Annotated in this window: 56 protein-coding genes and 1 pseudogene (2 of these 57 cut by a window edge); 30 read left to right on the top strand and 27 right to left on the bottom strand. The window is 68.9% G+C overall.

What is annotated here, in order from left to right; translation table 11 throughout:
• A protein-coding gene (locus ACWDSJ_RS08005; protein ID WP_450030113.1) for a hypothetical protein crosses the window boundary here: on the top strand, nt 1-635 show its 3' portion. It extends 70 nt beyond the left edge of the window; the window shows 635 of its 705 coding nt (coding positions 71-705); its start codon lies off the left edge, out of view; it ends in the stop codon at nt 633-635.
• Nucleotides 636-752: 117 nt separating this feature from the next.
• Here the strand turns inward: ACWDSJ_RS08005 and ACWDSJ_RS08000 are convergent, their stop codons facing one another.
• The 5 genes from ACWDSJ_RS08000 to ACWDSJ_RS07980 form a co-directional block, all read right to left on the bottom strand.
• Nucleotides 753-1505 (bottom strand): MHYT domain-containing protein, encoded by a 753-nt coding sequence (locus ACWDSJ_RS08000; protein WP_450030111.1) that lies wholly within the window; start codon nt 1503-1505, stop codon nt 753-755.
• Between the two features lie 10 nt (nt 1506-1515).
• Entirely contained in the window at nt 1516-2148 is a 633-nt protein-coding gene (locus ACWDSJ_RS07995; RefSeq protein ID WP_387359893.1) for a GTP-binding protein, read from the bottom strand.
• A gap of 85 nt (nt 2149-2233) precedes the next feature.
• On the bottom strand, nt 2234-2608 hold the full coding sequence (locus tag ACWDSJ_RS07990; RefSeq protein WP_387359895.1) for a DUF742 domain-containing protein: 375 nt from the start codon (nt 2606-2608) through the stop codon (nt 2234-2236).
• Nucleotides 2609-2616: 8 nt separating this feature from the next.
• Nucleotides 2617-3033 carry a roadblock/LC7 domain-containing protein gene (locus tag ACWDSJ_RS07985; protein ID WP_387359897.1) on the bottom strand — a complete coding sequence of 139 codons (417 nt, stop codon included), beginning with the start codon at nt 3031-3033 and terminating at the stop codon, nt 2617-2619.
• A complete protein-coding gene (locus ACWDSJ_RS07980; protein ID WP_450030107.1) occupies nt 3030-6221 on the bottom strand; it encodes an ATP-binding protein in 3192 nt (1063 codons plus the stop codon). Before ACWDSJ_RS07980 ends, ACWDSJ_RS07985 begins: the two co-directional genes overlap by 4 nt.
• Nucleotides 6222-6650: 429 nt before the next feature.
• Here ACWDSJ_RS07980 and ACWDSJ_RS07975 point away from each other — a divergent pair, with 429 nt between their 5' ends.
• The 7 genes from ACWDSJ_RS07975 (at nt 6651) to ACWDSJ_RS07945 (ending at nt 13748) form a co-directional block, all read left to right on the top strand.
• Entirely contained in the window at nt 6651-7340 is a 690-nt protein-coding gene (locus ACWDSJ_RS07975) for a response regulator transcription factor (RefSeq protein WP_387359901.1), read from the top strand.
• A gap of 78 nt (nt 7341-7418) precedes the next feature.
• Nucleotides 7419-8837 carry a HAMP domain-containing sensor histidine kinase gene (locus tag ACWDSJ_RS07970; protein WP_450030420.1) on the top strand — a complete coding sequence of 473 codons (1419 nt, stop codon included), beginning with the start codon at nt 7419-7421 and terminating at the stop codon, nt 8835-8837.
• 121 nt (nt 8838-8958) lie between these two features.
• A complete protein-coding gene (locus ACWDSJ_RS07965) occupies nt 8959-10419 on the top strand; it encodes a S1C family serine protease (RefSeq protein ID WP_450030105.1) in 1461 nt (486 codons plus the stop codon).
• A gap of 89 nt (nt 10420-10508) precedes the next feature.
• Nucleotides 10509-11003, top strand: a complete 495-nt coding sequence (locus tag ACWDSJ_RS07960) for a MogA/MoaB family molybdenum cofactor biosynthesis protein (protein WP_387359905.1) — start codon at nt 10509-10511, stop codon at nt 11001-11003.
• 314 nt (nt 11004-11317) lie between these two features.
• Nucleotides 11318-11953 carry a hypothetical protein gene (locus tag ACWDSJ_RS07955; protein WP_450030103.1) on the top strand — a complete coding sequence of 212 codons (636 nt, stop codon included), beginning with the start codon at nt 11318-11320 and terminating at the stop codon, nt 11951-11953.
• Nucleotides 11954-12329: 376 nt separating this feature from the next.
• Nucleotides 12330-13007, top strand: a complete 678-nt coding sequence (locus ACWDSJ_RS07950; RefSeq protein ID WP_387359909.1) for an MspA family porin — start codon at nt 12330-12332, stop codon at nt 13005-13007.
• A gap of 60 nt (nt 13008-13067) precedes the next feature.
• A complete protein-coding gene (locus ACWDSJ_RS07945) occupies nt 13068-13748 on the top strand; it encodes an MspA family porin (RefSeq protein WP_387359911.1) in 681 nt (226 codons plus the stop codon).
• Between the two features lie 75 nt (nt 13749-13823).
• Here ACWDSJ_RS07945 and mscL read toward each other — a convergent pair whose 3' ends face one another.
• From mscL to ACWDSJ_RS07925, 4 genes are all read right to left on the bottom strand, one after another.
• The gene (mscL, locus tag ACWDSJ_RS07940; RefSeq protein WP_450030100.1) at nt 13824-14225 is read right to left on the bottom strand and encodes a large conductance mechanosensitive channel protein MscL; all 402 of its coding nucleotides are present in this window, start codon (nt 14223-14225) and stop codon (nt 13824-13826) included.
• A 130-nt stretch (nt 14226-14355) separates the two neighbouring features.
• The gene (locus tag ACWDSJ_RS07935) at nt 14356-15054 is read right to left on the bottom strand and encodes an SAF domain-containing protein (protein ID WP_450030098.1); all 699 of its coding nucleotides are present in this window, start codon (nt 15052-15054) and stop codon (nt 14356-14358) included.
• A gap of 109 nt (nt 15055-15163) precedes the next feature.
• Nucleotides 15164-15466 (bottom strand): FmdB family zinc ribbon protein, encoded by a 303-nt coding sequence (locus tag ACWDSJ_RS07930; protein WP_450030096.1) that lies wholly within the window; start codon nt 15464-15466, stop codon nt 15164-15166.
• 67 nt (nt 15467-15533) lie between these two features.
• Nucleotides 15534-16124, bottom strand: a complete 591-nt coding sequence (locus tag ACWDSJ_RS07925) for a 5-formyltetrahydrofolate cyclo-ligase (protein WP_450030094.1) — start codon at nt 16122-16124, stop codon at nt 15534-15536.
• Nucleotides 16125-16335: 211 nt separating this feature from the next.
• Here ACWDSJ_RS07925 and ACWDSJ_RS07920 point away from each other — a divergent pair, with 211 nt between their 5' ends.
• From ACWDSJ_RS07920 to ACWDSJ_RS07880, 9 genes are all read left to right on the top strand, one after another.
• A complete protein-coding gene (locus tag ACWDSJ_RS07920; RefSeq protein ID WP_450030092.1) occupies nt 16336-17274 on the top strand; it encodes a UTP--glucose-1-phosphate uridylyltransferase in 939 nt (312 codons plus the stop codon).
• Between the two features lie 57 nt (nt 17275-17331).
• Nucleotides 17332-18585: a molybdotransferase-like divisome protein Glp gene (gene glp / locus ACWDSJ_RS07915; protein ID WP_450030090.1), complete on the top strand. Its 1254-nt coding sequence runs from the start codon at nt 17332-17334 to the stop codon at nt 18583-18585.
• Between the two features lie 26 nt (nt 18586-18611).
• A complete protein-coding gene (locus ACWDSJ_RS07910; protein WP_387359925.1) occupies nt 18612-19265 on the top strand; it encodes a GNAT family N-acetyltransferase in 654 nt (217 codons plus the stop codon).
• Between the two features lie 361 nt (nt 19266-19626).
• The gene (sepX, locus tag ACWDSJ_RS07905; protein WP_450030088.1) at nt 19627-20634 is read left to right on the top strand and encodes a divisome protein SepX/GlpR; all 1008 of its coding nucleotides are present in this window, start codon (nt 19627-19629) and stop codon (nt 20632-20634) included.
• Between the two features lie 160 nt (nt 20635-20794).
• A complete protein-coding gene (locus ACWDSJ_RS07900; protein WP_450030086.1) occupies nt 20795-21103 on the top strand; it encodes a hypothetical protein in 309 nt (102 codons plus the stop codon).
• A complete protein-coding gene (locus ACWDSJ_RS07895; protein ID WP_450030084.1) occupies nt 21103-21531 on the top strand; it encodes a hypothetical protein in 429 nt (142 codons plus the stop codon). The genes ACWDSJ_RS07900 and ACWDSJ_RS07895 overlap by 1 nt, the downstream gene beginning before the upstream one ends.
• On the top strand, nt 21521-22126 hold the full coding sequence (locus ACWDSJ_RS07890; RefSeq protein WP_387359934.1) for a TetR/AcrR family transcriptional regulator: 606 nt from the start codon (nt 21521-21523) through the stop codon (nt 22124-22126). The genes ACWDSJ_RS07895 and ACWDSJ_RS07890 overlap by 11 nt, the downstream gene beginning before the upstream one ends.
• A 77-nt stretch (nt 22127-22203) precedes the next feature.
• On the top strand, nt 22204-23001 hold the full coding sequence (locus ACWDSJ_RS07885; RefSeq protein WP_450030081.1) for an NAD-dependent epimerase/dehydratase family protein: 798 nt from the start codon (nt 22204-22206) through the stop codon (nt 22999-23001).
• A 349-nt stretch (nt 23002-23350) separates the two neighbouring features.
• Nucleotides 23351-24145, top strand: a complete 795-nt coding sequence (locus ACWDSJ_RS07880; RefSeq protein ID WP_450030079.1) for an aldose epimerase family protein — start codon at nt 23351-23353, stop codon at nt 24143-24145.
• Here the strand turns inward: ACWDSJ_RS07880 and ACWDSJ_RS07875 are convergent, their stop codons facing one another.
• Nucleotides 24146-24322, bottom strand: coding sequence for a hypothetical protein (locus ACWDSJ_RS07875; protein ID WP_450030077.1), 177 nt, complete (start codon nt 24320-24322; stop codon nt 24146-24148).
• 157 nt (nt 24323-24479) lie between these two features.
• On the opposite strand from ACWDSJ_RS07875, the gene ACWDSJ_RS07870 reads away from it, so the two are divergent.
• The gene (locus ACWDSJ_RS07870; RefSeq protein ID WP_450030075.1) at nt 24480-25469 is read left to right on the top strand and encodes an AraC family transcriptional regulator ligand-binding domain-containing protein; all 990 of its coding nucleotides are present in this window, start codon (nt 24480-24482) and stop codon (nt 25467-25469) included.
• Nucleotides 25470-25688: 219 nt separating this feature from the next.
• On the opposite strand, the gene ACWDSJ_RS07865 is transcribed toward ACWDSJ_RS07870, so the two are convergent.
• The gene (locus ACWDSJ_RS07865) at nt 25689-25853 is read right to left on the bottom strand and encodes a hypothetical protein (protein WP_387359944.1); all 165 of its coding nucleotides are present in this window, start codon (nt 25851-25853) and stop codon (nt 25689-25691) included.
• 157 nt (nt 25854-26010) lie between these two features.
• On the opposite strand from ACWDSJ_RS07865, the pseudogene ACWDSJ_RS07860 reads away from it, so the two are divergent.
• Nucleotides 26011-26850 (top strand): annotated as a pseudogene (locus ACWDSJ_RS07860) (SDR family oxidoreductase).
• A gap of 99 nt (nt 26851-26949) precedes the next feature.
• Here ACWDSJ_RS07860 and ACWDSJ_RS07855 read toward each other — a convergent pair.
• The 6 genes from ACWDSJ_RS07855 to ACWDSJ_RS07830 form a co-directional block, all read right to left on the bottom strand.
• Nucleotides 26950-29097, bottom strand: a complete 2148-nt coding sequence (locus tag ACWDSJ_RS07855; RefSeq protein ID WP_450030073.1) for a catalase — start codon at nt 29095-29097, stop codon at nt 26950-26952.
• 116 nt (nt 29098-29213) lie between these two features.
• Entirely contained in the window at nt 29214-30410 is a 1197-nt protein-coding gene (locus ACWDSJ_RS07850) for a glycosyltransferase family 4 protein (RefSeq protein ID WP_387359951.1), read from the bottom strand.
• Between the two features lie 148 nt (nt 30411-30558).
• Nucleotides 30559-31176 carry an SAM-dependent methyltransferase gene (locus ACWDSJ_RS07845; RefSeq protein WP_450030070.1) on the bottom strand — a complete coding sequence of 206 codons (618 nt, stop codon included), beginning with the start codon at nt 31174-31176 and terminating at the stop codon, nt 30559-30561.
• Nucleotides 31177-31237: 61 nt separating this feature from the next.
• Nucleotides 31238-32203: a non-homologous end-joining DNA ligase gene (gene ligD, locus ACWDSJ_RS07840; RefSeq protein ID WP_450030068.1), complete on the bottom strand. Its 966-nt coding sequence runs from the start codon at nt 32201-32203 to the stop codon at nt 31238-31240.
• Nucleotides 32200-33654 carry a sodium:solute symporter family protein gene (locus tag ACWDSJ_RS07835; protein WP_450030066.1) on the bottom strand — a complete coding sequence of 485 codons (1455 nt, stop codon included), beginning with the start codon at nt 33652-33654 and terminating at the stop codon, nt 32200-32202. The genes ligD and ACWDSJ_RS07835 overlap by 4 nt, the downstream gene beginning before the upstream one ends.
• Entirely contained in the window at nt 33651-33944 is a 294-nt protein-coding gene (locus tag ACWDSJ_RS07830; protein WP_450030065.1) for a DUF3311 domain-containing protein, read from the bottom strand. Before ACWDSJ_RS07830 ends, ACWDSJ_RS07835 begins: the two co-directional genes overlap by 4 nt.
• Before the next feature lie 534 nt (nt 33945-34478).
• Here ACWDSJ_RS07830 and ACWDSJ_RS07825 point away from each other — a divergent pair.
• From ACWDSJ_RS07825 to ACWDSJ_RS07800, 6 genes are read left to right on the top strand one after another with little or no spacing between them, the layout of a single operon-like run.
• The gene (locus ACWDSJ_RS07825; protein ID WP_387359961.1) at nt 34479-34790 is read left to right on the top strand and encodes a hypothetical protein; all 312 of its coding nucleotides are present in this window, start codon (nt 34479-34481) and stop codon (nt 34788-34790) included.
• The gene (gene atpB, locus ACWDSJ_RS07820) at nt 34787-35542 is read left to right on the top strand and encodes a F0F1 ATP synthase subunit A (protein WP_387359963.1); all 756 of its coding nucleotides are present in this window, start codon (nt 34787-34789) and stop codon (nt 35540-35542) included. The genes ACWDSJ_RS07825 and atpB overlap by 4 nt, the downstream gene beginning before the upstream one ends.
• A gap of 46 nt (nt 35543-35588) precedes the next feature.
• Entirely contained in the window at nt 35589-35837 is a 249-nt protein-coding gene (locus ACWDSJ_RS07815) for a F0F1 ATP synthase subunit C (RefSeq protein WP_387359965.1), read from the top strand.
• Between the two features lie 5 nt (nt 35838-35842).
• Nucleotides 35843-36352 carry a F0F1 ATP synthase subunit B gene (locus ACWDSJ_RS07810; protein WP_387359969.1) on the top strand — a complete coding sequence of 170 codons (510 nt, stop codon included), beginning with the start codon at nt 35843-35845 and terminating at the stop codon, nt 36350-36352.
• On the top strand, nt 36349-36924 hold the full coding sequence (locus ACWDSJ_RS07805; RefSeq protein ID WP_450030061.1) for a F0F1 ATP synthase subunit B family protein: 576 nt from the start codon (nt 36349-36351) through the stop codon (nt 36922-36924). The genes ACWDSJ_RS07810 and ACWDSJ_RS07805 overlap by 4 nt, the downstream gene beginning before the upstream one ends.
• A gap of 53 nt (nt 36925-36977) precedes the next feature.
• Nucleotides 36978-38225 (top strand): amidohydrolase, encoded by a 1248-nt coding sequence (locus ACWDSJ_RS07800; protein WP_450030059.1) that lies wholly within the window; start codon nt 36978-36980, stop codon nt 38223-38225.
• Nucleotides 38226-38249: 24 nt separating this feature from the next.
• On the opposite strand, the gene ACWDSJ_RS07795 is transcribed toward ACWDSJ_RS07800, so the two are convergent.
• From ACWDSJ_RS07795 to ACWDSJ_RS07775, 5 genes are all read right to left on the bottom strand, one after another.
• Nucleotides 38250-38456, bottom strand: coding sequence for a hypothetical protein (locus tag ACWDSJ_RS07795; protein ID WP_450030057.1), 207 nt, complete (start codon nt 38454-38456; stop codon nt 38250-38252).
• Between the two features lie 159 nt (nt 38457-38615).
• A complete protein-coding gene (locus tag ACWDSJ_RS07790) occupies nt 38616-39536 on the bottom strand; it encodes an NADP-dependent oxidoreductase (RefSeq protein ID WP_450030055.1) in 921 nt (306 codons plus the stop codon).
• 62 nt (nt 39537-39598) lie between these two features.
• Entirely contained in the window at nt 39599-40807 is a 1209-nt protein-coding gene (locus tag ACWDSJ_RS07785) for a serine hydrolase domain-containing protein (protein ID WP_450030053.1), read from the bottom strand.
• Between the two features lie 10 nt (nt 40808-40817).
• On the bottom strand, nt 40818-42290 hold the full coding sequence (locus ACWDSJ_RS07780) for an AMP-binding protein (RefSeq protein WP_450030051.1): 1473 nt from the start codon (nt 42288-42290) through the stop codon (nt 40818-40820).
• A 19-nt stretch (nt 42291-42309) separates the two neighbouring features.
• On the bottom strand, nt 42310-43806 hold the full coding sequence (locus ACWDSJ_RS07775) for an MFS transporter (RefSeq protein ID WP_450030050.1): 1497 nt from the start codon (nt 43804-43806) through the stop codon (nt 42310-42312).
• Between the two features lie 162 nt (nt 43807-43968).
• Between ACWDSJ_RS07775 and ACWDSJ_RS07770 the strand changes: the two genes are divergently transcribed.
• Nucleotides 43969-44286, top strand: a complete 318-nt coding sequence (locus tag ACWDSJ_RS07770) for an ArsR/SmtB family transcription factor (protein ID WP_387359989.1) — start codon at nt 43969-43971, stop codon at nt 44284-44286.
• A 128-nt stretch (nt 44287-44414) separates the two neighbouring features.
• On the opposite strand, the gene ACWDSJ_RS07765 is transcribed toward ACWDSJ_RS07770, so the two are convergent.
• Nucleotides 44415-45608: a 3-deoxy-7-phosphoheptulonate synthase gene (locus ACWDSJ_RS07765; protein ID WP_450030047.1), complete on the bottom strand. Its 1194-nt coding sequence runs from the start codon at nt 45606-45608 to the stop codon at nt 44415-44417.
• Nucleotides 45605-46627 carry an FkbO/Hyg5 family chorismatase gene (locus ACWDSJ_RS07760; protein WP_387359994.1) on the bottom strand — a complete coding sequence of 341 codons (1023 nt, stop codon included), beginning with the start codon at nt 46625-46627 and terminating at the stop codon, nt 45605-45607. Before ACWDSJ_RS07760 ends, ACWDSJ_RS07765 begins: the two co-directional genes overlap by 4 nt.
• A gap of 457 nt (nt 46628-47084) precedes the next feature.
• Here ACWDSJ_RS07760 and ACWDSJ_RS07755 point away from each other — a divergent pair, with 457 nt between their 5' ends.
• Nucleotides 47085-48248: an NAD(P)-dependent malic enzyme gene (locus tag ACWDSJ_RS07755; RefSeq protein ID WP_387359996.1), complete on the top strand. Its 1164-nt coding sequence runs from the start codon at nt 47085-47087 to the stop codon at nt 48246-48248.
• On the opposite strand, the gene ACWDSJ_RS07750 is transcribed toward ACWDSJ_RS07755, so the two are convergent.
• A complete protein-coding gene (locus ACWDSJ_RS07750) occupies nt 48245-50629 on the bottom strand; it encodes a LuxR C-terminal-related transcriptional regulator (protein WP_450030045.1) in 2385 nt (794 codons plus the stop codon). The genes ACWDSJ_RS07755 and ACWDSJ_RS07750 overlap by 4 nt on opposite strands.
• A gap of 257 nt (nt 50630-50886) precedes the next feature.
• Between ACWDSJ_RS07750 and ACWDSJ_RS07745 the strand changes: the two genes are divergently transcribed.
• Nucleotides 50887-52281 (top strand): carboxylesterase/lipase family protein, encoded by a 1395-nt coding sequence (locus ACWDSJ_RS07745; protein ID WP_450030043.1) that lies wholly within the window; start codon nt 50887-50889, stop codon nt 52279-52281.
• A gap of 1 nt (nt 52282) precedes the next feature.
• On the opposite strand, the gene ACWDSJ_RS07740 is transcribed toward ACWDSJ_RS07745, so the two are convergent.
• The gene (locus ACWDSJ_RS07740) at nt 52283-53335 is read right to left on the bottom strand and encodes a thiamine-phosphate kinase (RefSeq protein WP_450030041.1); all 1053 of its coding nucleotides are present in this window, start codon (nt 53333-53335) and stop codon (nt 52283-52285) included.
• The gene (locus ACWDSJ_RS07735) at nt 53332-54006 is read right to left on the bottom strand and encodes a hypothetical protein (RefSeq protein WP_450030039.1); all 675 of its coding nucleotides are present in this window, start codon (nt 54004-54006) and stop codon (nt 53332-53334) included. Before ACWDSJ_RS07735 ends, ACWDSJ_RS07740 begins: the two co-directional genes overlap by 4 nt.
• A gap of 201 nt (nt 54007-54207) precedes the next feature.
• On the opposite strand from ACWDSJ_RS07735, the gene ACWDSJ_RS07730 reads away from it, so the two are divergent.
• Both ACWDSJ_RS07730 and ACWDSJ_RS07725 read left to right on the top strand, forming a co-directional pair.
• Nucleotides 54208-54966 carry a hypothetical protein gene (locus tag ACWDSJ_RS07730; RefSeq protein ID WP_450030037.1) on the top strand — a complete coding sequence of 253 codons (759 nt, stop codon included), beginning with the start codon at nt 54208-54210 and terminating at the stop codon, nt 54964-54966.
• 1 nt (nt 54967) lies between these two features.
• Nucleotides 54968-55245 carry the 5' end (the start) of a class I SAM-dependent methyltransferase gene (locus tag ACWDSJ_RS07725; RefSeq protein ID WP_450030035.1) on the top strand. It continues 418 nt past the right edge of the window, so the window shows 278 of its 696 coding nt (coding positions 1-278); its start codon is at nt 54968-54970; the stop codon falls past the right edge of the window.

Raw genomic sequence — 55245 nt, 5'->3', positions numbered from 1 at the left:
CCTACGCGGAACCGGCCGCGCCGCCCGCCTCGAACGAGACGCTGCGCACGGATATCGCGCCCGGGATCCACTACCAGGCGAGCCTGGTCGACCACTCGGTGGTGATCGGCACCGACAGTGGTTCGCTGGCCGCGCGCGGTGATCAGTTCCAGGTGCTCGACAACGATGGCCGAGTGGTTGCCGCCCTGCCGTTGAGCTATCAGCGCGACGGTCTGCGCTTCCCGATCGCGGCGTCGGTCGACGGCAATACCGCCACGCTCACCCCGAGCACCGACCCGCTGCGGGCCACCCCGGTCGACGCCACCGCCAACCCGAATTTCAATCAGGCCGTGAGCAACCTGTCCAGTGAGGTGGCCATCGGCGTCGCCGTCGGCACCCTGATCGGCACCGCGATCGGCGCGGGCGTCGGCTGTATCGCGGGCGGTGTCGTGTCCGGTCTCGCGGGCGCGGCGATCACCATCGGCACCATCGCCGTCCCCGCCGCCATCGGCGGCTGCCTCGTCACGGGCGCGGCCCTGGCCGCCATGGGCGCCGTAGCGGGCACCATCCTCATCGGCGGTCCCGTAGCCGCCGTAGCCCTCTTCCAGTTCTTCTCCGACATCAACACCCCACCGGCCCCCGCCCCCGCCCCCTGACCCCAGCCCCACGAACCCAGCCGCACCCCTTATCTGGATCCGCACCCGTTTCAGAGCCCTGCAACGGGTGCGGATTCGAATAAAGGGTGCGGCTGGGTTCGTGCGCGGCTGGGTTGGTCAGCGGGTGGGGACGGGGTGTCGGGTGGGGGTGCGGCGGGTGCGGTCGGGGGCGACCAGGACCGCCGTGATGGGGATCGCGAGGGAGAGGGTGCCGAGGACGAAGACCGGGACGAACAGGGTGAACAGGTCGTCGCCGGGGGGTGGGGGTGCGGCGGGGTCCAGGCGGACCCGGACGCCGGCGAGGCCGAGGTAGTGCAGGCCGCAGACGGCGATCGCGAAACTCGTTGCCACGCCGACGAGTACGAGCATGGAGTGCGGGCGCGTCGTGGTGAACAGCACCAGCGCGGCCGCCGCGACGGCCAGCACGGTCGCGCCGAAGGCCCCGAACGGATTGAGCGACACCGAACCCTGCACCCGGATCGCGTTCATGCCCAGCAGATGCATGAGGCCGAGCCCGAGGCCCGCCACCGCGCTCCCGGCCGCCAGCCGCGGCAGGGCGGGTTCGCGCCCGACGATCAACAGCCCGCCCAGGACCGAGACCACCGCGAGCACCGCGGCGATGATCATGTGGCCCACGCTGTATCGGATCACGCCGCGCGACACGTCGACCCCCAGCATGGTCACGTACACGGCCAGCCACGTCCCCACCGCGCCGATCGATACCGCCGCCGCGGTCAACCACACCAGCCGGAACTTGGCCGTCACCGACATCATCGACTGCCGGACGCAGGCGAGGCCGACCAGCGCGCCCGCGGCCGAAACCCCGAGCGAGAGCACCTGCACCCACAACCCCATCGCGAAATAACTCAACACCCGGCCCCTAGTTCTGTTTGACTGCCTCGCGCTGCGCCGCCTTGAGCCGCTGGATCGCGTACTCGGTCACCGCGGCCAGCGCCCCGCGCACCTCACCCGCGTCGCGGGCGTCGATATCGACGATCGGCACCCCGTCGCGCACCGACAGCGCCTCGCGCATCTCGGTGACCGGGAAGCGCGGCGCCTCCGGAAAACGATTGACCGCCACCAGGAACGGCAGATTGCGCGCCTCGAAGAAGTCCACCGACGCGAAACTGTCCTCGATGCGCCGCGTATCCACCAGCACCACCGCACCGATCGCGCCGCGGATCAGGTCGTCCCACATGAACCAGAACCGCCGCTGCCCGGGCGTGCCGAACAGGTAGAGGGTGAGGTTGCCCGGCAGGATGATCCGGCCGAAATCCATGGCGACCGTGGTGGTCTCCTTGCCGGGCGTGGCGGACAGGTCGTCGATGCCGTCGGACACGCCGGTGACCATCGCCTCGGTGCGTAGCGGCACGATCTCGGAGACCGCGCCGACGAAGGTCGTCTTGCCCACGCCGAAACCACCGGCCACCACGATCTTGGTGGAGGCGGTCCGGCCGTCGGGGTCCGCGGCGAACGGATTGGGTTGCTGGGTGGGAGGAGTCAGCTGCGGCATGAGGGAATTTTGGATCGGTTCCGGGGGGTCGGGTGGCGAGAATGGCGAATTCGGGCTGGTAGCTGTCCGTTTCGATAAGTTCGGCTCAGAGTGCACGCAGTCCACGCAGGGTCCTCTCCATCAGGTCGCGCCGCTCGTCGAAGGTGGCATTCTCGCTGAGTGTGGTGTGGACCCGCATCGTTCCGGCCACGACCAGATCGCCGATCACGACGCGGACCATGCCCAAGGGCCGCTGCATGTGGGCGGCGATCTCCGCCACCGACAGCCGGGCCGTGCCCAGTCGCAGGATGTCGGTGCGGATATCGCCCAGGGGCCAATCGAATTGGTTGGCGTAGGGCAGCGTCTCGACCACCGCCTCGAGCGGCAGATCGACCGCGGGTTCGGTCCGGCCTGCGGTCAGCGCGTAGGGGCGGACGCGGGTGGTGGGCCGTCCGGAACCGGCCCCGAGGGAACTCGACATCGCACTCTCTAGACCGCCGAGCGGGCCGTGGCTTGCACGACCGAACCGACCCGATCGGACAGCAACGCCATCTCGTAGCCGATGCGGCCGATGTCGTGCTGCTTGTTCGCCAGGACGGCCAGATGCGAACCGTTGCCCACGCTCATCACGAGCAGATAGCCGCGCTGCATATCCACGATCGACTGCATGACCTTGCCGCCGTCGAACAGCTGGGCCGCGCCCGAGGCCAGACTCGCCAGCCCGGCGGTGACCGCCGCGAGCTGCTCGGCCCGGTCCGACGGCAGGTGCGGGCTGGTGGCCTGCAACAGCCCGTCGGTCGAGACCAGCACCGCGTGCGACACGCCCGGGACATCACGGGTGAAGCGGGTGACCAGCCAATTCAGATTCTCGTCCGTCTCGTTCGCGGACTGCTGGGGGTCGATCATGCTGGGCCTCCGTCGTTGTGCTGGGCTTCCGCGCGTCCGCTCCGGACGCCACTCAGATGCCTGGTCAGATTGGTGCGGATTTCCTCCGGATCGGGAGCGCCGGACTTGGGCGTCGTGTCGAGCCCGCCGGGCACCAACTGCGCCCCCGGCCGACGGATCGGCAGCCCGCCCTCGGTGCGCTGCGCGGGAGTCGGGGCCGACGCCTCGGCGGCCGCCGCCCACCCGGCGTCGGCGGGAGTGGACCAGACGCTCGCGGGTCCGCTCGAGGACGGCTCCACCAGCCACTCCGAGACCATGCGCTGATAGATAGGCGAGTCCCCGCCCACCGAATCGTCCCCCCCGGCCCATTTCCCGAGCGCGTCCTCGCCGGGCCCGAAGAGATTGTCCGCCTTGCTCGTTCCGGTCTGAGCGCGCCCGAACCCGCCCGTGTCGGCCTCGGTCTCGCCTCGTCCGAGGTCGCCCGCCTCGGGTGTTGCGGCCTCGGCTCGCGCGGCGTCGCCCGCCTCGGCTGGTGGCGTATCGCGTCTGCCGAAGGGGTTGTCCGCTCGTGTATCCCGTTGTCCGAAGGCATCGTCCGCTCGGCTCGCTCGGGTGTCCCGTTGTCCGAAAGCATCCTCCGGTCGCGGCGGGTGCGGGTCCTGTTGGCCGAACATGTCGTCGTCGCCGCGGGCGAAGCGGTTCTCGGCAGGGGTTTGCTCGGGGCGGCCGAATGTGTCCGGGGTGCGGGGGGATTCGGATTCGGGCTGCTCGGGGCGGCCGAAAGGGTCCGGCGTTCGGTCGGATTCGGGGCGGGGCTGTTCCGCGCGGCCGAAGGCGGCCGAGAAGGCTCCCGCCGCCCCGGTGTCGCGGCGGCCGAAGGTGCCCAGGAACGCGGAGTTCTCGCGGTCGCCGGAGGCGGTGGAGTCCTGGCCGCGGCGGGTGAAGAAGTCCGGGCGCTCGGGCGCGTCGCCGCGGGCGACGACGGACTCCGGGCGCGTGGTGGGGTCGTCGCCGGATTCGCCGCTCGGCCACGGGAACGCACCGGCCGCCTGGGTCTGCTCGGGGTCCTGACGCGGGAAGTACTCGGTGCGCGGCAGATCCGCGGGATCCGGTTCGGCGAAGAAGTCGGTCGCCGGGGGAGTGGCCTGCTCCGATTCGGCGGGGGCGGAAAAGCCGCCGGTGAGCGCGGATTCGCGATGGGTGAACAACTCGCCCGTGTCACGATGGGTGAACAGGCCGTCGGGGAACCGGGATTCGGGCCGCTCGGCCGCGGCGGCGGCCCCGAAATCGGCCGCCTCGCCCGGACGACGTTGCGGCAGGCCGGTTTCCGTGCGCGCGAACAGACCGGTCTCCTCGGGCCCGGACGGACTCGGGAACGGCGCGATGACCTGCGGCCCGGTACCGTGCTCCGGCGACGCGGCCACCAGCGAACTCGGCAGATGCACACTGGCCGTGACGCCCGCCTGCTGACCCGCGCTCGCGGTGCGCCGCAGACTCACCGTGACCGAATGCCGCTTGGCCAACCGGCCGACCACGAAAAGACCCATGCGCCGGGCGGTTTCGATGGTCACCTCGCCACCGGAGGCCAGCCGGTCGTTGATCGCGCGCAGATCCTCCGGCGACATGCCCAGCCCGCGGTCGGTGATCTCGATGAGATACCCGCCGTCGGTCGCCCGCGTGACCGACACCGCGACCGGCGTATTCGGCGGGGAGTAGCGCAGCGAGTTGTCGATCAACTCGGCCAGCAGATGTTCGATGTCGACCGCGGGCTCACCGGCCACCATGCCGTCGGGCACCGTGCCGATCTCCACCCGCTGATAGTCCTCGACCTGAGAGACCGCGCTCCACAACATGTCCGACAACGGCGTCGGCGGCAACATGCCGCGCCGCAACGCGGTACCGGCCAGCACGAGCAGATTGTCGCCGTTGCGGCGCATGCGGGTGGCGAGATGGTCGAGCCGGAACAGGCTCTGCAACCGTTCCGAATCGTCCTCGTCGCGTTCGAGGTCCTCGATCAGCGCGAGCTGCTGCTCGACCAGCGACTGACTGCGCCGCGACAGCGTCTCGAACATGTTCCCGATCTGCAACCGCAACCGAGCCTGATCGGCCGCCAGATACAGCGCCTGCCGGTGCATGTCGTCGACCGCGCGGGCCAGCTGCCCGATCTCCTCGGTGGTGTGCACGTCGACCGGGACGATCTCGGGCGTCGCCCCGCCCTCGCGCACGACCGCGAGTTCGTCGGGCAGATCGATGTGGGCCACCTGCAACGCGTCCCGCCGCAGCCGCCGCACCGGCACGACCAGCGACCGTGCGACCGCCAGGGCCAGCGCCAGGCCCACCAGCAGCGTGACCACCACCAGCGCCACATCGCGCAACACCGTGGTGCGCGCGTCGATCGACTGCCGCGACAGGCTCGAATCGATCCGTGCCGCAAGCTGTTCGGTGGCCTCGTTGTAGGTGTCGGTGCTGATCCGCATCGAATCCGCCACGCCCGGAACCGCGATCGGCTCGACCGCGTTCTGACTCAGCGCGGCCAACCGGGTCTGGAGGGCGTTGAGCAGCACATCCGGTTTGACCGCCGAATCGGGCTGGATCGTCGCGTACTGGTTGATCATCGTCTGCTCGGCGCCCCCGGCATTGAGCACCCGCGCCAGCGCGGCCGGATTCCCGCCGATCTCCCCGCCCCCGATCAGCAACTGCTGCTGGATGAACTGCCGCCGCGCGGCCGCCACCGCGCCGAGCTGATCGAAGTAGTGCTGGATCCGCGCGTCCTGCGGCGTCGGCAGCGCGGTGAGCGCGGTGTCCACGTGCCGGGCCACCTCGTCGGCCTGCTGCACGATCGTGGCGGGCGTATTGGCCCGGGGGTTGTTGCGCAGATTCCGCCCGGCCTCGAGCGCCTGGGTGAGTTCGGTGGTGACACGCTCGTCGCTCGCGGTGCTCTTGACCGTCGACTGCAACTCCGCCGAGGTCTGGTCGTAGCGCGTCGACGCCTGGTCGAGTGCCGCGTCGGTGACCCGCTCCCCGCCCGCGGCGACCGCGAGCGCGTCCGCGGCGGTGGCGAACGCCAGCGTGGGCCGGATGATGCGGGCCTGTTCGCTGGCGGTGTCCAACTGGGCGATGCGGCCGAGTTCGTCGCGGATGCGCAGGACCGCGAAGGTCGAGGCCAGAAGTACGGGCAGCAGCAACACGATGCCGACCTTGCTGGTCACGGACAGGTTGGACAGACTCCTCTGCCATGGCCGCGGTGCAGTGCCCATCCCGCTTCCGTCGCCTCCACTCGCGTAGTCGCCTCGGCGTCCGCCCCCGCTGCCCGAGGCCCCGTTCACGAGGAGCGCCGTTCCCGGTGGGTGTTGTAATTCGCACTCAGTGAACTGTCGGCCGTACGGGTCCCACGGGTTGAGAACCAACTAGAGGTCTACTTTTACCGCAGGCAACATACCGTGTGAACACCCTCGCGGCAATTCGGTGCTTTGTCCTGCGGTTCGCCGAAATTCGCTGTGCGCGAGCGTTTTCGCGCGTTCGGCGAAATCAATACCGCCCGCTGCGAGTCGAACGCGCAGGTCATCCCGTCGGATAGTCTGGCGTGTCGCGGGTTTGCTTCTCAGTCGGCTCTCAGTCGATACGGTCAGACTGTGCCCATGCGCATTCTGGTAGTCGACGACGACCGCGCGGTTCGCGAATCGCTGCGCCGGTCGCTCACGTTCAACGGCTACTCCGTCGATCTGGCGGTGGACGGGGTGGATGCCCTCGACAAGGTCGCCGCCGCGCGACCCGACGCCCTCGTGCTCGATGTGATGATGCCCCGGCTGGACGGCCTCGAGGTGTGCCGCCGCCTCCGCAGCACCGGCGACGATCTGCCGATTCTGGTTCTGACCGCGCGCGATTCGGTTTCCGAGCGGGTCGCCGGGCTCGACGCGGGCGCCGACGACTACCTGCCCAAACCGTTCGCCCTCGAGGAACTGCTCGCCCGGCTGCGCGCGCTGCTGCGCCGCACCGCGGCCGACACGGCCGTCGAAGCCTCGGAGACCATGCGTTTCGCCGATCTCTCGCTCGATCCGGTGACCCGCGAGGTGGCCCGCGGCGAGCGCGCGATCAGCCTGACCCGCACCGAGTTCTCGCTGCTGGAGATGCTGATGGCCAATCCGCGCCGGGTGCTGACCCGCAGCCGCATCCTGGAGGAGGTGTGGGGGTACGACTTCCCCACCTCCGGCAACGCGCTCGAGGTCTACATCGGCTACCTGCGGCGCAAGACCGAGGCCGACGGCGAACCGCGGCTGATCCACACCGTGCGCGGCGTCGGCTACGTGCTGCGCGAGACGCCCCCTTAAGGCGCGGACGTCGTGGCGAGAACCAATCCACGTCAACCCGTGATCGCCGGATTCGGGTTGCCCGCGGACTCGTCGGAGATGCGGCCGCCCATGCCGCTGACGAGTTCGGTGACGTTGCGCTGGCGGGTGACGCTGCTGGCGGCCTCGGTCGTATTCGTCGCGGTCGCGCTCACCTCCATCGCGGCCTACGCGATGGTCGCGCGGTCGCTATACGCCGATGTGGACAATCAACTGCGGGCCCGCGCCCAGGTCATGGTGAACAACAACATCGACGAGGCGAGTTTCTCCACGCTGTTCACCTTCAGCGCGGTCTACTCCAACGACACCGGCATCGCGATCGTGTATCCCGAACTGCCCGATACGCCGCTGACCCTGCTGAATCCGCCCATCGGCGCGCCGGAGCGCGCGGTGGTCAAGGGCACGGTCGACACCTCGCTGCGCACCGCCGACAATCAGCGCGTCTATGCCCGGCACACGAAAAACGGTGCGACACTTGTGCTTTCGCGGTCGTTGCAGCCGACCAAAGAGACCTTGGACCGGCTGGCCTGGCTGATGTTCGTGGTGGGCGGCTGCGGGGTGATCCTCGCCGGGGCCGCGGGAGCGGGCGTGGGCCGCACCGGTTTACGGCCGATCGCGCGCCTGACCGCGGCCACCGAGCGGGTGGCGCGCACCGACGACCTCACCCCCATCCCGGTCGTGGGCGACGACGAATTGGCCCGGCTCACCGAGAGTTTCAACTCCATGCTGCGGGCGCTGGCCGAATCCCGGGAAAGGCAGCGCCGCCTGGTCGCCGACGCGGGCCACGAATTGCGCACGCCGCTGACCTCGTTGCGCACGAATATGGAACTGCTGATGGCGTCCTCGCGCCCGGGGGCACCGGAAATTCCGGAACAGGAGATGGCCGAGTTGCGGGCCGACGTCGTCGCGCAGATCGAGGAATTGTCGACGCTGATCGGCGATTTGGTGGATCTGGCCCGCGAGGACGCGCCGGAAACGGTCTACGAGCAGGTGGATCTCGGCGAGGTGGCGGAGCGCGCGCTGGAACGGGCCGGGCGTCGCCGCACCGGAATCGAGTTCAACGCGGAGCTGCGGCCGTGGTTCGTCTACGGTCACGAGGCCGGTCTGGAACGCGCGATTCTCAATGTTCTCGACAACGCCGCGAAATGGAACGCCGAGGGTGAGCCGGTCCTGGTGACCATGCGCGAAACCGGCCCGGGGCTGCTGGAATTCGCGGTCGACGACGCCGGGCCCGGCATTCCGGTGGCCGAGCGGGAACTGGTCTTCGAGCGCTTCTACCGGACCACGTCGTCACGGTCGATGCCCGGTTCGGGGCTGGGCCTGGCCATCGTCAAACAGGTCGTCACCAAACACGGCGGCACGATCACGATCGACACCTCCGCCCGCGGCGGCGCGCGCATCCGCATCGTGCTGCCGGGCGCGCCGTCCTCGCAGCTCGAGGACGAGGGACGTGCCGAAGCCGGGGATTTTCCCAGGTGAGTTGGATCCTAGGATGGCACGGGTATGACCACAGATGTCTAGCGGAACTGACAGTGCGGTCTCAGGGCGCTCTCAGTCGAGGTCACCACACTGGCGACAGGCTCGAGGAGAAACGAGGGACATGACCGAGGATTCGAAGGACAGGCGCGAGGAACCGGACGTGGCCGAGCAGCGGCCGACCGAGCATGAGCATTTCGCACCGCCTGCGGGACAACAGGTTCCGTATCAGCACGGTCCATCCGGCCAGAGTTCTCCGTACGACCAGCATCCCCCGCAACCGACCGCACCCCTTCCGCCTTATCAGCAGTCGCCCTATGGTCCGCCCGTGGGGCAGGGGTTCGAGGCGCATTCCGGGCCGGGGCAAGGATTCGGCGACCACTCCGGGCAGGCCGCTCCTGGTTTCGGTGGCCACACCGCGCAAATGCCCGGAGGCCAGGGATTCGGCGCGCAACCCTCGCAGCCGCCGCGGCGGCGCGGGCTCGGCGGTCTGATCGCGGCGGCCATCGCGCTGGCACTGATCAGCGGTGGCATCGGCGGCGCGGTCGGCGCACTGGTCAGCGGGCGCGACGACTCCGGTCCGGTCAGCAACGCGCTCAACTCCCCACCGCCCAAGACCGCGCCCATCGCCAACGCGCCCGCCGGGACCGTTCCGGCCGTGGCGCAGAAGGTGCTGCCCAGCGTCGTGATGATCCGGGTGGCCGGGGCGCGCGCGGAGGGCGAGGGTTCGGGCGTGGTGCTGTCCAGCGACGGCCTGATCCTCACCAACAACCACGTCGCCAGCGGTGCCGGACCCAACGCCAAGATGGACGTCCAGTTCAGCGACGGCGGCACGGCCTCGGCCTCGGTGGTCGGCACCGACCCCGTCTCGGATCTGGCCGTCATCAGGGTCACCGGCAAGCAGGGTCTCACGCCGATCGAACTCGGCTCCTCGGCGAATCTTCAAGTGGGACAGACGGTTGTCGCGATCGGCTCGCCGCTGGGCCTGGCCGGAACCGTCACCACCGGCATCGTCTCGGCGCTGAACCGCCCGGTCTCCACCAGCGGCGAGGGCGCGAACGCCCAGCCCCCGGTCATTTCCGCCATCCAGACCGACGCCCCGATCAACCCGGGCAACTCCGGCGGCGCGCTGGTCGACATGGACGGCAAGCTGATCGGCATCAACACCGCCATCGCCACCCTCGGCGCGTCCGAGGTGTCCGGCCAGCAGAGCGGTTCGATCGGCCTGGGCTTCGCGATCCCGGTCGACCAGGCCCGCCGCGTCGCCGATCAGCTGATCAAGACCGGGCACGCCACCTACGCCCAGGTCGGCATCACCGTGAACCGGGCCGAGGACACCACCAACGGCGCTCGGGTGCAGGACGTCACCCCCGACGGCCCGGCCGCCAAGGCGGGCATCCCGGCCGGGGCGGTCGTCACCAAGGTCGACGACCAGATCATCGACACCGGCAACGCGCTGGTGGCCGCGATCCGGTCGCATCAGCCCGGCGACAAGGTCAAGATCAGCTACACCGAACCCAACGGCCAGAATCCGAAGACCGTCGAGGTCACCCTCGCGGCCGCACCTGCGGAGGCACCCCGATGACCCCTCGCCAGCGCACCCTCGGTCCGATCCCGGATTCCGTTGCCGGGGGACAGGACCCGTTGTCGGACACGGACGCTACGGTGAGCGGCATGGAAATCGATGCCGCCGTGGCCGGCCGTGCTCTTGTCGTGATCGTCGACGACCGAACCGCTCATGGCGGGGTCGATTCGCTCGGGCCGCTCGTGGTCGAACTGCTCACCGAGGCCGGTTTTCTGGTCGACGCGACCGTGCTGGTCGCCAACGACGAGGTCGAGATCCGCAACGCGCTCAACACGGCCGTCATCGGCGGCGTCGACCTGGTGATCTCGGTGGGCGGCACCGGCATGTCCCCCCGCGACGTCACCCCCGAGGCCACGGCCGAGGTACTCGACCGCGAACTCCCCGGCATCAGCGAGGCCCTGCGCTCCTCGGGCCTCGCCGCCGGCTCCCTCGACGCCGGCCTGTCCCGCGGCCTGGCCGGAGTCTCCGGCAGCACCCTCGTGGTCAACCTGCCCGGCACCCGCCCCGCGGTCCGCGACGGCATGGCCACCCTGGGCCCCCTCGTCGGCCGCGTCATCGACGAACTCTCGGGATTGGCGGAGTAATCCCCACCCCGGCCACCCCCGACCCGACCCCCCGCCCGTCTCGGGCGGGGGGTTCGGTTGGTTCGGGGGGTGAGGATGCCGTGGGGGCGAAGGACGCTGCGCGCGTGGAGGATGCCGAGCGACCCCACGACGCTGGGCGGGTACAAGACGCCGAGCAGGCACGGGACGCCCAGCGAACGAAGGACGCCGAGCGGGTGCGGGACCTCGGGCGGGCACAACACACCGGGCGCGCCCGGGATGCCGAGCGAGCGAAGGATGCTGCGCGAGAGCAGGACGCTGGGCAGGCACAAGATGCCGAGCGGGCGAAGGATGCCGTGGGGGCACAAGATGCCGGGCGGGTGGAGGCCGCCGCGGGGGCGAAGGATGCCGCCCGAGTGGAGGATGCCGAGCGGCCGGATGACGCGGGGCTGGCACGGGACGGCGAGCAGGCGGGGGACGCCGCGCGAGCGAAGGATGCCGCGCGGGCACAGGACGCCGAGCGGCCGCACGGCGCGGGGCTGGCATGGGACGGCGAGCAGGCAAGGGACGCCGGGCGAGCGAAGGATGCCGCGCGGGCACAGGACGCCGAGCGGCCGCACGACGCCGGGCAGGCAGGGGACGCCGAGCGAGCGCAGGATGCCGCGCGAGAGCATGACGCCGGGCGGGCGCAAGACGCCGAGGAGGTACGGCACGCCGGGCGCGCGAAGGATGCCGCGCGGGTGCAGGATGCTGGGCGGGCCGGGGATGCCGGGCAGACGATAGATGCCGAGCGGGAGCAGGACGTCGGGCGGGCGCAGGATGCTGGGCGGGGGAAGGGGGCCGGGCGTTCGCGGGAGGAGGTGGCTCGGTTGGCGCGGATCTTTGGGGAGACTCTTCCGCAAACGACCAGTGACGAGCGGTCTCCAGGTGGGGAGTCGGCGGGTACGTCCGACGAATGGTTGCGTTCACAAGTGCCGCCGCATCACGGCTGAGGGCGGGTCTCGGGACCGGCCGGGGCACGGACCGGTCTTGTTTCGGAGTCCTCACAGCATTTATGCGGGGGTTGTTATATGAGCGAGATTCCTGTGTGATTCAGATCACACTGCCTTTACGGGCGCTTACGTTGTCATGTAGTTCCCGGGCCGTTTAATGTTCGCCTTTGGGCTGTCCAACCTGCGGTTCTGGATAGCCCGGGGAAGGCGCCTCGCGCCGACCTCGCCGGAACAAGGCCCGTTCCGACTGTTTGCAGGAAATTGGTTGTCGGTTACACGACGGCAACAATCCGGCGACAAACTGAGCTGGGCCTGAAAGGACCGCTTCCAGCCTCGGTGGTCGAGGCTGACCGTTAGAAACCTGATGAGGGGAAGTATGAGCGAGAACCGCACCAACGGTTTGCGGCGTGGTGCCCGTTTTGCGGGCATCGGCGCGGCCGCTGCCGTGGCCATCGGCCTTTTCTCTACCGGTGCTGCCAACGCCGACGCCTTCGTGCCGTTGCCGGACGGCCAGAAGCTGGGCCCCGACGGCGTTGTGATCACCCGCACCGGCGAGCATGCCGTCGTCTCGCCGTCGCTGGCGGGCAACGGCGCCGGGCGCACCGTGTGGGTCACGGGTAACGCGATCGCCGATGTGCCGAACGCGCCCGAGACCACGGCCGGTCCGTGGAACGGCCCGACCAACAACCCGGGCTCGAACAACTCGTCCACGCACGGCACGTCGATCGTGAGCACCGGCTACATCGTCGGCTGCCAGGTCAACATCGCCAGTGACGCGATCTCCGCCGGTCTGTCCGGCAGCCTGAGCCTGACCGACGGCAGCCTCGGCGGCTCCATCGGCCTGAACCTGGGCCCCGGCCAGGTGGCCTTCGTCCAGCTGGACAGCAAGGACATCACCAAGCCCGGTACCTACTCGGTCGAGTACCAGGACTCGGAGATCCAGATCCAGAACTGCGCGGGATATGCCCAGGCGCGCGCGTACACCGTCGTCGAGGTCGTCGGCGATCACTACTCGAAGACCACCCTCTACGGGCAGCCGTTCAGCATCGGCTGACGTGGTCGAATCCGCCAAAACCATTCTCGCGAAAGCGTTTCACCCTAGAGGGACCACAACATGAACATCCGTAAGACCGTGGCTCGCGCGGCCGGTGTCGGTGCTGTCGCCACCGCTGCGCTCGGCCTCTTCTCCACCGGCGCCGCCAACGCCGACACCTTCGTCCCGCTGCCGGGCGCGGACCTGACCAAGACCCTGTCCGATGGCACCGTGGTGCACATCTGGATCGACGGCGAATCCGCCAACATCAACCCCTCGCTGGGCTCGACCCCGCTGCACCGCAACGCGTGGGTCAGCGGTTCGGCCCACGTGAGCATCTCCGGCAACCCCAACGCCTCGGGCGGCAAGATCTTCCCGGGCTACACCGTCGGCTGCCAGGTCAGCATCTCCGGCGGTGGCGTCGAGGGCGGTCCGACCGTCGGTGCCAGCTGGGACTCCCAGGGCAACGTCACCCCGTCCGCCGGCGCCAGCGGCGGCGGCAACCTGACCCTCGGCCCCGGCCAGGCGCAGTCGTTCTACGTGCTCGACATCGAGCAGGCCGACGACTACGGCAACGAGTCGCACAAGACCCGCAACAAGTTCAGCGGCACCGACGGTTCGGTCTCCTGGGCCGACGAGACCATCGGCCTGACCGGTTGCGCCGGTTACGCGCAGGCTCGCTCGTTCGTCAACGTCGAGGTCGAGACCGACAACGTCATCAGCTGGGTGACCGTCTGGGGCCAGCCCTTCAGCATCGGCTGATCCCCGAAACCGCCTGAGCGGCAACCACAATGGGCTCGGTGCGCACGCGCCGGGCCCATTGCGCTGCCCGCCGCATCACGATTCGTGCCGACCACCGCCGCTGCGCCTGCCCTCGGCCAGCAGATCGCGGATCTCGGTGAGCAGCTGGGTGTCGGTGATCGCCGCCTCCTTGCCCCAGCGCTTCATCGCGTGGGAGGCGGGCAGGACCAGGACGAAGTACAGGATCGCCGCGATGATGACGAAGTTGAGCGCCGCGGTGATGATCGGCCCGATCGCGATGAACGTGGCCGGTTTGCTCGAATCCAGCTGAATCCCGAGGCCGAGTTCATTGGTGCCGCCGAACAGCGCCAGCAGCGGATTGATGATTCCCTTGGTGAAGGCCGTGACGATCTCGACGAAGGCCGTGCCCATCACGACCGCGACCGCCAGATCGATCACGTTCCCTCGGAACAGGAAGTCCCGGAAACCCTTCAGCATTGCGGCTCCTGTCTCGCTCGGCGCGGCTCGTGGCCGCCGAACCTCTGGTCAAGACATCTGATGTGATCGCTGACTGCTATCGAACCGGTTAGTCGGGATGCTAGTGGAGTTCGTCGGCAAATGCTCGGCGTCAATGAAACAGCACGGTGAGTTCGGTGCGTAGCGACGCGGCCGCGACGGCGATTGCGGGAGCCGAGTCCAGGGCCACGAGCACGATCCGCTCGTCGGCGGGGCCGCGCCGATTCTCGGCCGCGGTGACCAGGACGACGACCGCGTCGGCGGCGAGGGTGCGCGGCGGTCCCGCCCGCGCCGGATCGGCGCCGTCGCGTTCGGCCGCGAGCACGTCCACCCGATCGCCGACCCGCAGGATCTCGGCAACGGCCTTGTCCGCCAAGCGAATCGGCACGATGCGCGCGTCCGGCCCGGCGGCGGCTCGGGCCAGGCGCGGGCCGAGCACGCGCAGATCGGTGAGGATCTCCCCGGAGCGGACAGCGCCGGACACGGTCGCGCCGAGCACGGCCGAGGGGTCGCGGACGCTGCCCTCGGGGACGAACCCGGCCGGGCGCGCGACACGTCGCACGTCCTCGGCGGCCACGACGCGCCCGGGGGACAAATCGCGGGCGGCGACGACGACATCGGTGGAGTGCGCGGACGGATCGCCGCGAATGAACAGGGCGGCGGCGCAGAGGGTCAGGATCGCGGCGAGCGCGCGCCGCAGGAAGGTCGCGTCGGCCCACGAAGGCCGGTGTCGCACAAGGAATTCCCAGGGCGGCTCCCGGCCGAGGTCGGCGGTACCGCTTCGGTCACTCGGATTCGGTCGCAGAGGCATACCCGGAACGGTACGGCCGCGCGCCGACCGTACCGCCGGGAAAAGCCCTGGTCGGAATCAGTCTGTGGATAAGAGATTCCCTGTGCACAACTCGCCGGGCGGCGAGTCGTCAGGCCGCGGTGCCGGTGGTCGACGCGCTGGTGGTCGACGCCGACGAACTCGACGAGGAGGAACTCGACGACTCCGACCCGTTCGAACTGGCCGCCTTGGCCGGTTCGCTCGCGGTCGAGGAGCCGCTACGGCTGTCGGTGCGGTAGAAGCCGCTGCCCTTGAAGACGATGCCCACCGAGTTGAAGAGCTTGCGCAGCTTGCCGTCGCACTTCTCACAGGTGGTCAGAGCGTTGTCCGAGAAGGACTGCACGATGTCGAACTTATCGCCACACTGCGTGCACTGATACGAGTAAGTAGGCACTCCAACCTCCACAGTCTCCGTCGGTTAGCACTCTACAGCCGACAGTGCCAACAGCGCCAATCCACGGTTAATTCCCGTCCAGAAGTCGCGTCCCGCCGCCCGGCGTCAGCGCCCACCCCATCCGCCGATCGTGCGGTTCCTCGGGCAGCCGCTCGACCACCTCGTCGTCGCGCACCACGGCGACGAGCCGGGCATCGGGCCGCGCCGCGGGCAGCGTCCGGTCGTAGTACCCCGCGCCGCGCCCCAGCCGCACGCCGCGCCGATCCACCGCGAGCGCGGGTATCACCACGACGCTCGCCAATCCGATTGCGGCACAGGACATTCGGTCACCGGACGGTTCGAGCAGTCCCCAGCGCGCCGGGCGCAGCGAGTCGGCCCCGGTGTACTCGGCCCAGTCCAGCGGCCCGGGCGGCCCGGTCACCGGCAACAGCACCCGCGACCCGCCCGAGCGCAGCGCGTCGAGCAGATCGATCGACCCCGGCTCGTTCCCGACCGGCACATAGGCCGCCACCCATTCCGGTCGGTCGCTCACCAGGGTCCGCGCGGCGCTCGCCAGCGCCGCCGACTCCGCCGCCCGCACCTGCGGCGGAACCGCCGCGCGCCGGGCGAGCAACTCCGTCCGCCACCGCTGTTTGTCACGCTGACCAGCCACGTCCACAGGGTCACACTAGGGGAGCTATCGCAGACCGCGGGGTTTCGTCGGCGTACCGGCGGGGAATCAGTTCATGCGATCCGGAACGGTTTCACCGACCGGTTGCCCGGATTCAGCTCGTCGGGCGGCCACGGTCGAAGACCCCTAGGCTTCCGGGATGCCGGGCCCGAGCGAAGCCGGTCCCGCGGACGACCATCGATGGATAGGGTGAGCCTTTATGACAGCTGACGCGGACACGCCGTCCTGCTTCCGCACCGCGGTGGTGCCGGCGGCCGGCTTGGGGACTCGCTTTCTGCCGGTGACCAAGACCGTGCCGAAGGAGCTGCTGCCGGTCGTCGACACGCCCGGCATCGAACTGGTCGCGGCCGAGGCCGCCGAATCCGGCGCCGAACGCCTGGTGATCGTCACCTCACCCGGAAAGGACGGTGTCGTCGCGCATTTCGTCGACGACATGGTCCTGGAGAGCACGCTCGAGGAGCGCGGCAAGTACAAGCTGCTGGAGAAGGTCCGCCGCGCCCCGGGCCTGCTCGACGTCTCCTCGGTCGTGCAGGAGGAACCGCTCGGCCTCGGGCACGCCGTCGCCCAGGCCGAACAGGTCCTCGACGACGAGGAGGACGCCGTCGCGGTGCTGCTCCCCGACGACCTGGTGCTGCCCAGCGGCGTGCTCGAGGTGATGTGCCGGGTGCGGCGCAAGCGCGGCGGCTCGGTGCTGTGCGCCATCGACGTGCCGAAGGATCAGGTCAGCGCCTACGGCGTGTTCGACGTCGAACCCGTGCCGGACGCGGTCAATCCGAATGTGCTGCGCGTCAAGGCCATGGTCGAGAAGCCCAGCCTCGCCGACGCCCCCTCCACCTTCGCAGCGGCGGGCCGCTACATCCTCGATCGCGAGATCTTCTCCGCGCTGCGGCGCATCGAACCGGGCGCGGGTGGTGAACTGCAGCTCACCGACGCGATCGCGCTGCTGATCGCCGAGGGACATCCGGTCCATGTCGTAGTGCACCGTGGGTCGCGCCACGACCTGGGCAACCCTGGCGGTTATCTTCGTGCTGCGGTCGATTTCGCGTTGGAGCGAGACGAATACGGCCCCGAGCTCCGCGAGTGGCTGGAACGTCGGCTGGCTCCCGACTGGAATCCGCAGCTGACCCCGTCCGAGTGACGCGGACGGCCCGGGTCCGGTCGGCCGCGTCGAACACTGGACATGAGGAAGGGCTGCATGCGCTCGGTTGAGGACCAGCAGATCAAGGTGACCGCGGCGGCCGTCGCGCCGCGGCCCGTGCGGGTCGCGATCTCCGAGGCCCAGGGTTTGCTGTGCGCCGAGGACGTCGTCACCGAACGCCCGCTGCCCGGCTTCGATCAGGCGGCGATCGACGGCTACGCCGTCCGCAGCGTCGACGTGCAGGGCGCCGGTGTCGACATCCGCGACGAGGACGGCGATCCCGTCGATCTCACGCTGCCGGTGGTGGGCGAGGTGCCGGCCGGTTCGCGCCAGCCCATCCGCCTGCAACCCCGGCAGACCGTGCGCGTCGACACCGGCGCGCCGCTGCCGACGCTGGCCGACGCCGTGCTTCCGGTGGACTACACCGACGGCGGCCGCGCCCGCATCAAGGTCTACGAACCCGTGCGCACCGGCGACTACGTGCGCCGCATCGGCGACGATGTGCAGCCCGGCGACGTCGCCGTGCGCGCGGGCACGATCATCGGTCCCGCCCAGGTCGGTCTGCTGGCCGCGGTCGGGCGGGACAAGGTGCTGGTGCATCCGCGCCCGCGGCTGTCGGTGATCTCCATCGGCGGCGAACTGGTCGACATCGACCGCACCCCGGGTCCGGGTCAGGTGTACGACGTGAACTCCTACGCGCTGGCCGCGGCCGCGCGCGACGCGGGCGCGGACGTGAACCGCGTCGGCATCGTCAGCGCGGACCCCAAGCAGCTGCGCGATGTGGTCGAGGGTCAGCTGGTGCGGTCGGAGGTCGTGGTGATCGCGGGCGCGGTCGGCGGCTGGGTGTCCGAGCAGATCCGCGAGGCGCTCGAGGGGCTGGGCGAACTCGAGGTGGCCCGGGTCGCCATGCATCCGGGTTCGGTGCAGGGTTTCGGGCGACTGGGCCGCGACGAGGTGCCGACCTTCCTGCTGCCGTCGAATCCCGTTGGGGCGCTTGTGGTTTTCGAGGTCATGGTGCGGCCGTTGATCCGGATCGCGCTCGGGCGACGGCATCCGATGCGTCGCGTGGTGCAGGCGCGGACCATCATGCCGATCAGTTCCATGCCGGGCCGCCGCGGCTATCTGCGGTCGCAGCTGATGCGCGACGAGCAGACCGGCGAATATCTGGTGCAGCCGCTGGGCGTGAACGGTTCGGCGCATCTGCTCTCGACGCTGGCCGAGGCGAACAGCCTCATCGTCGTCGAGCCGGACGTCACCGAGATCCGCACGGGCGACGAGGTTCCGGTCGCCTTCCTCGCACAGCGCGGATGACGTTCGCGGCGGGGACACTGATGGATATGAACATGTTCCGGGTCGCCCAGCATCCGGGCTGGCCCGCGCACCTGGGCCCGGTCCGGGTGGCCACGGGCGGACAGGTCACGCTGCGACCCATCCGGTTGCGCGACGCGGCGGCGTGGGCGCGCATCCGCCTGCGGGATCGCGAACATCTGGAACCGTGGGAGCCGACCGGGCGCGGCACCTGGGAGGCGCGCAATCACGCGTCGAACTGGCCGTCGTTGTGGTCGAGCCTCAAGGCCGAGGCCCGCCGGGGCGCGATGATCCCGCTCGTCATCGAGGTCGATGGCGTGTTCAGCGGTCAGCTCACCATCGGCAATATCGTGCGCGGCGCGCTGCGTTCGGCGTGGATCGGCTACTGGGTGGCCAAGGACGTCGGCGGCCAGGGCGTCGCCACCGCGGCCCTGGCCCTCGGCCTAGACCATTGTTTCGGCCCGGTCGGCCTGCACCGGGTCGAGGCGACCGTACGGCCGGAAAACCTTGCGAGCCAAGCGGTTCTGCGCAACGCCGGATTCCGCGAGGAGGGTCTGCTGCGCCGCTACCTCGACGTCGACGGCGCGTGGCGGGACCACCTCCTGGTCGCCATCACCTCGGAGGAGGTCACCGGCACCACGGTCGACCGCCTCGTCCGGGCGGGCCGCGTCACCCTGCCCTGATCGGCATGTACGCGAGGCGAATTCGACGGTGCCGTGCGTGCTTCGAAATGACACCTTCGATATGCGGCCCACGGTGATATCGGTACGTCAACAGCGAGCCCGATAGCCGAGCGGGAACGGCGAACTCGTGTTACTTATGTGGCGGGTGTGGACGGCGCGCCTGCGGGCTATTCCTGTGGCACCCCACTAGCCTACGGACGTCGGTGGTGCGTCCCGTGCTACCGGAAAGGAACCTGTGAAGTGGCCCGATCATGCGGCCGTGGCACACGTGCCGACATGACGAGACAGCGGGCGGGACACGAGCGGGGAATGCGAACCGTCGAAGGGACCACGGCCGGGCGGAAACGGAGGTGTGAGCGCGGTGCCGAATTCGATCTTGTGGATCGGTCTCGTCGTGCTCTGGGTCTTCGTGCTGTTTCCGATGCTGGCCGACCGGCATCCGCGCATCCGGCGCACGACCGACGCGGCCTTGGCCACCCGGGTGTTGCATCGCGGCGGCACCAAGCGACGCATGAGGAAGGGACCCGGTGCCGGGCACGAAACCGATCCGGACTGGGTGCCGGCGCGCGTGCAGAGAAAGCTTTTCCACGGCGATGATGCGGAGGATCGGATGACGACATCGGCCGATGAGCCCGTCACCGAGGACGAAACGACCGACGGCACGGGCGATTCGGTCGAGGCGCCCGCCGCGGCGGCCGAGGACACCGAGATCATCGAGGCCGAGGTGGCCGAGGGCGGTGACGACGATTCCGCCCGCGCGGCCGACGAGCAGGTCGGGCCGCCCGTACCCGCCCGGGTCCCGGCGACCGTGACCGCGCCCGGGGAGCCCCGCGAGGTTCCCGAATCCGATTCCGCGCCGGACGAATTCGTGCCCGTGCGGCGCGGGCGCGGCGGATACGATCCCGAGGCCGACGCCATCGCGCGCGCCACCCGCTACCGCTTCCGGCAGCGCACGGCGCTCGGTCTGGTGCTGAGCATGCTGATGTTCGGCGCCTTCGCCGTGGTGATCTCGCCGATGCTGTGGTCCGGCTTCCTCGTCGCGGGCGCGGTCCTCGTCACCTACCTGATCTACCTCCGCCGCCAGACCCGCATGGAGGAGGAGATCCGCCGCCGCCGCGCCGCCCGCCTCGCCCGCCCCCGCCGCCCCGCGGAGTTCGACGAGGACTACGACGAACCGGCCCCTCGCCCCGAACGCCCCGCCCACCCCGCCAAGGAGTCCACCCGAACCTTGCACCGCCGAGCCGTGGTCCTCGACATCGACGACGAGGACCCCATGTTCGACTACCTCGAACCCTTCGACGCCGCCGCGGCCCGCGCCACCCGCCACCGCGCCGCCGGCGGCGAAATCCGCAGAGCCGCAGGCGAATAGCAACCCAGCCGCACCCTTTATTCGAATCCGCACCCCTTGCAGGGCTATGCAAGGGGTGCGGATCCGGATAAAGGGTGCGGCTGTGGGTTGGTATTGCTGGGGAGTGTAATACGAGTGTATGGTCGGGGTTGTACAGTCGTATGACACTTGGGAGGGTGGCATGTTTCGGATCGTCGAGGTGTTGGGGTTGGCGGCGCCGTTCGTAGGGGCGGGGATGGTCATCTATTACCGGCGGCGGATGGGGGGTGCGTTTTCGCCCGCGTTGATGGCGGCTGTGGTGGCGGTGGTCGCGTCGGCGGCGGGGGTGGTGACCGGGCGGGTGATCTGGTTCGGCGGGGGTGGGGCCGAGGGGATCGGGGAGCGGATGGAGATCGGGGCGGGGGTGCGGAATCTGTTGCTGGTGGGGGCGTGGACCCTGTTGCTGGTGGCCATTTTCCGGCGACCGCGGGTCGGACGGGAGGTGCGGTGATGGCCGGGACGTGGTTGTTCGGGGGCAGTGAGGTGGCGGTCGTGCTGCTGGTGGCGGGGTCGCTCGTCGCGGGTGCGCGCTTGGCGGGACGGCATCGGGTCGCGGGGCTTTCGCTGATGGCGGGGGCGGCGGCGTGGCTGGCGGCCGAGGGGCTGCACTGGATTCAGCTCGGGGTGATCGAGCCGCGCCTGCACGGCGAGGAACACGAGTCGAGCCGCCTGATCCTCGGAATGCTCGGCGACACCGTGTATTTCGGCCTGGGCGGGATCGGGCTGCTGCTGTTGTTCTTCGCCGCGGTCGTCGATCGCGCGCCGGAGGGGGACGGGCGCCGCGAACCCGTCGCCGTGGCGCGGCAACTCGGGGCGCAGGCGTGGCGCTACTATCAGGACCGCAATCGGCGGGAGAGGAGTCGGCGCTATGGGCGCTAGGCAGGCGGCGTCGGAGCAGGTCGACCGGCGTCGCGAGCTGCTCGACCGTCTCGCGGACGTGATCTCCGAGGAGGGTGTGGAGGGCGTCAGCATCCGCACCCTCGCCGCCCGCGCGGGCGTCTCCATCGGCACCGTGCAGTACTACTTCTCCACCAAAAGCGAACTGCTGCAACGAGTTTGGGAACACGTTCGGGACGAGGCCGCCGACCGCTTCCGAAGTTCCGGCGTCACCGGCGAACCCCCCGCCCGCCAGCTCGAGCGGATGACCGAACTGCTCGTCCCACCGGCCGCCGACGACCGCCTCGCCCGAGTGTGGCTGGCCCTCGTCGCCCGCGCTGCCCACGACCCCGAGATCGCCGCCCTCCACCGTGCCCAATGGCAGGGCATGGAGGAGCTCCTCACCCGAATCCTCGCCGCCGCCAATCCCGCTCGCGCCGCCGAGGCCCCCGACGCCGCCGCCGAACTGCTGGCCCTCGTGGACGGCTTCGCCGTGGCGGTGATCACCGAACCCACCCGCATGCCCCCCACCCGAGCCATCCGCATCGCCCACGCGTGGACCACCGGCTGGCTCACCGGGACCGGGAACCGAACCTGAGCGACGCCCCGCCGGAGCCGAGAACGCCGCGGCGGGCGAAATACGGTGCAGACCAGCATATTTGGAGAAGGAACACCATGACCCCGCAGCGCGTCCTGATCACCGGTGCGGCGGGCATCATCGGCACCTTCCTCCGCCCCCGGCTGGCCCGGCCCGGCCGCACCCTGCGCCTGCTGGACCTCGCCCCGCTCGACCCCGCCGCGCCCGGCGAGGAGATCGTCACCGGTTCCATCACCGACCCCGCCACCATGGCCGCCGCCTGCCGCGACGTCGACGCGATCGTCCACCTGGCGGGTATCAGCCGCGAGGACACCTGGGCGCGCATCCTCGAATTCACCATCGACGCAACGCATACCGTGCTGGAGGCCGCCCGCGCCGCCGGGGTGCCGCGCGTCGTGCTGGCCTCGAGCAATCACGCCGTCGGCTTCCGCGACATCGGCTCGGCGGGCCCGCGCGGCCTGCGCGCCGACAGCAGCCCCCGCCCGGACACCTACTACGGCGTCGGCAAGGCGGCCGTCGAGGCGCTGGGCAGCCTGTACCACTCCCGCTTCGGCATGGACGTCACCTGCCTGCGCATCGGCAGCTGCTTCGAGCGACCGTCCGACGTCCGCCAGCTGTCGCTGTGGCTCTCCCCGGACGACTGCGCCCGCCTGATCGAGGCATGCCTGGCCACCGAACGAGCGGATTACCGTGTCCTGTGGGGCGTTTCGGCCAATACGCGCCGCGTGCTGTCGCCGGACGAGGCCGCAACGATCGGTTACCACCCCCTCGACGACGCCGAACAGCACGCCACCGCCGTACCGCCCGGCGACCTCCCCACCCGCCTGGGCGGCCACTACTGCGAAACGCCCCTGGGACGCGCCGAACCGTCCTGATCCCGTGTACCGCCCGCCGTCCGCCCGCTTGGGCGGCTACTAACGCCAGACGCCCTTGGGGCGCGCCGAACCGTTCTGATCCCGCGTATTGCTCGGCGACCTCCCCACCCGCTTGGGCGGCACTACCGCCAGACGTCCTTGGGGCGCGCCGAACCGTCCTAATCCCGTTACCGCCCGGCGACCTCCCGCTTGGTCGGCCACTAATGCGAGACGCCCTTGGGGCGCGCCGAACCGACCTGATCCTGCTTAAGGCCCGGCGACCTCCGCACCCGCTTGGTCGGCCACTACCGCGAGACCCCCTGGGACGCGCCGAACCGTCCTGATCCCGCCCTGTGCCATGCTGGCGGTCATGAGTGTCGAGGAACCGCGCCTGAGCGCGGGCGATGCCGAACTCACGGTGAGCGCCGAAACGGGACGGGTGACGGCCTTCCGGGTCGGCGGTGTCGACGTGCTGCGCACCGGACCGCGGTTCGGCTCCTTCCCGATGGCCCCGTGGTGCGGCCGGATGCGCGACGGCGTCCTCGAATGGGGTGGGCGCGCTTACGAACTCCCGCGCAACGCCGCACCGCACGCCATCCACGGCACCGTGCGCGATCGCCCGTGGCGGATCACCCACAGTTCCGGTACCGAACTCGTACTCGCCCAGGACCTCGCCGCGCCCTGGCCCTTCCCGGGCCGCGTCACCCAGTCCTTCGCGCTCGCGGCGGACACCGCGACCTTCCGCATGTCCGTCGAGGCCGCCACGGAACCCTTTCCCGCGCAGGTGGGTTGGCATCCCTGGTTCCGGCGCGTCCTCGGCCCCGGCGGGGCGCCCGTGGAACTCAACTTCACCCCCGCCTGGCAGGAGGAGCGCGGGGCCGACCACCTGCCCGACGGCAAGCGCATCGCCCCGCTGCCCGGCCCGTGGGACGACTGCTTCGGCATGCCCGACGGCGTGGACGTCACCCTCACTTGGCCCGGCGCCCTGGAACTTTCGATCACCAGCCCCCTGACCTGGGTGGTGGTCTACGACGAGCCCGCCGAAACCGTCTGTGTGGAGCCGCAATCCGGCCCGCCCGACGGGCTGAACACCGCGCCCCGCCCGGTGCGTCCGCACGCGCCGCTCACCGCCGAGATGCGCTGGCGCTGGCGGACTCTCGGCTGATCAGGAGGCCCGGGAGGAGTCGGGCACCAGCCGTCCGGACTCGATGAGGACGCGCACCGCGGCCCGGCGGCGCGGGCACTCGTCGGTCCGGCAGTCCAGGTGCATCTGCATGATCGCGTGTGCCTTCTCCGGTGTGAGCTGGATGGGCTCGATCCAGCACGTACTGAACATGTCCACGATTGCTGCCTCCTCCTCGCCCGGTTGGCTCGAGGGTATGCGGAGTTTCCGGGCGAAAGAATGTGCCGACGGGACCGAATATTGGTAATTTCGGACGGTGGTCGTGTTCGATGGTGCGCGGGGCGCTGTTCCTCACGGCAGTGTCAGTGTGCGGATGATGACAGGTGTCGGTAGGGCACACGGAGTCGACGAGTCGACATTGTTGTCGGGCAGCGGAATTGCCGTCGCCGATCTCGCCGACGAGCACGCGAAAATCTGGCCGGATCAGGAATTCACGGTGGCGCGCAATCTGCTTGCCGCCGTGGGCGATCTGCCGGGGCTGGGCGTCGAGACCGCGCATCAGGCCACCATCGGCAAGGCCGGGATCGTGGGCCTCGCGGCGCTGGTCAGCCCCACCGTCGGGGCGGTGCTCACGCTGGCCGTGCGCTATCAGGACCTGGTCGCGGTGGCCGTGCGCTACGAACTCGAGGAGCACGGCGACGAGGTGATGGTGGTGGTCGACGGCCGCCACATCCCCGAGGACGTGCGCGCCTACTTCGTCGAACGCGAGGTCGCCCTGATCTTCGTGGCCGCCCGGCGGCTCGGGATCGGCCTCCCCGTGCTCCGGCTCGAGGCCGAACTGGACGCCGAACGCGCCGCCGCCCTGGCCGAACTCACGACGCTCGACGCGGACGCCGTGCGGTCCGGGCTCGACCGCACCCAACTCGTGCTACCCCGCTCCTACCTGGAACAACCTATGCCGCAGGCGGATTCGCACACCGCGTCGCTGATCGAGCGGCAGTGCCGGGACGCGTTGCAGCGCTTGGTCGCCGGGGGCTGGCGGCTGTCGACGCTCATCCGCGACCGGCTGCTCCGCGATCCGGGCGCGGTGCCGACGATGGCCGAGGTCGCCGCGGAACTGCACATCACCGCGCGCACCCTACGTCGTCAGCTCGCCACCGAGGGGGCGACGTTCCGGGGCCTGCTCAACACCGTCCGCGAGACCAAGGCCGCGGAGCTGCTGCGCACTGGCGCGTCGGTGGAGGACGTGGCCCGGCTGCTCGGCTACGCCGAGACCGCCAACTTCACCCACGCCTTCACCCGCTGGCGCGGCATGTCCCCGCGCGCGTATCGGCAATCGCTGCGTAAGACGCCGACTCCGGATTGAGACACCCGGAAATATGCGCACTTGTTGATTAAACCCCTATGGCGCAGCCTGATAGTTGAATAAGAAATTTCCCTCGGGATGCAATTTTCGAAATGCACGAGTGCGACTTGGGCGAGCGACTTATTTCTGGTACGACACCGGCCCGACTTGTCTCGTGCCCCAGTGTGGACTGTGACGCGACACGGATCGGGCCGCCCGACAATGTGATGCTCGCTGACGCTACCGGGACACGCGGCGGCCCTCGGTGGTCGCGCACCGCACGAGATGCGCGCCGGCCCGGGACATCGCCGGGAAATCCTCGAGATCCGGCCCATCGGCCGGGTACACCGTCATGCGCTGGGTGTCCTCATCGATTCCGGCTCGTCGGAACTCCGTGTCGAACATGCTGCGCTCCTTGATGGTTGCGGTTCCGCCGGGTTCGGCGGAGCGATGCTCGTACTCCTCCCCGCATACCCAAGTGATCAGGCAGCAAACGGGACCCTCGATTAGTCCCTCCGACCCCGGGTAGAGCCACCGCAGGCCGATTTCGGAAGGAGTGGACATGGGTTTTCCCGAACAACAGCAGGAGGTGCCCGGCGTCCAGGGCGAGATGACCCCGGTGCCCGACTGCGGTGAGCAGAGCTATCGGGGCGCGGGCAAACTCACGGGCAAGGCCGCGGTGATCACCGGCGCCGACAGCGGTATCGGCCGCGCCGTCGCCATCGCCTACGCCCGCGAGGGTGCCGACGTGCTGATCGCCTACCTGAACGAGCACGAGGACGCGAAACAGGTTGCGGCCCTTGTGGAACAGGCCGGGCGCAAGGCCGTCCTGATGGCCGGGGACCTGGCCGACCCCGCGCACTGCCGCGCCGTCGTCGACCGCGCCGTCGAGGAGTTCGGCCGCATCGACATCCTGGTCAACAACGCCGCCTACCAGATGACCCACGAAACGCTGGACGAGATCAGCGACGACGAATGGGACTACACCTTCGATCTCAATATCGGCGCGATGTTCCGCCTGGTGAAGGTCGCCGTCCCGCATATGCGCCCCGGCGCCGCCATCATCGGCAGCTCCTAGGTCAACTCCGATATGCCCCGCCCCAACCTGGCCCCCTACGCCGCCACCAAGGCCGCCATCGCCAACTTCTGCGCCAGCCTCGCACAACTGTTGGGCGACAAGGGAATCCGAGTCAACAGCGTGGCCCCCGGGCCCATCTGGACCCCTCTCATCCCCTCCACCATGCCCCCGGAGAAGGTGTCGTCCTTCGGTGACAACACGCCCCTGGGACGAGCGGGGCAGCCTGCCGAACTGGCCCCGGTGTACGTGCTGCTCGCCTCGGATGAGGGGAGCTACATCTCGGGCGCGAGAGTGGCTGTGACGGGCGGGAATCCGATTCTGTAGCGACGTCCTCGGCTCCGGCGCTGGGCGCCGGAGCCGAGGAACAGGGGGAGGGCGCCTCCGCGCGCTCCCGCCACCCATGTCCAGGGCCCTCGATTCACCTCAAGAGAACCGAGCCCAAACCCGGTGCTCCCCAAGCGCACTCAGCAGATCGTTGGCCGTGAGCTCCAGATCCTCGCCCACGAACACCCCGGGCCGATCGGGCCCGTAGCCGTGGCGCTTGAGCACCTCTTCCCCGGCCCCCGCGGCGGCCAGCGGCTTGCCGTGGCGGAACATCTCCGCTACCAGCAGGTCGACACGGGAGTCCGCGGCGGTGCTGAGGAAGATGGCCCCGTCGAATTCGACCGAGCGCATCGTCGCGAAGCTGCGGTCGATGGGGATGCCGCTCTGGTGGTCGAGGCTGCCCGCGTGGGGCGCGACGACCATCGGGCTGATCTTGGCGCGTTGCAGGAGGCCGACCAGGTTCTCCAGCAGGGAGTGATCGACCTCGTCGTCGGTGACGACGGCGACCTTGCGGCCGTCGGGGGGGAACTCGCCGCGCAGCTGGGACAGGGCGGGGCTGGGCGGCAACTCGATCGTGGAGAATTCCGGCTGCGGGACCGGCAGGCCGAGCTGGGTGGCGACATAACCGGCCAGATCCGTGTCGACCTCGGCCAGCATCTGCACGCCGCGCTGCCGGATCGTCTCGTCGGCGCACTTGCCCAGCTCGAAGGAGAAGGCGTCGGCCAGATGCTGCTGCTCGATCGCCGTCAGGCTGCGATAGAACTGCCGAGGCTGAGAGTAGTGGTCGCGGAACGAGATCGGGGCGTCCGTCGCCGCCGTCGTGCGCACCTTGACCGCGGGCGGCGTGATCGGCGTCGGCGATTCGACATAGGCCCGGTCGGCGAACATCGCCGTGTACGGGCAGCCGCCGCCGACCGAGTTCGGCTTGTACACATTGTTGCCCGGATGCACACCGGTCTGGTGGTACCCGTCGCGGAAGTTGTCGTTGATCGGGCTGTGCGGCCGATTGATCGGCAACTGCGTGAAGTTCGGCCCGCCCAGCCGGGTGAGCTGGGTGTCCAGGTAGGAGAACAACCGCCCCTGCAACAACGGATCATCGCTCGGCTCGATGCCGGGCACGAAATGATCCGGGCAGAAGGCGATCTGTTCGGTCTCGGCGAAGAAGTTCACCGGATTCGCGTTGAGCTGCAACGTCCCGATGATCTGCACGGGCGCGAGCTCCTCGGGCACGATCTTGGTCGGATCGAGCAGATCGATGCCCTCGAAGGTCTGCTCCGGCGTGTCCGGGAAGACCTGCACCCCGAGATCCCACTCCGGGAACGCGCCCGCCTCGATCGCGTCGGCCAGATCGCGGCGATGGAAGTCCGGATCGAATCCGCCCGTCAGCTGCGTCTCCTCCCACAACAGCGAGTGCACGCCGAGGCGCGGCTTCCAGTGGAACTTCACCAGCGTGGTCGCGCCCTCGTCGTTGACCAGCCGGAAGGTGTGGATGCCGAAGCCCTCCATCATCCGGTACGAGCGCGGCAGCGCCCGGTCCGACATCGCCCAGAACGTGTGCATCGTCGCCTCGCGATGCAGCGTCACGAAGTCCCAGAACGTGTCGTGCGCCGACTGCGCCTGCGGGATCTCGCGATCCGGATGCGGCTTGCCCGCGTGGATGACGTCGGGGAACTTGATGGCCTCCTGGATGAAGAAGACCGGGATGTTGTTGCCGACGAGGTCGTAGACGCCCTCCTCGGTGTAGAACTTCGTCGCGAAACCACGGGTGTCGCGCACGGTATCGGCCGACCCCCGCGAGCCCAGCACGGTCGAGAACCGCACGAACACCGGCGTCTCGGCATCGGCCTGGAGGAACTTCGCCCGGGTCAGCTTCGACGCCGCCCCGTTGGACCGGAACACGCCGTGCGCGCCGGTGCCGCGCGCGTGCACGACCCGTTCGGGAATGCGCTCGTGGTCGAAGTGGGTGATCTTCTCCCGGAAATGGAAGTCCTGCACCAGCAGCGGCCCGCGCGGGCCGGCCTTGAGGGCGTGATCGGTGTCGCCCATGACCACGCCCTGCGAGGTGGTCAACGCCTCGCCGCGCGGTCCACGCGCGCCGGGCTCGGCGGTCACGAGTTCGCCGGTGGGACTGCGGTATTCGGGCTCGCGCTGATCGAGCGCGGGGCCCGGGGGCGGCACGGGCGAACCGGACTCGTCCGGCTTCGGCGGGCGCTGGGGCACCTCGGGCACTGGGGTGGTGTCGCTCATGGGTTTCCTCCGCACTTCTCGTCGGCTTCACGCAGGGGCTCGCGGGCGGGCTACCCGGCCGCGGCCGACCCAATCACGGGCGTGCGGTCGTCGACCGCACGCCCGGGCACCTCGAACTACGGATTCGCGACCACGCTCAGGCTGCGATCGAACGCCCGCGCGGTCGGCACGCTGCGCGCGCCCGCGGTCGAAAGACGCGGCGGCCGAGCGCAATCCATGGCCGCGTAGTACGCCGCCTCGTACCCCGCGCCGAGCTGATCCACCGAGAAGTGCTCGACCACGCGGCGGCGGCAGGCGATCGGATCCAGCTTCGCGGCCTCGGCCATGGCCGCGGGCAACTCGGCCGGATCGTCACAGATGAAGCCCGTGACGCCGTCCTCGACGACCTCCGACACCGCGCCGCCGCGCAACGCCACCACGGGGGTGCCGCAGGCCATCGCCTCGATCATCACGATGCCGAACGGCTCCTCCCACCGGATGGGGAACAGCAGGCAGCGCGCCTGCGACAGCAGCAGCCGCTTGGCGACCGCGTCGGCCTCGCCGAAGACGACGTCCTTCGGGCCGAGCAGCGGCTGCACCGCACGCCTGAAATACGATTTCTCCGCAGGCTCATTCATTTTGGCGGCCAACACGAGTGGCAAATCTGCGGCATGCGCCGCCTCCAATGCCAGATCCGGTCCCTTGTAGGGAGCGTAGCGGCCGAGGAAGAGTGCGAAATCCTGCTTTTCCTTCTGGAACGGCCATTCGCTCGGAAGCACCGCATTGTAAACGCGCCCAACCCAATTCAGGGCGGGCGCCAACGCACGCTGCCGATCGCTGATCGCCACGAGTTGGGACGAATCGTCGAGCGCGCGATAATACGACTGCTCCTCGCCGTCGACGGGTCCGTGCACGGTGACCACGGTCGGGATGCCGAGCGCGTGGTACACGGGGGAGTTCAGCGGACCGGCGAAGGTGTGGTCGTGCACGACGTCGATGCGCTCGGTGGCCGCCAGCTCGGTGACGATCTTGCGTACCTTGAGAGCATTGAGTACCTCGGGGAACGGCTCGCCGAGCCGCTCGGCCAGGATCTTGTCCCAGACCCGGATGAATCGGGTTGCCGCGGTTCCGGATCGGCCCGCGCCGAGCAACGTGACTCGATGCCCGCGGGCGACCAGTGCGTCGACCAGTTGCGCCACCACGGCTTCCACGCCGCCGTATCCGGCGGGTGGAACCTCGAAATATGGTGGGGCCACCATGACGATATTCAGCGGCGCACCGGAATCCTGAATGTTGTAAATCAGGGAATCGGAACCGGACGGGGTACTGCTCATGGTACTGCCTCCTCAACGGTGTGAAGCTGCTACCAAGACAGGGCCTTCTTACGCGACACTCGCCCGCAGGATGTGATACCCAGCACAACTTCGGCTAACCCTCACACCATTGAATTCGGACATCCCCGACACCGATTCGGTAAATGGCTCAGCCCAGGCGTCGCACCGCGAGGACATTGTCGAGCAGCGTCGCGGGCCGCCCGTCCGGATCGGTCGTCGCCCGTTCGCGCGTCTCGCGGATCTCGGACCGCCACGCGGCCGCGTCCAGGTCCAGCGCCGCGTACACCTCGTCCGGGGTCGAGAAGTGCGTGTGCTCGTGCGCGTGCTTCGACCACGGCGGGGGCGCCCCGTGATCGACGACGAGCAGCAGCCCGCCGGGGACGAGCGTGTGCGCGGCCTTGCGCAGGATCTCGGCGCGCGGGAACTCCACCGGCGACTGGAAGAACTGCGCGGACACCAGGTCGAACTCGCCGTCGGGGAAGCTCGTCTCGAGATCGTGCCGCTCGGCCCGGATGCGCTCGGCCACTCCGTGTTCCGCGGCCGCCTTCCGTAGCCGGCCCAGCGCGACGTCGGTGATGTCGACCGCGGTGACCGTCCAGCCGCGCTCGGCCAGCCAGATCGCGTCGCCGCCCTCGCCACAGCCGAGGTCCAGGGCCCGGCCCGGCGGCAGCTCGCCGACGATGGTGGTGAGCCAGGTGTTGGGCCGTCCGCTCCACACCTGGTCCCGCTCGTTGTACAGGTTGTCCCAGAACTGCTGGTCGCTCATGTCACCACCCTGAGCGATCGGACGTCGGATCGACAACTTTCGTTGCCGAATCGGCAAAAGGCTACGACGCCGGGTCGGCCCGCCGGGCGCGGGCGCGGCGCTTGCCCTCGTGCATGGCCTGCACCCGGGCGACCGGGATCGTATGCCCCTCCTCGACCAGATCGGCCGGAAGCGCTTGCGGCGCGGGCATTTCCGTGGCCCACGGATCGGCCTCGCCCAGCGCGGCGACGGCGGTACGGACGGTGAACTCGCGCGGGGTGATCCGCTCCAGATCGTCCCAGGCCAGCGGGAACGACACCGTCGCGCCGGGCCGCACGCGCGGACTGTAGGCGGCCACCACGGTCGCGCCGCCAGCGCGGGTGGAGTCGAGGAAGACCTTGCCGCCCCGGTCCTCGCGAATGAACGCGGTCGTGGCGAGCTCGGGATCGAGCCGTTCGGCGCGCGCGGCGACGGCCCGGGTGGCGGCGGCCGCGTCCTCGATCGAGGTGCCCGCGCGCACCGGGACGAAGACATGCACGCCCTTGGAGCCGCTGGTCTTCACCGCTCCCGCGAGCCCGTCATCGGCCAGCGCGCGGCGGATGAGCTGCGCGGCCAGCACGGCCTGCCGGAACGGTTGTCCCTCGGGCGGATCGAGGTCGAGGACCAGATGCGTCGGCCCCTTGCTGTGATCGCCGAGCAGCAGGGTCGGGTGGTATTCGATGGCCCGCTGATTCCCGAACCACAGCAGCGTGCGCAGGTCGTCGCAGACCGCGTAGGTGACCTCGCGCCGCGAACTCTCCGCCCAGATCGTCATGCGCGGCACCCACTCCGGGGTGTATTTGGGCAGGTTCTTCTGCATGAACGGCTCCTGCCCCGGTCGCACCCGGACCACCGACAGCGGTCGCTCGCGCAGCTGCCGGACCAGCCGGTCGCCGACCGCCTCGAGGTAATCGATGAGATCGCGCTTGGTCGCGTCGGCGCCGTCGAACAGCGGCTTGTCCAGATTGGTCAGGTTCACTCCGGCGCGGACCTCGTCGCTGCTGCTCATGGCCTCACCCTGCCCGTCGCCGCCCGGCCGGTCAACCGTCCGACCGGCAGCGCGCTCACCGCGGCCGCGACGGCCACATTGGCGGCCAGCGCGATCAGCCCACCGTTGATGCCGTACAACGGATCTCGGCCCGCGGCGTGCAGCCCCAGCACGATCCCGGTCCCGACGACCAGCCCGGCCACCACGCCCGGCGCGGTCAGCCGCCGCCAGTACAGCCCGAGCAGCACCGCGGGCAGCAGCTGCGCCACCCCCTCGTAGGACAGCACCGACAGATTCACCAGTGCCTCCGGATAACTCACCGCCCCCAGCAACGCGATCGCGCCGACCACCAGGCACACCAGCTGCGAACGCCCGCGCTGCCGGGCGGCGCCGCTCGATCCACCGCCGAGAATCGTTCGGCCCCACAGGGTTCCGATGGCGATGAGGAACACGCTCATGGGCACGATCGCCGACAGCGCCCCCGCGATCCCGATCACCGCCACCAGCGGAGCGGGCAGCGAATCGGTCACCAGCTGGTACAGCGCCAGATCGGAGTTGCTCAGCGCCGGGAAGACGAACAGCGCCGCCGCGCCGATCAGGATGGGCACCACCAGCAGCAGCTGGTACCACGGCAGCAGGAACGAATTGCGCCGCAGCGCGGTCGGATTCGACGCGGAGAGATATCCGGCCACCGTGGTCGGGAAGATGCAGATCGTGACGACGTTCAGCAGAATCGTCGACACGTACCACGCCGCCCCGAAGGTTCCGCCGCCCGCGCCGGGGAAGGTCAACCATCGCGGCCGTTCCGTCACGAGACGATTCAACAGCGCCCCCGGACCGTCGAAGTAGTGCCAGGGCACCCACACCGCGAGGAACACCACCGACGCCACCGCGAGCCCGTCCTTGAGCACGCTCACCCACGCCGAACCGCGCAGACCCGACGCCAGGATGAACGTCTCGGCCACGACGAACGACACCACCGCGGCGACCCGCAGATCGATCGCGCCGTAACTCATGGCGTGCACCACCACGCCCATGCCCTGAATCTGCAACTGCACGTACGGAACAAGGAACGCCGTGCACAACACCGCGACCACCACCCCGAGCGCCCGCGAACCGAACCGGTGCTCGGCGATGTCGGCGATCGACACCAGTCCGTGCCGGGCGCAGTAGGTCCACAGCAGCGGCGCCACGAAGTAGGCGACCACCAGGCCGGTGCTCAGATACGCGATCAGATAGAAGATCGGCACCCCGTACCGATACGACCACCCGGCCGCGCCGAGGAAGGAGAAGCTGGTGTAGGACTCGCCCGCCATGAGGAGCAGCACGAACAGCGTGCCCAGCCCGCGGCCCGAGATCGACCACTCCGTCAGCGATTTGGCGCGTCCCCGCCCGGACCACACGCCGATGGCGACCGTGGCGGCCATGGCGAGCGCGAACAGCGAGACGGCCACCGCCGCCCGCCCGCTCACGCCCGGTCCTCGGGCGCGTCGTCGACGGGCACGAATTCCGGTGCGCCGCTTCGGTAGGCGGGATCGAAGCGCGCCACGAGGGCGATCAGCGGCCCGGTCAGCGCGGTGACGACGAGCAGGTAGAACACCAGGAACGGGATGCCGAACACGCGCGGCTCGATGCGGTCGGCGACCACCGGAGCGAGGCAGTAGGCCAGCCCGGGCAGCACCAGCAACCACAGCACGGGGCCGCGTCGGCGCAGCGGAATCGCCGGTGCGCGAAGGTCGTCCGGCCCTGCGGGATCGGCCATGGATGTCCCTTCATGATCGCGTCGCTTCCTCTGGTCACCTTCGCCGATCCGGGCCCGCACCGCCAGCCGGTAGGGGTGTGTCGGGGGCTGGTTGTCCCTTTGGTCCGGATTGCTGACAAGGAACCGACGGGTCGGCTTCGCGTAGGGTTGCCTGACCGTAACCGGCCGTTCAGGAAGCTGTGAGCTACGGCACAGATGTCCGATTCATCCTTTTTGTGAATGGAGACGACTTTTCGACGTGCCGATTTCCGATTCGCCCGAAATGTCTCTTACTCGCCTAAAATTAGCCCGAATGGGCGGAGTGCCCGATAGCTACACAATACCTGTCGCGCTTCCGTATGCACATTTCAAGATCATGTAAACGAAGATCAAAAGTCTTGGCACGGAATGGCATCCGCATGTGTAAGCTGACGATCAATCACGAACCCACTACGAGGTGGGGTGACGGGCGAGGACGGTGTCGTAGTGGACGTCGACAGACTCCGAATGCGCCGAGTCGCGGTAATCGCGACCGCGCTCGGTGTACTGGCTCTGATGATTACCGGCGCATTGGATCGGGTGCTGCTGGGCGTATTCATCTGTGCCGGACTCGGTTTGGGCTGGCTCAACGCGCGGCTCACCTGGAAGTCCATCACCAATGTCATTCGGTCGGAAACGGCGAGCAAACAGGCCCTGATGGCCTCGACCGCCGTGCGCCTGCTCGGCCTGACCGTGATCGCCATCGTGGTGGCCCTGCTGACGCGGCCCAACGGGATCGGAATCTTCTTCGGGCTGGCCCTCTTCCAGGTCGTCGTGGTCCTCCACACCGTGGTCCCCGAATGGAAAGGGCTGCGCCAGACATCATGAACACCGCGTTCCTGCTCGCCGAGGAGGCCGAGCCGAAGATCAAGGTCGGCCACCACGCGGTGGCTCACCTGTGGGGCATGACCTTCAACGTCGACACCATCGTGTCCACGGTCGTCGCGGCGGTGATCGTCATCGCGCTGGCCGTCTTCGTCCGGATCAAGATCACCTCCGGCGTGCCCAACGGGGTACAGCTGTTCTTCGAGACGGTGACGATCCAGATGCGCGATCAGGTCGAGGCGGCCATCGGGCTGCGGGTGGCTCCGTTCGCGCTGCCGCTGGCGGTCACGCTGTTCACCTTCATCCTGCTGTCGAACTGGCTGTCGGTGCTGCCGATGCAGTACGGCGACGGCGAGCTGATCGCCCCGCCCGCCTCCGACGTCAACTTCGTCTACGCCCTGGCGCTGTTCGTGTTCCTGTTCTATCAGGGCGCGGGCATCGCGCGGCGCGGTCCGCTGACCCATGCCAAGCAGTTGTTGAAGGGCCACACCGGCTGGGGTCCGATGGTGTTCATCAACATCATCGAGGAAATCGCCAAGCCGTTGTCGTTGTCGCTGCGATTGTTCGGCAATATGTTCGCCGGTGGCGTCATGATCTCGGTGATCGCGTTGTTCCCGTTCTGGATCAGCTGGGGTCCCAACGCCATCTGGAAGTTGTTCGACCTTTTCGTCGGCGCGATCCAGGCGTTCATCTTCTCGCTTCTGACCGTGCTCTACTTCAGTCAATCCATGTCGCTGGAGCACGAAAACCACTGACCGACTCTTCATTCGAAGAGAAAACGTTCGAGAACAGGAATGAAACATGGCAGATCCAGCGATTGTCCAGGGCGCACTGATCGGCGGCGGCCTCATCATGGCCGGCGGCGCGATCGGCGCGGGCATCGGTGACGGCATCGCGGGTTCGGCGTTGATCAACGGCGTCACCCGCCAGCCCGAGGCGGAGGGCCGCCTGCGCGGCAACTTCTTCCTGACCGTGGGTCTGGTCGAGGCCGCGTACTTCATCAACCTGGCGTTCATGGCGCTGTTCGTGTTCGCGACACCAGGAGCGTAGAGCTCATGGCCCAGCGAACGGATGTCATGGCCGAGGGGAACTTCCTCATCCCCAACGGCACCTTCTTCGCCGAGTTGTTGATCTTCCTGATCGTGCTCGGGGTCATCTGGTTCTTCGTCGTTCCGCCGATCCGCAAGGTGCTGGCCGAACGGGAGGCGCGGGTCGAGGCGACCACGGCGAACAACAAGGAAGCGAAGGAGACGTTCGCCGAGGCCGAAGCCCGCTATCAATCGGGACTCGAGAAGGCCCGCGCCGAAGCCGCCGAGATTCGCAATCAGGCGCGCGCCGAGGGCCGGGCCATTCTCGAACAACTCCGGTCCGAGGCCCAGGAGGAGGCCGACCGGATCGTCGCCGAATCCGCCGCGCAGCTGCGGGCGGAGGCCGACCAGGTGTCGGCGGAGTTGCGGCAAGAGGTCGAACCGCTGGCCGAATCGCTGGCGCAGCGCGTTTCCGGTGTCAACGGCCAGCGCGCCGGAAGCAGCGCCGGGCGGCAGAGGGGACAAGCGTCGTCATGAATCACACCGTCGGCATCGTCGCCGCGGGGCCGTACCAGATCACCTTCGACTGGCCGGTCTTCTTCAGTCAGCTGTTCGCGTTCGCGGTGATCGTCTTCGCGATCTGGAAATGGGTTGTGCCCATTGTGAAACGGCTGATGGTCCGCAACCAGGAGGCCATCCGCAAACAGCTCGAGGAGAGCGACCAGGCGACCCAGCGACTGACCGACGCCAAGGCGGCCTACGACAACGCCATGGCCGAGGCGCAGAGCGAACTCGAGCGGATGCGGGTGGACGCCCGCGCGGACGCCGAACACATCGTCGCGCAGATGCGCGAGGCCGCGGCCACCGAGGTCGAGCGCGTCCGCAAGCAGGGCCGCGATCAGATCCTGCAACTGCGCCGCCAGCTCATCCGCGATCTGCAGACCGACCTCACCGCGGCCATGCTGGACCGCACCGAGGAGAAGGTCCGCGTCAAGATCGACAACCCCGAGGCCCGGTCCGAGAGCATCGAGCGTTTCCTCGAGGAGCTCGAGATCCTGGCCAACGGCGAACACGCCGTCCGTCGCCAGCCGCAGTCCCGCTGGAACTGATTCGTTGTGCACGGCTCGGGCCGTGAGCACCGCGAGGCGAATACCCTCGAAGCATGACCCGAGCCGCGCTGAATCTCACCGAACAGCTCGACGCCATGCGTGCCGATCTCGGCGAGCTCTACCGCGATCTGCACGCCCATCCCGAACTCGCCTTCGCCGAACATCGCACGGCGGCCGAAATCGTCCGTCGCGCAACGGCTCTCGGCTACGAGGTGACCGCCGACGTCGGCCGCACGGGCGTCGTCGCCCGGCTCGCCAACGGCCCCGGCCCGACCGTGCTGCTGCGCGCCGATATGGACGCCCTGCCCGTTCGGGAGCAGACCGGCCTGCCCTACGCCTCCACCGCCACCGACCCCGAGACCGGCGGCCCGGTCATGCACGCGTGCGGCCACGACATGCACGTGACCTGCCTGCTCGGCGCGCTACGCGTGCTGGCGGGCGCGCGGCAGTCCTGGTCGGGCACGATCGTCGCCGTCTTCCAGCCCGCCGAGGAGAACGGCAGGGGCGCCGAGGCCATGATCGCCGACGGCCTGTTCACCCGCTTCGGCAAGCCCGACGTGGTCCTGGCCCAACACGTCGGCCCGTTCCCGTACGGCATGGTGGCCCTACACCCCGGCCCCGCCCTGGCCGCCACCGACGCCCTGCGAATCACGTTGCACGGCAAGGGCGGTCACGGCTCCCGCCCCGAAACCGCGGTCGACCCGGTGGTGATGGCCGCGGCGACGGTCCTGCGCTTGCAAACCATCGTCTCCCGCGAGATCAGCGGCACCGACACCGCCGTCGTCACCGTCGGCGCCGTCCACGCGGGCACCGCCCACAACATCATCCCCGACCGAGCCGAACTCCAACTCAACATCCGCACCTTCACCCCCACCGTCCGCACCCGCGTCCTCGCCGCCGTAGACCGCATCGTCCGCGCCGAATCCGCCGCCTCGGCCGCCCCCCGCGACCCCGACATCGCCCCCATCGACACCTTCCCCGTCCTGGTCAACGACGAATCCGCCGTCGACCGCACCGCCACCGCCCTCCGCCAGGCCCTCGGCCCCGACAAGGTCGTAGACCCCGGCCCCCTCACCGGCAGCGAAGACTGCGGCCTCCTCGCCACCGAAGCCCAATCCCCCCTCTGCTATTGGTTCTTCGGCGGGGTGGACCCCCAACACTTCCTGAACGCCCTCTCCGCGGGCACGGTAGAACAGGACATCCCCTCCAACCACTCCCCACACTTCGCACCGGAGCCGGAACCGACGATCGATACGGGGGTGCGGGCAATGGTGACGGCGGCGTTGGAGTGGCTGGATTGACCTGAGCCACAAGCACTCCCGACCCTACCGGGGCGCGTACAGCCCCGGTTCGAAAACCGCCTCCGCCCCCGCCCGGGTGTACAGCTTTCGCTGCAACCCCCGCAGAACCTTGATCGCCTCGTCGTCCCGCATCGGGCTCACCATCTGAAATTCGACCCCCGCCCCGAAGAGATCACTCCCGAACGCCAACTCACTCCAGAACAACACCCGCGCCGCTTCGACCTCACTCAAAGCCCCCCGCCCCCGCACCACCCCCCGAAGCCTCTCCACCTCCGCAACAGGGTGCCACTCCGGCAGCCTGTTTGGCCCCGATCCATGTGTTCGGCGTTCAGGTATGGGGCCGAGGTGAGGTCGTCGGTGGTCCCGACCTAGCAGCGCGGCGCTTTTCGGTTAGGGGAGAATGACCAGCTTCCCGCGGGTGTGCCCCGAGCGGCTTTCATTCAGGGCATCCCCGGTCTCCGGCAAGATGAACGTCCTGCTCACCTCCACCCGCAGCGCGCCTCGCTTCGCCAGGTCCGCCAGTTCCGTGAGTTTGGCGCCGTTCGGCCGGACCCAAATGTAGTGTCCGCCTTCCTTTTCCACCGTATCGTCGGTGGTGGAGGTGTGGCGGCCTCCCTCCGCGAGGATCGCGCGGGTGACATCCAGTTGGCCGCCTACGAAATCCGCTACCGTGGTGACCCCATCCGGAGCCAACTCCCGAATCCGCTCGACCTCACCCTCCCCATACGCCACCGGCTCCGCACCCAGCTCACGCAGGAAGTCGTGATTGTGTTCGGAGGCCGTGCCGATTACCCGCGCGCCTCGGTCGCGCCCGATCTGGACCGCCAGGCTGCCCACCCCGCCGGAGGCGCCGTAGACGACGAGGGTGTCGCCGGGGCCGACGTTCATCCGGTCGAGGCAGCGTTGTGCCGTCATTCCGGCCAGGGGTAGGCCGCCTGCCTGGGGCCAGTCGAGTTCGGCCGGTTTGCGGGCGACGTGGTCGGCGGCGACGGCTACGAATTCGGCGAAGGTGCCCGCGTGGACGACGTCCTTGCGGGCGTAGGCCATGACCTCGTCGCCGACCGTGAATTCGGGGGTGTCCGGGCCGAGGGCGACGACCTCGCCCGCGACGTCCCAGCCGGGGATGACCGGGAAGACGGCCTTCAGCATCGGCTCCAGGTAGCCGGCCATGACCTTCCAGTCGACCGGGTTGACGCCCGCGGCCCGGACCCGGATCAGTACCTCGCCCGGACCCAACTTGGGGTCGGCGACCTCGGTCACGCGCAGGGGCGCGTTGTCGGTGGCGAAGGAGTCGTAGGTGGCGGCGCGCATCGGATCAGCCTCCTCGGTCGGTTTCCGGTCGAGGAGGCGATTCCCGATTCACCGCCTTCCATTCACCAGCGGTACGCCTGGTACACGAACTGCCGCAGGCGGCTGAACATGGGCAGCACCCGGGACGGGAAGATCTGCGGGACCACGATCGCGCTGACGCCGGTCGACGGGTCGACGAGGAAGTTCGCGCTGCCCGCCGACAGCCACGAATACTCCCCGGCCCGGGTCAGCACATGGCTCTGCCCGGGCGACTTCATCACCAGGAAGCCGAGCCCGAATCCGGCCGCGGGCATGGCGTCGGTGATGGCCGGGACCCCGAGCAGACTCGGGAACGACCCCAGCACCGCGTCGCCGGGCAGATGATTCGTCCGCATGGACTCGACGGTCATCGGCGAGATCAGCTGATCCGACCCGATCCGCCCGTCGTTGGCGAGCAGCCCGAGGAACTTCGTGTAGTCCTCCGCCGTCGTGTACAGCCCGCCGCCGCCGGACAACAGGATCGGATCCTCGGTCGGGTAGGCGCTCATCGGCGCGACCAGCTCGATGCCGTCCGGGCCGGGCGTGTACATGGCGGCGTAGCGGTCCTTCGCGCTCGCGGGTACGTGAAAGGCCGTGTCCCGCAACCCCAATGGCTCGAACAGCGTCTCGCGCAGGAATTCGCCGAACGACTTGCCCGACACCACCTCGATCACCCGGCCGAGCACATCCGTACTCAACCCGTAGTTCCACCCCGTCCCGGGCTGGAACCGCAACGGCAACTCGGCCCAGTGATCCACCGCCTCGGCCAGCCCCACGCCCTCCGGCGACCCCCACCCGTAACCGGCCTCGATGTAGAGGTGGTCGACGGGATGGGTGTGATGGAATCCGTACCCCAGCCCGGAGGTGTGGGTCAGCAGATGCCAGATCCGCACCGGCTCCACCAGCCCCTCGGTCACCGGATCGACCACCCAGCCGTCCCGGTAGACGCGCGAGCGCGCGAACGACGGAATGTATTCCGCCACCGGATCATTGAGCCCGACGAGCCCCTGCTCGACGAGCGTCATGAACGCGACCGAGGTGATCGGCTTGGACAGCGAGAACGATTTGAAGATGCTGTCGGTCCGCATCGGCCGCCCCTCGGCGGCATTCGCCAGGCCGCCGCTCGAGGTGTACTCGATCTCGCCGTGCCGGGCCACGATCGCGGTCCAGCCGGGGATCCTGCTCGTCGACACCAGCCGCCCGAAGTAATTATCCAGCGCGGCAAGACTTTTCACATCCAGATGCATGGTCATTCCTTCTCGCTCACCCGAGCTGCCGGACGTCGCGGCGGGACAGTTTGCCGCCCAGGATGTAGGGGAGTGCGTCGAGATATCGCACCTCGCGCGGAACCTTGTGCGGCGCCAGCGCTTTCGCGGCCGCGGCGAGCAGCCGACGTTCCAGTTCCAGCTCCGACACCGCGTCGTCGGCACGCACCACATAGGCGCGCAGCCGCCGCTCGCCGTCGGGCCCGCCGACCGTGCACACCGCGGCCTCCCGCACGGCGGGCGACTCCAGCAGCACCGACTCCACCTCGGCCGGATACACGTCGCGCCCGGCCACGGTCTCGACATCGTCCGCGCGCCCGAACAATTGGAGGTATCCGTCGTCGTCGAGCCGCGCGATATCGCCGGTGGCGTACCACTGCCCGGCGAGCCGCACCGGCGGCACCGACGCGTCCTTCGCGCCGAGCGAGATCGTCGGTCCGAGCACCTCGAGGCTGCCGATCTCCCCGGCGTCGATCGGTTGCCCGGACTGCCGATCGACCACCCGCACGGCGTAGGGGCCGATCACCCGCCCGACCTTCTGCGGCCGGTAGTCGGCCCCGGCGTTCACCGCGACCGCGTGCCCGATCTCCGTGGTGCCGAAGATACCGGTCAGACTCGATCCGAGCAGGGCGAGCAGGTTGTTCTCCACCGCGGTGTTGAGCACCTCGCCCGCGGTCACCGCGATCCGCAGCCGTTTGAGCGCGTCGGCCCCCGGCTCGCGCAGCAGGGTCGCGAAGTAGCTGGGAATCGCGTAGAACACGTCCACCGAATGCCGCTCGATCAGCCGCAGGGCCTCGGCGGGCACCAGCCGGGAGTCGGTCCCGTTGAGGACGGTCGACGCGCCGCGCAGCAGCGGGAAGAAGACCGCGTTGCCGAGCCCGTAGGCGAGGTAGGTGCCCGACGCCGACAGGCAGACCTCGCCCCGGGCGATGCCCAGCGCGTTGCCGACGCCGTTGTCGAAATGCCGGATGTCGCCGTGCGTGTGCGTCACCAGTTTGGCGGGACCCGTTGTGCCGGAGGTGAATACGGAGAACGCGGGAGTGTCGTCGGTGACCGCGGCGATCTCGGTGTCGGCCCGCTCCCCGGCCAGCTGCTCCGGCCACAGCGCGACGCAGCCGTCCGGCACCTCGAATTCGCGGTGGCGCACCACGACCGACGCCCCGGAGCGCAGTGTGCCGTCGGCCAGTTGCTCGATCGTCGCGTTCCCGTTGAGCGGCACCGCGATCGCGCCGATCCGCAGGGTCGCGAGGAACACCGTGACCAGATCGATGGTCTCGGGCAGGATCAGGCACACCCGGTCACCCGCACCGATCCCGTACCCGCGCAGTGCGTGGGCGGTGCGGGCCGTCCGTTCGAACAGGTCCGCGTAGCTGTGGTCCCGCTCGGCGGTCCGATAGGCCGGGCTCGAAAGCCAGCCTCCCGCAACGGCTCTGGTCTCTATCTCGGCAACGAAATTGGAACTGGCAGACACGATGACACCTTCTCGTTCACTATCTCGGTGACTTCCCGCCGTGCAGGAACAGCGCGGCGAGCAGGCCGACCAGCCCGGCGACGAGCGGCAGGAACATGCTCTGTGCCATGGCGGTCGCGAAATCGGTTCGCAATCCGGGGATTTCGGAGGGCAGGACGGCCGGGCCGGAGGTGGCGGTCCGGGCCGCGGATTCGGACAGATGATGGGCGAGATTCGTCTGGACCAGCGCGCTCATGGCGGCCGCGCCGAGCACCGCGCCGGTCTGGCGCAGCGTGTTGAACACCCCGGAGGCCGCGCCCATCAGATCCGGCGACAGCTCGCGCATGGAGTAGGTGGCCAGCGGGGCGAGCACGAACGCGCCGCCGAGCCCGAACACGCCGAATCCCAACGAGACGAACAGGATCGAGCGGTCCGCGTGCAGCGCGTACTGGAGGATCGCGGTGCCGATCGCGGCCACCAGGAAGCCCGATACCGCTACGTAGCGCGGGACCGCCCGGCCCACGATGCGCGACACCAGCGGGGCCAGCACCACCATGATCGCCGCCATGGTCACCGTCGTGAACGCCGTCTCCATGGTGTTCAGCCCCGCGACCCGCTGCAGGTAGTACATGATCGGGATGACCTGGGAGTTCATCACCACCGCCATGGCCGCGATGCCCAGCACGCCGAGGGAGAAGTTCAGGCTCCGGAACAGCCGCAGCGGAATCAGCGGCTCGATCCGAATCCTGTTCTGCCAGAAGACGAACGCGCCCAGCGCCGCGAGTCCGGCGACGAGCATCGCCCACACCCGGCCGTCCCAGTGCAGGCTCTCGCCCTGCTGGAGGGCGAAGATGAGCAGGAACACCCCGGCCCCGCTGAGCACGACGCCCAGCACGTCGAAGCGGCGGCTGTGCGTCTCCAGCTCCGGGATGAACCGGAAAGCCATTGCGAGACCGATGATTCCGACCGGCACGTTGATCAGGAAGATCCAATGCCAGCTCACCGTGCTCACCAGCAGCCCGCCCAGCAGCGGCCCGGCGACCGTCGCGATCCCCGACACCGCGCCCCACGCGGCCATGGCCGAATGCCGCCGATCCGCGGTGAACACCCGGTTGATCACCGCGAGGGTCTGCGGCGTGATCAGCGCCGCGCCCACGCCCTGCACGACCCGCGCCGCGATCAGCACGCCGACCGTGGTCGACAGGCCGCAGGCGACGCTGGCCAGGGTGAACACCACCATGCCCGCGACGTACACGGTCTTGGCCCCGATCCGGTCGCCCAGTCGCGCGGCGAACAGCAGCGGCACCGAGTACGCGAGGAGATACGCGCTGGTCACCCAGATGACCGCGTTGATCGAGGTGTGCAGTTGGGTCTGGATCGCGGGCTGGACGACGACCATGATCGTCGTATCGACCTGGATCATGAAGAATCCGACGCAGACCGTCCACAGCGCGGCCCACGGTCGCGAATTCACCGTCTCGACGGCATCCGGTGGTATTCGCCTTTCGTCCACCAGCCGCGATTGATTGCCGACCACCTCGAACCCCTCCTTGGAATGCCATTCATGGGAATGCACCGAGTGACGCCGTCCGGACAGCGAAAGAAATGCGCGCGAGATACCGACAGAACCGGCCCGTGCGACACCTGCTATGCTAATCGAACAGTTTGATGACTGTCAAACTATTGGAGGTGTCCGAACATGCCGAATGTGTCGAACGTATTGCCCGAACCGGCGCTCGACGAGCTGGAAATGGTCCAGATCCTCGCGGCGCTGGCCGATCCCGCCCGGCTGACCCTGGCGAAGTACCTCTACGCCACGAGCCAGCCGGTCGAGTGCGGGGTAGCGGGTAAAACGGTCGATCTGCGCCCGGCGACGCTGTCACATCATTGGCGCATCCTCCGGGAGGCGGGGCTGACCCGGACCTTCGTCGAGGGCCGCTGCCGCCTCCTCGAACTGCGCCGCGCCGACCTGGACCGGCGGTTCCCCGGTCTGCTCGACGCGGTCCTGGGCCAGTGAACGCTGGGCGGTCCCGACACGGACTACGGGACCCGGGTGTACCTGAGTGGTCCCGGCACGGACCACGGGACCCGGGTGTACCTGAGCGGTCCCGGCACGGACCACGGGACCCGGGTGTACCTGGGCGGTCATATCGTCAGGGTCAGGGCCGCGGTGGCGTAGGCCGTGATGACCTGGCAGGTCTGGCCCGGGTTCAGGCGGGGATCGCAGCTGGACCGGTAGCGGCCGGTGAGCAGGTGTTCCTCGGTCACGTTCAGGCCGATGCACTCGGTCACCGCAGCGGGGGAGGTCTCGAGGTGCAGTCCGCCCGGCGCGATGCCGAGCGCGGTCAGCGTCTCCACGAATCCGACGACCTCGCCGACCGCGTCGTCGACCCGGCGCGTCTTCACCCCGGCGGCGGTGGCGAAGGTGTTGCCGTGCATGGGATCGCACACCCACGCCACCGGATGCCCGCCGTCGCGCACCGCCTCGGCCAATTCCGGTAGCCGTTCCCGGACATGCGCGTTGCCGAGCCGGAAAATGAGCGTCAGCCGCCCGGGTGTGCGATGCGGATCGAGCAGTTCGCACAATTTCCGGAGGTCGTCGCCCGGCATCGCCGGACCCACTTTCAACCCGATCGGATTGTCGACCGCCGCGAGCATGGCGATATGACTGGAATCGAGCCCTCTGGTCCGTTCCCCGACCCACGGGAAATGGGTGGAGGTGAGCGTTTGCGTGCCGTCGGCATTTCCGCGGATCTGCGGCACCTCGTAATCCAGCACGAGGGCCTCGTGGCTGGACCACGGACCGTAGCCGTCGCCGGCGCGGCGGGCCGCGAGATGACGGTGCGCGGCGCGGCTGAAGTCGTGCACGCGCAGCATCCGGGTGGGTTCGTGCGCGCGTTCGGCGTGCGACGGCCCGTGCCCGTTCACGAGATCGCCTCGGTACGAAGGCAATTCGCTGCCGCCGACCCGCTCGGTGGGACTGCTGCGCGGCTTGGCGAACTGTCCGGCGAACCGGCCGATCCGCACCACCGGTCGGTCGGTGAGATCGCTGAAGTTCGCGCTCATCCGGGTGAGGAAGTCGGTCTTCGCCGCGAAATCGGCGTCGCTGGATTCGGCCAGCATCTCGGCGCAGTCGCCGACCTGCAGGATCTGCGCCCGCCCGGCCGCCACCTCGGCGAGCCGATCGCGCAGCGCGCGGACCTCCTCGGCCGCGACCAGTGGCGCGGCCCGATCCAGATATGCCCGCACCGGGGCGATATCGGCGTGATCGGCCCAGTCGGGCTGTTGCAGCGCGATACCGTCGAGGCCCCACATCGAACCGGGAATCGCCGCGCTCACGACGGCGATCCCTCGTCGAGCGGGATGAGCGCCTCGATCTCCACCAGCAGGTCGTCGCGGCAGACGTCGACATTGAGGTAGCGGGCGGTGGCCGCGCCGCCGACGGCGTCGGTCACGATATCCCGCACGACCTCCAGATCCGCGGCGTGCTTGACGTACACCTTGAGCTGGCGCAGATCGGACAGGCTGTGTCCGCTCAGCCCGTAGTCGGCCAGATTCTCCTGTCCCACAAGGTATTCGATGTTCTCGAGCACGGTGCGGGTCTGCTTGCGAATGTCGCCGGGGTGGACGGTCGCGTGCCCGAGGATGCTCGCGGTCCCGGAGACGAACAGCTGCCGCGGCGTCGTCTCGTCCGCGTCGCGCAGGACGGTGGCGCGGGCGAAATTCGGTGACTTGGGCCCGTATTCGCGCGGGTACTCGTAGGCGGGCAGCTGCCGTCCGTTCTCGATGTGCCGGGGCCGCTGCGTACGCGCGGCGAGCAGCGCGATCGAGATGCCGCGCCCGCGGGTGCCGATTCCCGTTGCGGCGGGGATCTTTCCGAGGCCGTCCTGGTACAGCTTGAACGCCTCGGCGCGTCCGGCCACGAAGTCGCGGTAGATCTCCATCCCGGCCGCGTTGGCGTCGACGATGCCGCCGACGAAGTTCCAGACGCGAAAGATGCTGGGGTAGTTGAGGTTCGCGATGAGTTTGAACGCCGAGCGATAGGCGCGGTTGGTGGCCTCGGCGTATTCGTCGAGTTCCGGGATTTGCACGGCGGCGAACAGGTACTCGTCGGTGTGGGCGTAAACGAGGTCCTCGTAGCGCCCGGCGGTGACGGGCGCGTCGACCGCCCAGGTCTCGGTGAACTCGTCGAAGCCCGGCGAGCTCATCGGTATGCGCAGCACGGGTGTGCCGCCCTCGGATATGTCCAGCGCCGAGGTCGTGCCGAATTCGATCCGAGCGAGTGTGAAAGCATCATTCGATACCCGATCGACAGGGTCGAATGTGGACCAAAGTCGTGCGGTGGGTGCCACCGACATCGAACCCTCCCCGTATATCAATAAGTGGTTCCTCGCGTCGATGAATGGATTATTCGACGCAAATCGAACTGTACCGGAGCTGGACGGCCGTGCAACCGCTGCGGAAATTGTGGGGCGGGTCACAGCGGGGTTTTCCCGCGCTTTCCGGGGAAAGTCGGCTACCGTCCCGGTCGTACGGATCGGCGAACATCATCGCAGGTAGACATGGCTCTTCTCGGCTGAGGTACCGGTTGGACGCCTGCCCGTGATAGTTACTTCCACCCTTGTGATTACGCTGAATATAACTTCCAGCAGCCTCCCGTAACTACTCGCCCGAGTGGTTCGAGATCGCATCCTGGGCGGCCTCTCGCGGAACTACCCGATCGAGTAGTGGGCATTTCCCGCGCTCTTGGTCTAATTTCGGAAAAAGGCCGTTCGGTCGATCGTGGAATAGATCCGTGCAATCGAGGAGGCTCCCGTGAACGAAGCAGTCGCCACCACCGATATCCGCGACGAGGAGATTCTGGACTTCCATCGCGGCGGGAAACTCGTGGTCGCCCCGACCGCGCCGCTGCTCGATTCCCGGACCCTCTCGGTCTCCTACACCCCCGGTGTCGCCCGCGTCAGCACCGCGATCGCCGACCGGCCCGAACTGGTCGACGAGTACACCTGGGCGGGCCGCCTGATCGCCGTGGTCACCGACGGCACCGCGGTGCTCGGCCTCGGCGATGTGGGCCCGCGCGCGGCGCTTCCGGTCATGGAGGGGAAGGCCGGGATCTTCCGCGCGTTCGCCGAACTCAACGCGGTGCCGATCGTCCTGGACACCACCGATGTCGACGAGATCGTGCACCTGCTGACGCGGCTGCGGCCGTCGTTCGGGGCCGTGAGCCTCGAAGACGTCTCGGCGCCACGGTGTTTCGAGCTGGAACGCCGCCTGATCGACACCCTCGGCTGCCCGGTCATGCACGACGACCAGCACGGCACCGCCATCGTGACGCTCGCCGGGCTGCGCGGCGCGGCCACCCTGCTGAACGCCGACCTGACGCGGATGCGGGTGGTGATCGCGGGCGCGGGCGCGGCCGGGGTGGCGTGCGCGCGGCTGCTGCTGGCGGCCGGGGTCGGCGACATCACCCTCGTCGACTCCCGCGGCATCATCCACTCCGAACGGACGGACCTGAACCCGGTCAAGGCGGAACTGGCCCGCCACACCAACATTCGCGGTCTGCGCGGCGGCATCGCCCAGGCGCTGCCCGGCGCGAACGTCCTGATCGGCGTGTCCTCCTCGCGGGTCCCGGAGGAACTGGTCGCCAGCATGGCGGCCGACGCGGTGATCTTCGCGCTGTCCAATCCGGAACCCGAGATCGACCCCGCGATCGCCGGCCGGCACGCGGCGATCGTCGGCACCGGCCGCAGCGACCACCCGAACCAGATCAACAACATCCTCGCCTCCCCGGGCATCTTCCGCGGCGCCCTCGACGCCGGCGCGACCCACATCACCGAGGCCATGAAACTGGCCGCCACCGAGGCCATCGCGGCCATCGCGGCCGAGGACCTCGCACCGGATCGGGTGGTGCCGAGCGCGCTGGACCCCCGGGTCACCCCGGCGGTGGCGGCGGCGGTCGCGGCGGCCGCGCGGGGTTAGGTCGCGCGCCGGTACAGGTGGTGTACGAGTTCGATACGGGACGAGACGCCGAGCTTGCGGAAGATCGCGCGCAGGTGATAGTTCACCGTGTGCGGGGAGACGTAGATCCGTTTGGCCACTTGCCGATTCGTGAGTCCCGCGCCGACGAGTTCGGCGATCGCGCGCTCGGTGTCGGTGAGCAGATGCCAGCCGGAGTCCGCGTCCGGCGCGAGCGCGGCGGGCTCGGGCCGGGGCGGCGCCGACGTCGAATCCAGTTCGGCCAGATGACGTTCCGCGCAGGCACGGGCCCACGGATCGATGTGCCCGGCGATGGCCGCGCCGAGCGCCACGGGGTCCCGGTCGAGCAGGCCGCGCGCGTGCTGGGCCGCGACCGCCGGTTGCGGGTACTCGGGATTGTCCGCGGCGAGCCGTTCGGCCGCGGCCACCGCCCGCTCCGCGAGCCCGTCGTCCCCGGTGAGCTGCGCCAGGCGCACGAAGAACGCCGCCGCGCCGGGCTCCTGCACCAGCAGCGCGGGGGTGCTCTCCAGCCCGCGGGCCGCGTCGGTGAGGAATGCGGCCGCGGCGCCCGCACCCGACCGGGCGTGGATCACCAGCAGCTCCACCCAGTCGTACTGCGGCGACCGGAAAAGCGTTCGGCCCGTGGCCAATTCGGCTCGGCAACGGCGAACGTGCCCGGCCGCCGCGTCGGCGTCGCCCGATCGCAACGCCACCAGCGCCGACACCGTATGGGTCAGCGGAACCAGCAGGGGAGTGCCCAGTTCGGTGGCGATGTCGAGGGCGACGCGGGCCTCGTCGCGGGCCTCGGCGAGGCGGCCCGCCTGCACGAGCATGCGCGAGCGGACGGTGGCGACCGCCGACAGATGCGCGCCGAGCTGCAACCGGTCGATGTGCTCGGCCGCCTCCGCGATCAGCGCCTCGGTCTCGTCGAAGCGGCGCAGTTCCCCGAGTTTGGTGGCCAGCGCCAATTTGGGCCAGGCATAGGGCAGATCGGGATCGACGCCGCGCGCCGCGGCCCGGCCCCAGCGCAGCCCCTCGCGCAGTTCGCCGTGCGCCCACCGCTCGTTGGACAGCACGGTGGCGGCGACGACGGCGTGCGGATCCTTGCCGACCAGGCCGCGTCGCCCGAGCACGGCCTGCGCGCGGGTGCGGGCCCGGTCCGGATCGAGCATGTACTGGCCGAACAGCAGCGCGGCCCCGGAGACGGCGGCCGTGTGCGCGCTCGGGGGTTCGGCGGCGGTGAGCACCCGTTCGGCCTCGCGCACGCCCTCCGCCGCCCGGCCGGCCATCACCAGCACATCGCTGAGCAGACAACGCAATTCGACGACCAGGTCCTCCGGCAGCGACCGTTCCAGGGTCGAGCGGGCGAGGGTGATCGCGGCGTCCAGCCGCCCGGCGGCCACCAGATTGCGCACGGCCGCCACGGCGTGGGCGTTGCGATCGAGTTCGGCGCGCCCGGTCCGGGGTGCGGGCGTTCTGCGGTCGGCGTGCCGGGGGGAGCGCTCGCGAATGCGGCGGGCGTCGTCGAGCAGGGTCACCCGCGCCGCGACGGGCAGCAGCCGCTCGAGCGCGCGCGGCACGATCTCGTTGGGGAAGGCCAGCCGGTCGTCGTCGGAGACGAGCAGTTCCGCGGCGAGCGCCTCGGTGAGCGCGGGCAGCACGCCGACGGTGGTCTCGTCGAGCAGTTCCAGGGCTTCGGCGAGTTCGAAGGAGGGGCCGAGCACCGCGCCCGCGCGCAACAGCTGGCGGCATTTCTCGGAATGCTCACGCAGCCAGGCCCGCACGGTCGCGAGGACCCGCTCCGGCAAGGCGGCCGAGCGCAAAGCCACACGGCCGCCGCGTATTTCGAGATGTCCCTCCGCGCGCAGCCCCGCCGCGAGATCCACGATCAGGCGGGGATTGCCGTTGGCGGCGGCGAGGTAGGCCGACAGCTCGTCCTCGGGCGTCGCCCCGAGCACATCGGCGGCGACCAGCGCGGCCGCCGTGTCGTCGAGCGGCCGCAACGGTACGCGGATGATCCGATCGTAGGCGTCGGCCCGTACCACGGGCCCGTAGCCGCTGGTGGGCGGCGGGTGGACCTCCAGCACCGCCGACAGCGCGACATACCCGCCCGCCGTCTCCGCGGCCCACGCCGTCGAACCCAGCAGCAGCGCCGCGGAATCCACATCGTCGGTGCCCAGCACGATCGGCCGCGCCGGATCCGCCCGCGCGAGCGCCAGCCCCTCGTGCAGCAACCGGCTCTTACCCATTCCGCGTGCCCCGTCGATCACGAGCACCCGCCCGAAATCCCCACTGGCCTCGGCCAGGAATTCGCGTATCTTCTCGATCTCCGCCGCGCGGCCGTGCAGCCGATCGGGCCCACGGCGAGCCCCCCAGTCCTCCAACGCTGCCCCCTTCGTGCGGTCCGGCAGGCTCGTTTCCGTCTCCTGGCCACAGCACTCGGGAACCAGGAAGAGTGGCGAGCCACGATGCCTGCCCGGTGGTCCGCCGTAGCGGACATTTCGCCCCGGGCGGACTCTATCACCGGACCGGTGGGTCGGCCAGTCGAATGCCTTTGTGCCAGTGGCCATTCGGTGACACGAGGCCCGGAGAACCGGGGGCGGACAATTGTTCGATATCTATCGAAGTATCGTGTATGATCATGACGTCATCAGCACTCGTGACGGTGCGGGTAGCCGAGGGTCTCGTCGCTGGGCGAGCCGACGGAGGCGTTGTCTCCTTCCTCGGAATACCCTATGCCGCAGCCCCTTTCGGCCCCCGCCGCTTCCAGCCGCCCCAGCCCCCATCCGCCTGGGACGGCACCCGCGAAGCCTTCGCCCACGGCCCCGCCGCCCCTCAGCCCGCGACGTTGCCCTTCGTCGGCGCGGCGGCACCCCGAGCCGTCACCTGGGGCACGGACTGCTTGACCCTGAACATCCGAACGCCCGATATCGGCGCGGTGGGCCTACCGGTGATGGTCTACGTGCACGGCGGCGGGTACGTCTGCGGGACGAGCGCGGACCCGCGCACCGACGGAACGGCCTTCGCCCGCGACGGCGTGGTGTTCGTGAGCCTGAACTACCGGCTGGGCGTGGACGGTTTCCTGCCGCTGCCCGGAGTGCCGACGAATCTCGGTCTGCGCGACCAGCTTTTCGCGTTGCGGTGGGTGCGGGAGAACATCGCCGGGTTCGGTGGGGATCCGGACAATGTCACGGTGTTCGGGAATTCGGCGGGGGCGGGGAGTTTGGGGGCTTATGCGGGATCTCCCGCGGCGGCGGGATTGTTTCGCCGGATGATTCTCCAGAGCGGTCCGTTCGGGCTGGTGTCGGATGCCGCCCTGGCGGCGTCGTTGATCTCGGGGATCACGCGCGAGCTGGGCGATGAGCCCGCACGTCTTCCCTTGGCGGAGCTGTACACTCGCCACCTGGCATTGAACGAGAGCTTCCGGGATACCGATCGCTGGGGGCCGACGAGTTACTTCTTCACGCCCTATATGCCTACGGTCGACGGGGACATCGTGCCTACGGCCGAATTCCGGGGACGCATCCCTTCGTCGATCGATGTCCTGCTCGGAACCACTCGCGAAGAATCCCGCCTGTTCCTCCTCCCCAACAATGTCCTCGCCGAAGCCGGCCCCGAACAAGTTTGCCTGGCCGGGGAGGCTTACTCCCTTCCCCTCCCCGATTCCCTCCCGCCCGCCGACCAACTGACGACGATCATCACCGACGGCCTGTTCCGCCGACCCGCCGTCGACTTGGCTCGCGCTCACTCCGATACCGGTGGACGAACATTCACCTACGACTTCGCCTGGCGCGCAGACGATCTGGTGGGCGCGACCCACACGCTGGAGTTGCCGTTCCTGTTCGATCGGCTGGGCGCGGAGGCTGTGCGGGGGTTGGTGGGGGCGAATCCGCCGTGGGAGTTGTCGCGGGTTATGCGGAAGGCGTGGATCGATTTCGCGGCGACGGGGGATCCGGGGTGGGGGCGGTATGAGGGTGGGGAGCGGTGGGTCATGGTGTTCGATTCGGAGTCCAGGACCCAACGACATCCGGCTTGAATCAGGTGTGCCGCCAAGCGGCGCCCGGAAGGTCGAAACTTTCCGAACCCCGTTCGAGGCTCGCACCGTCGCCGTCGGTGATACGGCCGATGACATGCAGACTCAGGCCCACGTCAGCGCATTCGGCGGCAACCGAGTCGACCGCGTCGGCGTCGACGGTCGCCACCAACTCGAAGTCGACCGAATCACCGAATACGAGATTCTCCACATCGCATGCCAGATGGGTGGCCGCGTCCCGCACCGCGTCGTCGATCGGCAGCAGATGGTCCTCGACGACGGCGGCGACGCCACTGCCGTGGGCGAGTGTCTCGATCGCGCCTTTGAGCCCGTCCGACGTATCGATACAGGACGTGACTCCCCGATGGCGCGCGAAGATCCGCCCGTGCGCCACTCGCGGCGCGACTCGTCGCCACTTGTGCAGGACCCCCGAGTACTTCGGATCGGACAGGTTCACCCCGGCATTGGCGAGTTTCATCGCGCTGCCCGCCAGACCCGTCGGCCCCGTAAGACACAGCAGCTGCCCGGGTCGAGCGCCCGCACGGGTGAGCATATTGTCGGGCTCGACGACACCGAACGCGCTGGCGGACAGGATGATTCGTTCCGCGCTCCCGATGTCCCCGCCGACGTTCAGCGCGCCTCCCGCGCGGGCGCCGTCGCGGATACCCTCGATCAACTCGGCGAAATCGCTGTCGGGAAGATCCTTCGGGTACCGCACGACCGACAGCAGACCGAGCGGCGCGGCGCCCATTGCCGCGATGTCGCTGATATTCGCTCCGGCCAAATACCAGCCTATGTCGTAATTCGTGAGAAATCCCTTTTCGTAAAGGCTGAACTTGGGGCCCCGGACGTAATCCGAGCCGGCCACGAGAACCTGGTCACCGGTCAGCCGGAAGGCCGCACAATCATCCTGTGCACCCGCGCCGAGCAGCAGTTCCGCGACGGACCCGTTGGTGAGGGTCGTGCTGGCCTTCTCTTCCCCCATGGCGGGCACGACTATCTGCGCGATCTTCGATGGCTCGTCCAGTGTTCCCGAGGTCACGGTCCGCACGGTCACAACATCACTCCTTCGGTGGCAGCGCCGACTGTCCAGCGTTGCATCGTCTCGTAAAAGATGTCTTGTCTGATCGCGACCGCCCAGTCGCATTCCTCCGGGGGAATTGCGACCATCGCCCCGGCCACGACTCTGAAATACTGGTTGATCATGCGTTGCTGGGGTGGTGCTACGAAGAATCGCTCCCCGTCTGCGGCAAGATAGTACGACGAGTGGCCCAGATACAAATCGATAACGTCCTGCCAACTGTCCAGTGGGTGCGGTCTGAGGTTGTCGTTGGTCATACGTCTGACAATGGGTTCCAGGGAAAGCGGCAATACGTGCACGTGCGCGTGACTGATGCACGCGGTCGGCATCGTCGCTGTCGATCCGTGCTCGAGTACGGTGAATCTCCCGAAGATCTGCGCATACCTCTGGAGGAAGTCATGGAGAAACGTCTCGAAGTCGCTGTCCGGATCCGCTATGGCGTCGGCGGCGCTGAAATAATGGGCCCTGGGGCAGGCGAGTACGTGACCCACCATCAACGGGGAAAGATCAACCACGGCGACGCTGCCTGCGCTTTCGGCAAGGCGTCGATCGATCTTCGGTAAGTAGGTGCGAGTGAACTCCGTATCGATCGCCCCTGAGAACTCGGCGCAAAGGTCCGATCTGTCGCATCGTTCGGTTGTCCCCACCGGGTGAGTTTAACACTTGTTGCCGTGGTCGCCGTGTGAAAAGTATTGTGGGACAGGCGTTCCAGTCGGATGAAAGAACATCCACGACAACCGGTCGGTCCGGTATGGTCAAGGTCGCTGGACCGAAACACGGCTCCGGTAGAATTCCCGCCCGCGCCCCTCGAAACGAACTGCTGGGAACCGAAGTTGGCGGGTATCACTATGAAGGCAAGGACTGCGGCCATATGGGACAAGGGCATCGCCACGCTGGCTTTGGCGGTGCTGGCGGCGAAGAATCAAGGGTTTCCCGACCAGAGGTTCTGGACGGAATTGAAGGCGCCGGCACTGGTGCCAGGGCTTTTGATCGTCGCCGCCGTCTTCACCCTGGGTCCCTTCGCGGCGCGAGCCCAGCGCAGTCTGGTCCATCGGCGCACCCAGTTGCAGCGTGAGGTATTCGTCCAGCTGGGAAAGATGATCCGGGAAGCGGATCGCGTCGTGGACGGATTTCGCTTCGAGGACCTCGGATTGCATGCCTGGCAGGTGAGGCGGACACGAGGGTGGTTCGGGGCGAAGTATCTGCAGCGGGTTGCCGTGTACCGGCTGGGCGGCACTGTGGTGCTCCGGAAGTTCGACCCCCGATACGGTCAGGGTGTTGTGGGGATGTGCTGGGAACGTAACGCGGAAGCCGATTGCGATGTGGAAAGCCTCGCGTCGAAGGTGCCTACCGAGAAAGACTTCGAAGCCTTGAGAGCCCGGGAGGGAGACTCCGCAGTAATGAAATTGTCGTGGAAACAGTTCGCGCAGGTACGGCACCGCGGCGCGGTCTTCGCGTCGCCGATACGAGACGACAACAACAATTTTCGTGGATGTCTCAGCCTCGACGCGAGTACCGGGCACGCGGCGCTCGCGGGCTCGAGTGTGCCCGATCTGCTTCACGAATTGGCGGGACGGATGCAGGCGCACGGATTCGACGAGATCTGACATGGACAGTGACACCTTGGCCTGGTACGAGTCCCACGCCGAGAATTACGTCGAGCGCACGGAGTCCCTCCGATTCTTCGACGGTTTGGAGCGAGACCTGCTGAGTTTCGCGGAATTGCTGCGGCCCGGCTCGATCGTCGTCGATCTCGGCTCCGGTAGCGGTCGCGACGCGCGATTCCTCGCCGGACTGGGTCACACGGTAGTGGCCATCGACGCGAGCGCCGGGTTACTGCGTCGTTGCCTGGCGGGGCCGCAGGTTCCGGAGCGGATACACGGGGT

The sequence above is a fragment of the Nocardia sp. NPDC003482 genome (assembly GCF_053588115.1).
Note: the sequence above shows the minus strand (reverse complement) of the source record. Positions and strands in the feature narration are given on the sequence as shown.

Excerpts from the sequence above, each read along its gene's own strand:
- ACWDSJ_RS07995 (WP_387359893.1), bottom strand. The coding sequence starts at position 2,148 with ATGCCGCAGCTGACTCCTCCCACCCAGCAACCCAATCCGTTCGCCGCG.
- ACWDSJ_RS07990 (WP_387359895.1), bottom strand. The coding sequence starts at position 2,608 with ATGTCGAGTTCCCTCGGGGCCGGTTCCGGACGGCCCACCACCCGCGTC.
- ACWDSJ_RS07985 (WP_387359897.1), bottom strand. The coding sequence starts at position 3,033 with ATGATCGACCCCCAGCAGTCCGCGAACGAGACGGACGAGAATCTGAAT.
- ACWDSJ_RS07975 (WP_387359901.1), top strand. The coding sequence starts at position 6,651 with ATGCGCATTCTGGTAGTCGACGACGACCGCGCGGTTCGCGAATCGCTG.
- ACWDSJ_RS07970 (WP_450030420.1), top strand. The coding sequence starts at position 7,419 with ATGCGGCCGCCCATGCCGCTGACGAGTTCGGTGACGTTGCGCTGGCGG.
- ACWDSJ_RS07965 (WP_450030105.1), top strand. The coding sequence starts at position 8,959 with ATGACCGAGGATTCGAAGGACAGGCGCGAGGAACCGGACGTGGCCGAG.
- ACWDSJ_RS07960 (WP_387359905.1), top strand. The coding sequence starts at position 10,509 with ATGGAAATCGATGCCGCCGTGGCCGGCCGTGCTCTTGTCGTGATCGTC.
- ACWDSJ_RS07950 (WP_387359909.1), top strand. The coding sequence starts at position 12,330 with ATGAGCGAGAACCGCACCAACGGTTTGCGGCGTGGTGCCCGTTTTGCG.
- ACWDSJ_RS07945 (WP_387359911.1), top strand. The coding sequence starts at position 13,068 with ATGAACATCCGTAAGACCGTGGCTCGCGCGGCCGGTGTCGGTGCTGTC.
- mscL (WP_450030100.1), bottom strand. The coding sequence starts at position 14,225 with ATGCTGAAGGGTTTCCGGGACTTCCTGTTCCGAGGGAACGTGATCGAT.
- ACWDSJ_RS07935 (WP_450030098.1), bottom strand. The coding sequence starts at position 15,054 with ATGCCTCTGCGACCGAATCCGAGTGACCGAAGCGGTACCGCCGACCTC.
- ACWDSJ_RS07920 (WP_450030092.1), top strand. The coding sequence starts at position 16,336 with ATGACAGCTGACGCGGACACGCCGTCCTGCTTCCGCACCGCGGTGGTG.
- glp (WP_450030090.1), top strand. The coding sequence starts at position 17,332 with ATGCGCTCGGTTGAGGACCAGCAGATCAAGGTGACCGCGGCGGCCGTC.
- ACWDSJ_RS07910 (WP_387359925.1), top strand. The coding sequence starts at position 18,612 with ATGAACATGTTCCGGGTCGCCCAGCATCCGGGCTGGCCCGCGCACCTG.
- ACWDSJ_RS07900 (WP_450030086.1), top strand. The coding sequence starts at position 20,795 with ATGTTTCGGATCGTCGAGGTGTTGGGGTTGGCGGCGCCGTTCGTAGGG.
- ACWDSJ_RS07895 (WP_450030084.1), top strand. The coding sequence starts at position 21,103 with ATGGCCGGGACGTGGTTGTTCGGGGGCAGTGAGGTGGCGGTCGTGCTG.
- ACWDSJ_RS07890 (WP_387359934.1), top strand. The coding sequence starts at position 21,521 with ATGGGCGCTAGGCAGGCGGCGTCGGAGCAGGTCGACCGGCGTCGCGAG.
- ACWDSJ_RS07885 (WP_450030081.1), top strand. The coding sequence starts at position 22,204 with ATGACCCCGCAGCGCGTCCTGATCACCGGTGCGGCGGGCATCATCGGC.
- ACWDSJ_RS07880 (WP_450030079.1), top strand. The coding sequence starts at position 23,351 with ATGAGTGTCGAGGAACCGCGCCTGAGCGCGGGCGATGCCGAACTCACG.
- ACWDSJ_RS07870 (WP_450030075.1), top strand. The coding sequence starts at position 24,480 with ATGACAGGTGTCGGTAGGGCACACGGAGTCGACGAGTCGACATTGTTG.
- ACWDSJ_RS07865 (WP_387359944.1), bottom strand. The coding sequence starts at position 25,853 with ATGTTCGACACGGAGTTCCGACGAGCCGGAATCGATGAGGACACCCAG.
- ACWDSJ_RS07855 (WP_450030073.1), bottom strand. The coding sequence starts at position 29,097 with ATGAGCGACACCACCCCAGTGCCCGAGGTGCCCCAGCGCCCGCCGAAG.
- ACWDSJ_RS07850 (WP_387359951.1), bottom strand. The coding sequence starts at position 30,410 with ATGAGCAGTACCCCGTCCGGTTCCGATTCCCTGATTTACAACATTCAG.
- ACWDSJ_RS07845 (WP_450030070.1), bottom strand. The coding sequence starts at position 31,176 with ATGAGCGACCAGCAGTTCTGGGACAACCTGTACAACGAGCGGGACCAG.
- ligD (WP_450030068.1), bottom strand. The coding sequence starts at position 32,203 with ATGAGCAGCAGCGACGAGGTCCGCGCCGGAGTGAACCTGACCAATCTG.
- ACWDSJ_RS07830 (WP_450030065.1), bottom strand. The coding sequence starts at position 33,944 with ATGGCCGATCCCGCAGGGCCGGACGACCTTCGCGCACCGGCGATTCCG.
- ACWDSJ_RS07825 (WP_387359961.1), top strand. The coding sequence starts at position 34,479 with ATGATTACCGGCGCATTGGATCGGGTGCTGCTGGGCGTATTCATCTGT.
- atpB (WP_387359963.1), top strand. The coding sequence starts at position 34,787 with ATGAACACCGCGTTCCTGCTCGCCGAGGAGGCCGAGCCGAAGATCAAG.
- ACWDSJ_RS07815 (WP_387359965.1), top strand. The coding sequence starts at position 35,589 with ATGGCAGATCCAGCGATTGTCCAGGGCGCACTGATCGGCGGCGGCCTC.
- ACWDSJ_RS07810 (WP_387359969.1), top strand. The coding sequence starts at position 35,843 with ATGGCCCAGCGAACGGATGTCATGGCCGAGGGGAACTTCCTCATCCCC.
- ACWDSJ_RS07805 (WP_450030061.1), top strand. The coding sequence starts at position 36,349 with ATGAATCACACCGTCGGCATCGTCGCCGCGGGGCCGTACCAGATCACC.
- ACWDSJ_RS07800 (WP_450030059.1), top strand. The coding sequence starts at position 36,978 with ATGACCCGAGCCGCGCTGAATCTCACCGAACAGCTCGACGCCATGCGT.
- ACWDSJ_RS07790 (WP_450030055.1), bottom strand. The coding sequence starts at position 39,536 with ATGCGCGCCGCCACCTACGACTCCTTCGCCACCGACAACGCGCCCCTG.
- ACWDSJ_RS07785 (WP_450030053.1), bottom strand. The coding sequence starts at position 40,807 with ATGACCATGCATCTGGATGTGAAAAGTCTTGCCGCGCTGGATAATTAC.
- ACWDSJ_RS07770 (WP_387359989.1), top strand. The coding sequence starts at position 43,969 with ATGCCGAATGTGTCGAACGTATTGCCCGAACCGGCGCTCGACGAGCTG.
- ACWDSJ_RS07760 (WP_387359994.1), bottom strand. The coding sequence starts at position 46,627 with ATGTCGGTGGCACCCACCGCACGACTTTGGTCCACATTCGACCCTGTC.
- ACWDSJ_RS07745 (WP_450030043.1), top strand. The coding sequence starts at position 50,887 with ATGACGTCATCAGCACTCGTGACGGTGCGGGTAGCCGAGGGTCTCGTC.
- ACWDSJ_RS07730 (WP_450030037.1), top strand. The coding sequence starts at position 54,208 with ATGAAGGCAAGGACTGCGGCCATATGGGACAAGGGCATCGCCACGCTG.